The organism is Hymenobacter setariae (assembly GCF_007713685.1).
Taxonomy (GTDB): domain Bacteria; phylum Bacteroidota; class Bacteroidia; order Cytophagales; family Hymenobacteraceae; genus Hymenobacter; species Hymenobacter setariae.
Map to the genome: position 1 here is coordinate 346,028 of NZ_VMRJ01000002.1, position 57,671 is coordinate 403,698.

The 57,671-nt window shown below is 58.7% G+C and carries 42 protein-coding genes and 2 tRNA genes (2 of these 44 running past the window's edge); 33 read left to right on the forward strand and 11 right to left on the reverse strand.

Going from position 1 to position 57,671, the window contains the following annotated elements:
- The 14 genes from FNT36_RS07950 to FNT36_RS08015 all read left to right on the forward strand — a co-directional run.
- Window positions 1–1,449, forward strand: the 3' portion of a protein-coding gene (locus FNT36_RS07950; protein ID WP_144846196.1) for a SusD/RagB family nutrient-binding outer membrane lipoprotein. Its footprint begins 126 nt before the window's first position; the window shows 1,449 of its 1,575 coding nt (coding positions 127–1,575); its start codon lies off the left edge, out of view; it ends in the stop codon at window positions 1,447–1,449.
- Window positions 1,450–1,475: 26 nt separating this feature from the next.
- Entirely contained in the window at window positions 1,476–1,919 is a 444-nt protein-coding gene (locus tag FNT36_RS07955; RefSeq protein ID WP_144846198.1) for a hypothetical protein, read from the forward strand.
- A gap of 130 nt (window positions 1,920–2,049) precedes the next feature.
- The gene (locus tag FNT36_RS07960) at window positions 2,050–2,460 is read left to right on the forward strand and encodes a hypothetical protein (RefSeq protein WP_144846200.1); all 411 of its coding nucleotides are present in this window, start codon (window positions 2,050–2,052) and stop codon (window positions 2,458–2,460) included.
- A gap of 37 nt (window positions 2,461–2,497) precedes the next feature.
- A complete protein-coding gene (gene atpB, locus FNT36_RS07965) occupies window positions 2,498–3,616 on the forward strand; it encodes a F0F1 ATP synthase subunit A (protein ID WP_144846202.1) in 1,119 nt (372 codons plus the stop codon).
- A gap of 82 nt (window positions 3,617–3,698) precedes the next feature.
- Window positions 3,699–3,956 (forward strand): ATP synthase F0 subunit C, encoded by a 258-nt coding sequence (atpE, locus tag FNT36_RS07970; RefSeq protein WP_144846205.1) that lies wholly within the window; start codon window positions 3,699–3,701, stop codon window positions 3,954–3,956.
- A 199-nt stretch (window positions 3,957–4,155) separates the two neighbouring features.
- Window positions 4,156–4,650 (forward strand): F0F1 ATP synthase subunit B, encoded by a 495-nt coding sequence (locus tag FNT36_RS07975; RefSeq protein WP_144846207.1) that lies wholly within the window; start codon window positions 4,156–4,158, stop codon window positions 4,648–4,650.
- 90 nt (window positions 4,651–4,740) lie between these two features.
- Complete coding sequence (gene atpH, locus FNT36_RS07980; RefSeq protein WP_144846209.1) at window positions 4,741–5,304, forward strand: ATP synthase F1 subunit delta; 564 nt, start codon at window positions 4,741–4,743, stop codon at window positions 5,302–5,304.
- A 7-nt stretch (window positions 5,305–5,311) separates the two neighbouring features.
- Window positions 5,312–6,892 (forward strand): F0F1 ATP synthase subunit alpha, encoded by a 1,581-nt coding sequence (gene atpA / locus FNT36_RS07985; protein WP_144846211.1) that lies wholly within the window; start codon window positions 5,312–5,314, stop codon window positions 6,890–6,892.
- Between the two features lie 152 nt (window positions 6,893–7,044).
- Entirely contained in the window at window positions 7,045–7,944 is a 900-nt protein-coding gene (gene atpG / locus FNT36_RS07990) for an ATP synthase F1 subunit gamma (protein WP_144846213.1), read from the forward strand.
- A 717-nt stretch (window positions 7,945–8,661) separates the two neighbouring features.
- Complete coding sequence (gene truA, locus FNT36_RS07995) at window positions 8,662–9,432, forward strand: tRNA pseudouridine(38-40) synthase TruA (RefSeq protein WP_144846215.1); 771 nt, start codon at window positions 8,662–8,664, stop codon at window positions 9,430–9,432.
- 163 nt (window positions 9,433–9,595) lie between these two features.
- A complete protein-coding gene (locus FNT36_RS08000) occupies window positions 9,596–11,419 on the forward strand; it encodes an ABC transporter ATP-binding protein (RefSeq protein ID WP_144846217.1) in 1,824 nt (607 codons plus the stop codon).
- Window positions 11,420–11,459: 40 nt separating this feature from the next.
- Entirely contained in the window at window positions 11,460–11,990 is a 531-nt protein-coding gene (locus FNT36_RS08005; protein ID WP_144846219.1) for a hypothetical protein, read from the forward strand.
- A 248-nt stretch (window positions 11,991–12,238) separates the two neighbouring features.
- Window positions 12,239–13,393, forward strand: coding sequence for a zinc-dependent alcohol dehydrogenase (locus FNT36_RS08010; protein ID WP_144846221.1), 1,155 nt, complete (start codon window positions 12,239–12,241; stop codon window positions 13,391–13,393).
- Window positions 13,394–13,405: 12 nt separating this feature from the next.
- A complete protein-coding gene (locus FNT36_RS08015; protein WP_144846223.1) occupies window positions 13,406–13,927 on the forward strand; it encodes a hypothetical protein in 522 nt (173 codons plus the stop codon).
- 423 nt (window positions 13,928–14,350) lie between these two features.
- Here the strand turns inward: FNT36_RS08015 and FNT36_RS08020 are convergent.
- Window positions 14,351–14,424 (reverse strand) — tRNA-Pro (locus FNT36_RS08020).
- A gap of 118 nt (window positions 14,425–14,542) precedes the next feature.
- Window positions 14,543–14,619: transfer RNA gene (locus FNT36_RS08025), tRNA-Pro, on the reverse strand.
- A 192-nt stretch (window positions 14,620–14,811) separates the two neighbouring features.
- Here FNT36_RS08025 and FNT36_RS08030 point away from each other — a divergent pair.
- The gene (locus FNT36_RS08030; protein WP_144846225.1) at window positions 14,812–15,234 is read left to right on the forward strand and encodes a T9SS type A sorting domain-containing protein; all 423 of its coding nucleotides are present in this window, start codon (window positions 14,812–14,814) and stop codon (window positions 15,232–15,234) included.
- A gap of 81 nt (window positions 15,235–15,315) precedes the next feature.
- Here FNT36_RS08030 and FNT36_RS08035 read toward each other — a convergent pair whose 3' ends face one another.
- Window positions 15,316–17,112 (reverse strand): ABC transporter ATP-binding protein, encoded by a 1,797-nt coding sequence (locus FNT36_RS08035; protein WP_144846227.1) that lies wholly within the window; start codon window positions 17,110–17,112, stop codon window positions 15,316–15,318.
- Between the two features lie 294 nt (window positions 17,113–17,406).
- Here FNT36_RS08035 and nusB point away from each other — a divergent pair, with 294 nt between their 5' ends.
- From nusB to coaE, 7 genes are all read left to right on the forward strand, one after another.
- Window positions 17,407–18,576, forward strand: a complete 1,170-nt coding sequence (nusB, locus tag FNT36_RS08040; protein ID WP_233635772.1) for a transcription antitermination factor NusB — start codon at window positions 17,407–17,409, stop codon at window positions 18,574–18,576.
- Window positions 18,577–18,671: 95 nt separating this feature from the next.
- Complete coding sequence (locus FNT36_RS08045; protein WP_144846231.1) at window positions 18,672–18,983, forward strand: YtxH domain-containing protein; 312 nt, start codon at window positions 18,672–18,674, stop codon at window positions 18,981–18,983.
- Window positions 18,984–19,107: 124 nt separating this feature from the next.
- Window positions 19,108–20,109, forward strand: coding sequence for an isocitrate/isopropylmalate dehydrogenase family protein (locus tag FNT36_RS08050; protein ID WP_144846233.1), 1,002 nt, complete (start codon window positions 19,108–19,110; stop codon window positions 20,107–20,109).
- 150 nt (window positions 20,110–20,259) lie between these two features.
- On the forward strand, window positions 20,260–20,760 hold the full coding sequence (locus tag FNT36_RS08055; RefSeq protein WP_233635773.1) for a DUF1573 domain-containing protein: 501 nt from the start codon (window positions 20,260–20,262) through the stop codon (window positions 20,758–20,760).
- A gap of 83 nt (window positions 20,761–20,843) precedes the next feature.
- The gene (yajC, locus tag FNT36_RS08060; RefSeq protein ID WP_144846235.1) at window positions 20,844–21,173 is read left to right on the forward strand and encodes a preprotein translocase subunit YajC; all 330 of its coding nucleotides are present in this window, start codon (window positions 20,844–20,846) and stop codon (window positions 21,171–21,173) included.
- A 1-nt stretch (window position 21,174) separates the two neighbouring features.
- On the forward strand, window positions 21,175–21,645 hold the full coding sequence (locus FNT36_RS08065) for a hypothetical protein (RefSeq protein WP_144846237.1): 471 nt from the start codon (window positions 21,175–21,177) through the stop codon (window positions 21,643–21,645).
- A 14-nt stretch (window positions 21,646–21,659) separates the two neighbouring features.
- Entirely contained in the window at window positions 21,660–22,256 is a 597-nt protein-coding gene (coaE, locus tag FNT36_RS08070; RefSeq protein ID WP_144846239.1) for a dephospho-CoA kinase, read from the forward strand.
- 60 nt (window positions 22,257–22,316) lie between these two features.
- Here coaE and FNT36_RS08075 read toward each other — a convergent pair whose 3' ends face one another.
- The 8 genes from FNT36_RS08075 to FNT36_RS08110 all read right to left on the reverse strand — a co-directional run bounded on the left by FNT36_RS08075 (window position 22,317) and on the right by FNT36_RS08110 (window position 36,236).
- The gene (locus FNT36_RS08075; protein ID WP_144846241.1) at window positions 22,317–23,489 is read right to left on the reverse strand and encodes a hypothetical protein; all 1,173 of its coding nucleotides are present in this window, start codon (window positions 23,487–23,489) and stop codon (window positions 22,317–22,319) included.
- 109 nt (window positions 23,490–23,598) lie between these two features.
- Entirely contained in the window at window positions 23,599–24,018 is a 420-nt protein-coding gene (locus tag FNT36_RS08080) for a response regulator (protein ID WP_144846243.1), read from the reverse strand.
- Window positions 24,019–24,048: 30 nt separating this feature from the next.
- Window positions 24,049–26,985, reverse strand: a complete 2,937-nt coding sequence (locus FNT36_RS08085; protein ID WP_233635774.1) for a PAS domain-containing protein — start codon at window positions 26,983–26,985, stop codon at window positions 24,049–24,051.
- A 154-nt stretch (window positions 26,986–27,139) separates the two neighbouring features.
- Window positions 27,140–28,339, reverse strand: a complete 1,200-nt coding sequence (locus FNT36_RS08090) for a DUF4861 domain-containing protein (RefSeq protein WP_233635775.1) — start codon at window positions 28,337–28,339, stop codon at window positions 27,140–27,142.
- 25 nt (window positions 28,340–28,364) lie between these two features.
- Window positions 28,365–29,309 carry a glycoside hydrolase family 43 protein gene (locus FNT36_RS08095; RefSeq protein ID WP_144846249.1) on the reverse strand — a complete coding sequence of 315 codons (945 nt, stop codon included), beginning with the start codon at window positions 29,307–29,309 and terminating at the stop codon, window positions 28,365–28,367.
- A gap of 64 nt (window positions 29,310–29,373) precedes the next feature.
- Complete coding sequence (locus tag FNT36_RS08100) at window positions 29,374–30,627, reverse strand: DUF2264 domain-containing protein (RefSeq protein WP_144846251.1); 1,254 nt, start codon at window positions 30,625–30,627, stop codon at window positions 29,374–29,376.
- A gap of 6 nt (window positions 30,628–30,633) precedes the next feature.
- Entirely contained in the window at window positions 30,634–31,755 is a 1,122-nt protein-coding gene (locus tag FNT36_RS08105) for a glycoside hydrolase family 88/105 protein (protein ID WP_144846253.1), read from the reverse strand.
- A 227-nt stretch (window positions 31,756–31,982) separates the two neighbouring features.
- Window positions 31,983–36,236: a hybrid sensor histidine kinase/response regulator transcription factor gene (locus FNT36_RS08110; RefSeq protein ID WP_144846255.1), complete on the reverse strand. Its 4,254-nt coding sequence runs from the start codon at window positions 36,234–36,236 to the stop codon at window positions 31,983–31,985.
- Window positions 36,237–36,521: 285 nt separating this feature from the next.
- Here FNT36_RS08110 and FNT36_RS08115 point away from each other — a divergent pair, with 285 nt between their 5' ends.
- From FNT36_RS08115 to FNT36_RS08165, 11 genes are all read left to right on the forward strand, one after another.
- Window positions 36,522–37,676: a glycoside hydrolase family 43 protein gene (locus FNT36_RS08115; protein WP_144846257.1), complete on the forward strand. Its 1,155-nt coding sequence runs from the start codon at window positions 36,522–36,524 to the stop codon at window positions 37,674–37,676.
- A gap of 312 nt (window positions 37,677–37,988) precedes the next feature.
- Window positions 37,989–41,075, forward strand: a complete 3,087-nt coding sequence (locus FNT36_RS08120; protein WP_144846259.1) for a SusC/RagA family TonB-linked outer membrane protein — start codon at window positions 37,989–37,991, stop codon at window positions 41,073–41,075.
- A 32-nt stretch (window positions 41,076–41,107) separates the two neighbouring features.
- Window positions 41,108–42,685: a RagB/SusD family nutrient uptake outer membrane protein gene (locus FNT36_RS08125; RefSeq protein ID WP_144846261.1), complete on the forward strand. Its 1,578-nt coding sequence runs from the start codon at window positions 41,108–41,110 to the stop codon at window positions 42,683–42,685.
- Between the two features lie 91 nt (window positions 42,686–42,776).
- On the forward strand, window positions 42,777–44,828 hold the full coding sequence (locus FNT36_RS08130) for a DUF2264 domain-containing protein (protein ID WP_144846263.1): 2,052 nt from the start codon (window positions 42,777–42,779) through the stop codon (window positions 44,826–44,828).
- Window positions 44,829–44,836: 8 nt separating this feature from the next.
- Window positions 44,837–45,826: a family 43 glycosylhydrolase gene (locus FNT36_RS08135; RefSeq protein ID WP_144846265.1), complete on the forward strand. Its 990-nt coding sequence runs from the start codon at window positions 44,837–44,839 to the stop codon at window positions 45,824–45,826.
- Between the two features lie 259 nt (window positions 45,827–46,085).
- Complete coding sequence (locus FNT36_RS08140) at window positions 46,086–48,155, forward strand: glycoside hydrolase family 127 protein (protein WP_144846267.1); 2,070 nt, start codon at window positions 46,086–46,088, stop codon at window positions 48,153–48,155.
- Window positions 48,156–48,232: 77 nt separating this feature from the next.
- Window positions 48,233–50,632, forward strand: coding sequence for a glycoside hydrolase family 31 protein (locus tag FNT36_RS08145; protein ID WP_144846269.1), 2,400 nt, complete (start codon window positions 48,233–48,235; stop codon window positions 50,630–50,632).
- A 205-nt stretch (window positions 50,633–50,837) separates the two neighbouring features.
- Window positions 50,838–52,895, forward strand: coding sequence for a glycoside hydrolase family 88 protein (locus FNT36_RS25425; protein ID WP_233635776.1), 2,058 nt, complete (start codon window positions 50,838–50,840; stop codon window positions 52,893–52,895).
- 4 nt (window positions 52,896–52,899) lie between these two features.
- On the forward strand, window positions 52,900–54,861 hold the full coding sequence (locus FNT36_RS08155) for an alpha-L-arabinofuranosidase C-terminal domain-containing protein (protein ID WP_233635777.1): 1,962 nt from the start codon (window positions 52,900–52,902) through the stop codon (window positions 54,859–54,861).
- Window positions 54,862–55,009: 148 nt separating this feature from the next.
- Complete coding sequence (locus FNT36_RS08160) at window positions 55,010–56,572, forward strand: alpha-N-arabinofuranosidase (RefSeq protein WP_144846271.1); 1,563 nt, start codon at window positions 55,010–55,012, stop codon at window positions 56,570–56,572.
- A 215-nt stretch (window positions 56,573–56,787) separates the two neighbouring features.
- Window positions 56,788–57,671, forward strand: partial view of a M60 family metallopeptidase gene (locus tag FNT36_RS08165; RefSeq protein ID WP_233635778.1) — the start only. It continues 1,372 nt past the right edge of the window; 884 of the gene's 2,256 nt are visible here — the first part of the coding sequence; the start codon lies at window positions 56,788–56,790; the stop codon falls past the right edge of the window.

A 57,671-nucleotide genomic window follows, 5' to 3' on the forward strand; every position in this document is an offset into this window, starting at 1 on the left:
CCGGGTATCATTTCTAATGGCATTCAAACGCAGATGTTCACGGCGCTGCGCACGCCCTACATCACGCAGTATGTGGTGAGCCGCACCGCCAATAGCGGCGGTAATGAGCAATACTACTTTACCAATGCTCAGAGTACTAACACGTTCAATTATTCTTACTTCCAGTCGGGCGGTAACATTCCGCCCATGATAGCGGCCGCGCAGGCCGAAGGCTCGGTGTACTACGTGGGTGCGGGTAAGATTATGCAGGCGCTCATCCTGGCCCACGCCACCGATATGCTCGGCGACGTGCCCTACTCCGAAGCCTACCAAGGCGGTAATAACTACACGCCCAAATACGATTCGCAGCAGCAGATTTACGCCACCATCAACCAGCTCTGCGACGAAGGCATCGTAGAAATGCAAAAGCCTGCTTCGGCCAACGTGCGGCCGTTGTACAGCACAGCTCCCAGCGAAAGCGGCGATATTCTATATAAAGGCGACGTTAGCAAGTGGGTCCGTTTGGCTTATTCACTGAAAGCACGCCAAGCCCAGCACCTTACTAAAAAGCAGAACTATGACCCTGCTGCGGTGCTGGCCCTTTGTGATAAAGGCTTCACCTCTAGCGCCGACGATGCCCAACTAAACTATCAGGTGCCGGTGTTGCCCCTCGCTAACACGACCAATATCTTTGGTCCTACGCGGGCGAACTTTGGCGGGGCTACTTTCACGACCAACGTGGTGAAGTACCTGAATGGGACGACGTATCCTGGCGTAGTAGACCCACGCTGGGGCATCTTAGTGCCTACTACCAGTACTGGCGTTGACCCTGGCATTGGCACTGCAGCCGTTAATACGGGCATCAATGTCACGCCTGGCGTCACGCCGGCCGTCACCGACTTCTACGGTAGTTGGTATGCCCGCGACCTAGGGTACTTCGAAGTCATCACCTACCACGAGTTGAAGTTCATTGAGGCCGAAGCTGCCTTCCGAGCGGGCAATTTGCAGCGGGCCTACGACGCCCTGCGAGCAGGAGTGCGGGCGCACATGGCTAAAGTTGGGGTAGGGGGTACTTACTCACCGCCACCAGTGACGTTCCCCACCATCACCGCCGCCCAAATAAATACCTACCTAGCCTCGGCGGCCATGCCCCAATCGCCTTCGGCGGTTACACTGCCTCAGATAATGCAGCAGAAATACCTAGCGATGTTCCTCAATCCTGACGTGTGGTCGGACCTGCGGCGCCTAGATTTTCGGTCGGATATCTACGTCAACTTCGTGTATCCCTCCCGCGCCAATCCGGTGCTAGCAGCTGGTACTACAGCTACCACGCGCTTCCCACGGCGCCTGCTACCCGGTGCCACTGAGGTCACTTACAATCCGTCCGCCATTGCCAAGCTCTTCAGCGATGCTGGTGCAACTGCCAACGATGACTATGTCACTAAACCACTGTGGTTTGACATGCCCTAGGTCCCCACTTTTTAATTGAGCTATTTATGAATGCGTTACCTAAGCGTCTCCTGCTGTTGCTGGCAGGGCTAGGCCTGCTAGCCGGCTGTAAAAAGGACCTAGATACCTACTACACACCACAGAATGCTCCGGGCTTCTTCAATATCGGTATTCTGGGCACCACTTTCAACACCACATTTGCCACCAAATACGGGCCTGGCAAAAGTATACCCATTACGGTAGCTTATAACCAAACCGATAACCCAGCTACCGTCACAGTTTTTCAGGCTACCAAGACGGATTCGATGCAGGTAGGCAGCTACCCGGTTAGTGGGTCGTTTAACCAGACGTTCCAAACGACTACGCAGACTATTCCCTACGTAGTTCCTACCACCTACGCTCTTAACACAGCCGTGCGGCTCGATATCACGATGACTTTCGCAGACGGTGCTCAGCGCCGGCGGCGCATCAATTACACCATCGCTAACTAGGTAGTAGCTGCCCGTTTTGGTGCCTAATTGGCCCCGCTGGCTCCGGTCAGTGGGGCCTTTTGGTGTAGAAAAGGTGAGTTGTGCCGACCTTTGCGCCCCGTTTGCTTGCAACTAGCTGATTTTACTTACTATGACGCGCTCGTTTTGGACGCAGTTTGCTGCGCTTGTACTAGCCAGCTATGCCGTGCTTTTCGGGTTGCGAGCGTGGCTCGGGCCCGCTGTAGTGCACCCATTAGCGCCCTATGTCCTAGGTGGGTTATTGGCGGTCACGTTGCTCACTTATTGGCTTACGGCGCGCTTCGTGTCGCGCTCTGCCGATAACTTTTTAGGAGCCTATTTTGGTGGGGTAGTATTGCGGCTAATGCTGTCGCTGGTTATCGTGCTGGTGTATTTCTACAGGGGTGGTGCGCACGAGGGCCGTGGCACTTGGGCTTTCCTTGGAGTGTTCTTTGTGAGCTACTTTCTGGGTGCTGGCTTTGAAATTTGGGCTATTTTTAGTAACTTGCGCCCGTTTTCCAAGAAGCAAGTCCCGGAAGAATAGCAATTTATCAACGGACTCGCATTTTAATTAGTTTTTAATGAAGCGGTTACTAACCCTACTTTTCTGCCTTTGCACGTTTGCCGGCTTCGCAGCCGAACCCACCGAAGGGGGCGAAAAAGAGGAGGCGTTCAACCCCGGTGAGATGATTTTGCACCACATCGGCGATTCGCACGAGTGGCACTGGTTCTCGACCGACAACAACGAATTCACTTCCTATCTGCCCATCATTGCCTATCGTCCCGGCAAAGGCCTCTCGGTGTTCTCCTCAAAGCACTTGATAAAAGGCGCGGAAGAGACTGAAAACCCCGCCGCCACGGCTAAGACGACCGAGGAATCTGAAGGCCCGGTGTATGAAGGTCTTCGGCTACACCACGAAGAGTTAGTAGCTACCGATGGAAGCCCGGTGTATGATTTCTCCATCACCAAGAATATAGCGGCGCTTCTAGGTAGCAGCTTGCTGATGCTGGTGCTGTTCCGCTACATAGCTAGCAACTACGCTAAAAACCAGGGCCGTGCGCCAAAAGGTATTCAGTCTTTCTTCGAGCCCATCATCGTTTTTATCCGCGATGAGATAGCCAAGAAGTCTATTGGGCCGAAGTATGAGCGGTATATGCCTTACCTGCTCACCCTGTTCTTTTTCGTGTGGTTTAATAACCTGCTAGGTCTCACGCCTGGGGCAGCTAACCTTACGGGCAATGTGAACATCACTTTCACACTGGCTATCATCACGCTGGCTGTGACCCTGTTCAGCAGCAATAAAAACTATTGGGGGCACATTTTTAATACCCCTGGTGTACCCAAGCTGCTGCTGCCTATCATGATTCCCGTGGAGGTAATTGGCATTTTCGTGAAGCCATTTTCCTTGATGGTTCGTCTTTTTGCGAATATCACGGCCGGTCACATCGTAATTTTGAGCTTCATTAGCCTCATTTTCATCTTCCGTTCGCCGGCAGTTGCTCCAGTATCCCTAGCGTTTGGTTTGTTTATCAATGTGCTAGAGCTGCTAGTAGCCATCTTGCAGGCTTACATCTTCACGCTGCTGACTGCCATGTACATTGGCGGAGCAGTGGAGGAGCATCACCACGATGAGGAACACTCACTTGACCTGCGCACTGGCCACGCTGATAGTGTTATTCCTAGCCCCACTGCTCACTAATCCCTAGGTTGCTTTTCATTGGGTAGTCGAGTTGATTGCCCTCCTTTTGTTTTTTCATTTCCCCACACTTTCCCTCTTTTTTATGTTGCTCTCTCTGTTACTGCAGATTGCTAATGCCACTGGTCTGGCTGTATTTGGTGCTGCTATTGGTGCTGGTCTGGTAGCCCTCGGCGCTGGCCTCGGCATTGGCCGCATCGGTGGTCAGGCAATGGAAGCCATTGGCCGTCAGCCGGAAGCTTCGGGCAAAATCCAAACTGCCATGCTAATTGTGGCCGCTCTTATTGAAGGTCTGGCCCTGTTCGCAGTAGTAGTCTGCCTGCTGATTTCGTTCAAGCTCTAAGAATAGAGATGGCACCGGGCAGCCCGCTGCGCGTCGCTTCGGCGTAGGGCGCGGCGGGCTGTTTGCGTGAAGGTAGCCAGCTGATAATGTGCTGGATGTGAAAGCTTGGAAGGTAGCCTGCTAAGGCGTATTAATTTCCAATCCTATTCCATTTACCACGTGCTCTGCATTTACCCCCGATAGTTAATCTCTATTCATCATGGAAATTGTAACCCCCAAGTTAGGCCTCATTTTTTGGCAGCTGGTCATCTTCCTGCTGGTTCTTTTCCTGCTAGCTAAGTTTGCTTGGAAGCCGATTCTGGTAGCTCTGCGCGACCGTGAAGACAGCATCGACAATGCGTTGCGCATGGCCGAGCAGGCTAAGCTAGAAATGCAGAATCTGAAAGCCGGCAACGAAAAACTGCTGGCCGATGCTCGTCACGAGCGTGACCAGATGCTGAAGGAAGGTCAAAATATCGCCAATCAGCTTGTTGAGAAGGCTAAGACGGATGCCACTGAAGAAGCTAACCGCATTGCCCAGCAGGCGCGCGAGTCTATTCAGCAAGAAAAAAACCAAGCTTTAGCCGAGGTGCGCAATACTGCAGCGCAACTCAGCGTCGACATCGCTGAGCGCTTGCTGCGCCGCGAGCTGGCTGACCCCGCTGCTCAGCAAAAGCTAGTTGACGAGTACCTCAAGGACGTAAAATTGAATTAAGCTGTTAGCTGTTGGCTGCTAGCTAGTAGTTTCTTAGCGAGACATAACAATTAGCAGCCAACAGCTAAAAGCTAACAGCTAAATCAAAATATGGCCGACCAACAAGTAGCCGCCCGCTACGCGAAGTCCTTGCTGGACCTAGCTCAGGAGCAGGGCACTTTGGCAACGATTAAGCAGGACATGGACTTGCTGGCCACTACCATGGCTGGTAGCCGCGACCTGCGCTTGTTGCTACGCAATCCAATTGTGAAGCACGACAAGAAACTAAGCATCCTCAATGCTGTGTTTAATGGTAAGGTATCGGATATGCTATTGCGATTCTTCCAAATCGTGACAAGCAAAAACCGTGAGGATACGCTTGAATTTATTGGTAGCGAGTTTTTAAAGCAGTACAATGCACTAATGGGTGTGCAAGTAGCCGAAGTAACGTCGGCCGTACCCCTGACGCCTGCGACCCGCGCCGAGATTGAAAAAATGGTGACCCAGCAAACCGGACTCACTCAGATTTCGCTCACCGAGAAGGTGGATGCTTCGCTGATAGGTGGCTTTGTGCTGCGTGTTGGCGACCGGCAAATTGATGATTCGGTACGTGGGGGCCTGCGCCGCTTGCGCACCTCGCTCACCGACAAGACTTATACTCCCAGCTTAAACTAATATTCTCATGGCAGAAGTACGCCCGGACGAAGTTTCCGCCATCCTGCGGCAGCAGCTGTCCAATTTTAAATCGGCCGCCGAGCTGGAAGAAGTCGGCACTGTGCTGCAGGTTGGTGACGGCGTGGCCCGTATCTACGGCCTGTCGCACGCCCAGTCGGGTGAGCTAATCGAGTTTGAGAACGGCCTGCAAGGCCTAGTGCTTAACCTCGAAGAAGACAACGTAGGTGCTGTATTGCTCGGCGACTACGCCGAAATCCGGGAAGGCGACACGGTTCGCCGTACCAATAAAATTGCCGCTATCCAAGTAGGCGAGGGCATCGTAGGCCGCGTAGTGAATACCCTAGGGCAGCCTATCGACGGCCGTGGTCCTATTCAGGGTGCTACTTACGAAATGCCGCTAGAGCGCAAGGCTCCTGGTGTAATCTTCCGCCAGCCCGTAACTGAGCCACTGCAAACTGGTATCAAGGCTATCGACGCCATGATTCCGATTGGTCGGGGCCAGCGCGAGCTGATTATCGGTGACCGCCAGACTGGTAAGTCTACCGTAGCACTTGACGCTATCCTCAACCAGCGTGAGTTCTACGACCGCGGTGAGCCTGTTTTCTGCATCTACGTAGCCGTAGGACAGAAAGCTTCGACGGTTGCTCAGGTAGTGAACGCCCTTACCAAAGGCGGCGCTATGGACTACACGGTTGTGGTGTCGGCTTCGGCTTCGGACCCCGCTCCAATGCAGTTCTACGCTCCCTTCACGGGTGCTGCAATTGGCGAATATTTCCGCGATACGGGTCGCCCGGCGCTGGTAGTTTATGACGACTTGTCGAAGCAGGCTGTGGCATACCGCGAGGTGTCGCTATTGCTACGTCGTCCTCCCGGACGTGAGGCATACCCCGGCGACGTTTTCTATCTGCACAGCCGCCTATTGGAGCGCGCCGCTAAAATCAACGCTTCGGACGAGATTGCGCGCAACATGAACGACCTGCCCGAAAGCCTGAAGCCACTGGTAAAAGGTGGTGGGTCGCTGACGGCGCTACCGCTCATCGAAACGCAGGCTGGTGACGTATCGGCTTATATCCCGACCAACGTAATCTCGATTACGGATGGCCAGATATTCCTCGAAACCAACCTCTTCAACTCTGGTGTACGCCCTGCCATCAACGTGGGTATCTCGGTAAGCCGCGTAGGTGGCAATGCCCAGATTAAGTCGATGAAAAAGGTATCGGGTACGCTGAAGCTTGACCAAGCGCAGTTCCGCGAGCTAGAAGCTTTCGCTAAGTTCGGCTCAGACCTTGATGCTTCGACCAAACTCACCATTGAGCGTGGTCGTCGCAACCTGGAGATTTTGAAGCAGCCCCAGTTTTCGCCGGTGAAGGTGGAAGACCAGGTAGCTATCATTTATGCTGCTACCAACGGCCTGCTCGACACCGTACCTGTTAACCGTGTACGTGAGTTTGAGAAGGAGTTTACGCAAGTGCTCAATGCCCGCCACCCCGACGCGCTGAAAGCCCTAAAGGCTGGCAAGCTCGATGACGCGGTAACTGGTGCCCTGCGCCAAACTGCCAAAGACGTAGCAGCTAGCTACGCCGCGTAAGTAAGCTAGTAGTTGCTGGCTATTAGCTGTTCGCTTTCGAAAGGAAAGCGCGGCTAATAGCCAGCAATTTTTGCTCCTAACGCCCCTGATTACTTCAGTTACTCTATTCAATAAGCTAACAGCTAACCGCTAGTAGCTAACCGCTCCATCAAATGGCTAGCTTAAAAGAAGTTCGCTCGCGCATCCAGTCGGTTTCGAGCACGCAGCAGATTACCAAAGCCATGAAAATGGTGGCGGCAGCTAAGCTGCGCCGGGCTCAGGACAATATTATTCGGATGCGCCCCTATGCCCAGCGCCTCACCAGCATTCTGGCTAACCTGACGCGCACCACTACCGACGAGATGGTGAGCGAATACGGCGAAGTGCGCGATGTGCGCCGGGTGCTGGTTATCGCTATTACCTCGGACCGCGGCTTGGCTGGTGCCTTTAATGCCAACGTATTTAAAGGAGTAAACGCGCTGATTGCCGCGCGCTATGCCAGCCTACCGGTGGGTAATATTTCGGTGATGGCTATCGGCAAGAAAGCCCACGATTATTATGGCCGGCGCAATATGCTAGTGGGTAACTACACCCACGTATTTACTAAGCTCTCGTTCGATACAGTGCGCGTAGCTGCTGAGGAAGCTATGCGTGGCTTCACCGAAGGCACCTACGATGAGGTGGTGATGGTTTACAATGAGTTCAAGAACGTAGCTACGCAAGTAGTACAAGCTGAACAATTGTTGCCCCTAGTACCTACGGAAGTGCCCGCTGGGACACCTAGTGCCAATGAGCCGGCTAATAGCATCGACTATATTTTTGAGCCGAGCAAAGAGGAGATTATTAAGACACTCATTCCGCAAAGCTTAAAGATTCAGCTTTACAAAGCTGTGTTGGAAAGCAACGCCTCGGAGCACGGTGCTCGCATGACGGCGATGGATAAAGCTACCGATAATGCCGGTGAACTGCTGAAGTCTTTAAAATTGACGTATAACCGCACGCGTCAAGCTGCTATTACGACCGAAATTCTTGAAATCGTAGGCGGGGCTGAGGCCCTGGCAGCTGGGCGATAAGCTTTAGTTTAACAAGTTTTGCAGCGCTATTAAAAAAGGCGCCCTAGCTCATGAGCTAGGGCGCCTTTTTTAATAGCGCTGCTGAGCAAGACGAACTTAACGCTGAGTTAAATCAACTTAGAAATAATAGGTACCGAATACCTTTAGCAAAGCTTGACATACTCCTTACTGGCTTAAGAGCTAGCCCTAGGTATGGTCTTTTAATAGCTTGTACTGTGTGCGGCTAACGGGGCATTTGGCGCTTATAACGCTTTTGCTGTGCTACCTAGTACAGGTGATAGCCTTATATGTAACCTTTTCAGGCATAGCTATCGTAAGGGGGTAACGGTGCCTAATAAAGAATAGCGGTACTAAAATGTATAAGTGAGGTTAGGACTCTTGGTGGAAAGCAATGCTGCCATTACTTTTGTCCAACCTGCTCTTCTTACTATGAAATCAAAGCTTTCCAAACGTCCAGCTGCTACAACTAACACCCTGGCTGCGCGGCGGCGCGAAGTAGAAAATGCATTGTTAGTACAGGCATTATGCGGGCGCAAGCCTAGCCCCGCAGTGCAAGCCCAGCTTCGGCGCTATGAGGCGGGCGAATTGCCTCGAGAATTGGCTTTTGCGGGCCTTTACGCGGGGCATCAATAGTATTATCGTTGCCTAGGCTAATCATAGGGTCGGTACAAACCTGCTACAGCCCTGTATGCTACGTTAAGCGGTACTTTTGCGAGTATGCGCTACTTTATCCATTTTGCTTACGATGGCACGGCATACTGCGGCTGGCAAGTGCAGCCGGGTGTGCCTACTGTGCAAGCGGCCCTCGACAAAGCGCTGAGCCAAGTATTGCGCCAGCTTGTGCACACCATAGGAAGCGGCCGCACGGATACAGGTGTGCATGCTAGCCACCAAGTCGCTCACTTCGAGGCTACTTTGCCAGAGGGAATGACATTTGAGCTGCTGCGCTATCGCGTTAATCGTGCTTTGCCGCCCGATGTGCAGGTATTTGATATACACGAGGTAGGGCCACAAGACCATGCGCGGTTTTCGGCCGAAGCGCGGACTTATGAGTATTTTGTAAGCCTGCGCCCCAATCCCTTTCGGCGCGACCAAGCGCTGTATCTCGACTGCGCTCCCGATGTGGCCGCTATGAATGAAGCAGCTGGCTACCTAATAGGCCAATTTGACTTTACTGCCTTTTCTAAGGTGAAAGGTGGTGAAAACCATTATATCTGCTACCTCTACGAGGCTGGTTGGCACCCCGACCCTCATCATGCCGATGGGCTAGTGTTTCGCATCCGGGCCAATCGCTTTGTGCGGGGGATGGTGCGGCTAGTGGTAGGCACGCTGCTCGATGTAGGTAGAGGCAAGCTGACCCCAGCGGAGTTCCAACAAGTGCTGCACCGGCAGCAGCGCGTGGCAGCTAGTGGCGCAGCTCCTGCTAAAGGCTTGTACTTGAGCAAGGTAGAGTACGCACCTAGCATCTTGCCGAGTAGGCTCACCTAGGAAGAAAAAGGCTAATTGGTATAAAAAGGCTTGTTAGTTCCAACATGCTTGATTTACTGGGTACATAATAGTTTAATCTGCTGGCTTCTTGTTGTTCGTTAGCAAGGTCAATTTGTGGCTGCCGAACGAACCGTGCCGACCTTTGTTAGTAGAGCTACTGACTATGGACCCAACTTCTGCTACCAAAACCGGCCAGGTATTCGACTGGCAGGTGCTGCGCCGCCTGCTCGCCTATGTGCAGCCTTACCGGAGCGTATTTATTGGCCTCATCTTTTTGACCGTGGCGGCGGCGGTGCTAGGCACGGTGCGCCCAGCGCTCATTCAGCGCATGGTCGATGTGGACATCAATAACAACGACTGGGCGGGCCTCAACCGCTCGACGCTGTGGCTGCTGGCTTTGCTAGTGGTGAACACGCTAGTGAGCTACCTCCAGACTTACTACGGTGGCTGGCTAGGCCAGTACATCGTGCGCGACATTCGCACTGACCTCTACCGGCACTTACTCAGCCTCAAGCTCAGCTTCTTCGACCGCACGCCCCTAGGGGTGCTCGTGACGCGCAATATCTCCGACGTAGAAACCCTGGCCGATGTGTTTAGCGAAGGCCTAGCTGCGATGGTGGGGGACTTGCTCCAAATCGTGTTCCTGATGATTTTCATGTTCTGGACTAACTGGCAGTTGGCGCTCATTAGCCTCTCCGTTATCCCGCCATTGCTCTTCAGCACCTACGTGTTTAAGGAGAAGGTAAAGGGCAGCTTTCAGGAAGTGCGTAATGCCGTCGCCAAGCTCAACAGCTTTGTGCAGGAGCACTTGACGGGTATGAACGTGGTGCAGATTTTCAACAATGAGGACCGCGAGTTTCGCAAGTTTGAGGCTATCAACCAGGAGCACACGAAGGCCAATATTAAGTCGGTGCTGTACTACAGCATCTATTTTCCAGTAGCTGAGGTCCTAGGTGCCATTGGGGTGGGCCTACTGGTGTGGTACGCCGCGCAGGGGCAGATTGAGGGTACTATCTCGAAAGGGGCGCTTATTGCCTTCATCATGTACAACTCGCTGTTTTTCCGGCCCATTCGGCAGATTGCTGACCGTTTTAATACGCTTCAGTTGGGATTAGTGAGTACCGAGCGACTACTCAAATTGCTCGATAACAAAGACCTAGTAGCTACTTCGGGCACCGCGCCCGTGCCGCAGCTACAGGGCGATGTGGAGTTCGACCACGTGTGGTTTGCCTACAACGAGCCTGAGTGGGTGCTCAAGGATATTAGCTTCCATGTGAAGCCTGGCCAAACCATCGCCTTTGTGGGAGCCACTGGGGCGGGCAAAACCAGCATTATCAACCTGCTGTCGCGCTTCTACGACATCCAGCAGGGGCACATCCGGGTCGATGGCCAAGACCTGCGCGAATACGACCTCAGCCAGCTGCGCCGGCAGATTGGGGTGGTGCTGCAGGACGTCTTCCTATTTGCTGGCTCTATCCGCGATAACATCACCCTAGGCAACCGTGCCATTGGCGATGCCCAAATAATGGAGGCTGCTGCGCTAGTGGGCGCTCAGCGCTTCATCGAGCGCCTGCCGGGCGGCCTCGACTACCTTGTAATGGAGCGCGGTGCTACGCTTTCGGTGGGCCAGCGCCAGCTTATCAGCTTTGTGCGGGCGCTAGTGTACGAGCCGCGCGTTATCGTGCTTGATGAGGCTACCTCGTCGGTCGATTCGGAAACGGAAGAGCTCATTCAGGAAGCCATCGATAAGCTCATGGAAGGTCGCACGGCGCTGGTTATCGCTCACCGTCTCAGTACCATTCAGAAAGCTGACCGCATTATTGTGCTCGACCGTGGCGAAATCAAAGAAACCGGCACCCATGAGGAGCTACTGCGCCAAAACGGCTACTACGCTCAGCTCTACCGCATGCAGTATGCTAGCAGCGAGCAAGTAGCAGTGGGCAATGAGCGATTGCCGGACAACGATAAAGCCAGTAAGCAAGCTTAAAGCAGCTCCTCCAATCACCGTAACCTGCTCATTACTCTTCGTGCGTTACTTATTTCCTATTGTTCTTGTCGTCACGGCCGTTGCGCTCAGCTTTTATGCCTACCTAGGTGGCCTACGCACGCCTACCGTAGCCCTCGAAACTACCACCGCACCCACGCTATTGGCGGGCCAAGTCTATGCCGGCAAAGTGCAGGGCCAGCGCTTTGGCGAGCTATTTAGGGAAGCCAAAACCACCCAGGAGAACGGCCGCCTAGGTACCGGTGTGGCACTGGCCAATATCTACTACAACAACCCCGAAACCGCTCACGATACCATTCAGGCCTTCATCGGCCTAGCGGTGGCCGATACGGCACGCCCGCTGCCCGCTGGCTGGCGCTACCGCATGGTGCCAGCCGGTCAGCGCATTATGCGCGCTCAGATTAAGGGCGTAAGCTTCCTGCTGGCGCCCGATAAGCTGTATCCCGCTGCTACCGAAGCCATCAAGGCGCAGAAGCTCACGCAACGCGGAAATTTCTACCTAGAGCGCTTCGGTGCCGACGAAATTTCAGAAATGTGGATAGGCGTCAAGTAGGCTGGGCTGCTCGAGCGTGAGGGTGCCAGAGCGTGAGTGCGATACTGGCGAGGGAAAGCGCGGGCGAAGCTGCGCCGTATACTTCCTAAGATAATGCTATTGCTTTACTGATTAGCTAGTTAGCCAACCTTTGTAGGCCCGAGCAAGTACAAAACGAAGGCATTGCGTGCTGCCTTGGGTCTTAGACCTAGGACTCAAAGCACTGCGCAGCGCTACTGTATTGCTCTAACCTATAAAGGAACATTCGCATGCTAGCAATGGAATATCGCGGCCCAAAACGCATCCGGGCCACTCAAAAACCGATGCCCGAAATCTTGCATCCCGAAGATGCGATTGTGCGGGTAACGCGCTCGTGTATCTGCGGCTCCGACCTGCACCTGTATAATGGTAACGTGCCCGATACGCGCGTAGGCCAGACCTTTGGACACGAGTTTACGGGGGTGGTCGAAGAAATTGGCTCCGAGGTAACTAAGCTCAAAGTGGGTGATAATATACTGGTGCCGTTTAACATTGCGTGCGGCAAGTGTATTTTCTGCAAGCAAGGCTTATTTGGCAATTGCCATGAAGGCAGCCCCCAGGCTACGGCAGCGGGCGGCTTCTTTGGCTACTCGCACATCACGGGCGGCTACGATGGCGGGCAGGCCGAGTATGTACGCGTGCCCTACGCCAACGTGAGCCCCACTGTCATCCCGCCCGGCATGGACATTGAAGATGCCGTGCTGCTAACTGATGTGGTGCCCACGGGCTACCAAGCTGCCGAAATGGGAGGTATCCAAACCGGCGACACAGTCGTGGTGTTTGGCGCCGGTCCCGTAGGCATTATGGCCGCACGCTGCGCTTGGCTATTTGGCGCGGGCCGCGTCATCATCATTGATAAAGAGGATTACCGCCTAGAGTTTGCCCGCAACTACTCGAAGTGCGAGGCCTACAACTTCCAGGAAATTGGCGACCCAGTCCTGTTCATTAAAAAGCAAACCGACTGGATAGGCGCTGATGTTTGCATCGATGCCGTAGGGGCTGAGGCCGCTGGCAACGCGCTACAAACCATCACTGGCCGCAAAACGCTGTTGCAAGCTGGCTCGGCCACGGCCGTACACTGGGCCATTAACTCGGTGCGCAAGGGAGGCGTGGTATCCATTGTGGGCGTGTATGGCCCCACCGATAACCTAGTACCCATCGGCAACGTGCTGAACAAAGGCATTACCATCCGAGCCAACCAAACGGCCGTGAAGCGCCACCTGCCGCGCCTCATCGAGCACGTGCAGAATGGTGTGCTTAACCCCAAGGGCCTCATCACCCATCGCCTGGCACTGGAAGACGTGGCCGATGGCTACCGCATGTTCTCAGCCAAGCTCGACAACTGCATCAAAACAGTCTTGATTCCTTCCACTGCCGGAATGTAACGCATTGCTATCATGGAACCTATCACCCAAAATCCGTCGCAGCTTCCTGGCTGGAACATCGACAACGACCCCGAAAACGACCCCACGTACCCGATGCGCACGCGCACCCCGGACGACCATAAGGGGTATAGCTGGGAGCGCCCCACGCAGCAGCCTATCAACATTGAAGTGCTGCACTCCATCGAGCGCCCTAATGTCACGGCTGTATTTGGCACCTCGGTGCCTCCTAGCGGGCTGAGCGGCGTTATTCGGCGCTTTGCCTTCAAGTACAGTGAAAACAGCTACTTACACTGGTTGCCGCTCTTGCTGGCCGACCGCGTAAACGTAGTAGAAGGTGTCATTGATGACCTAGCTCACGGCCACGTACCCAATATTTTTGCTGAAAAGGGCTACAAAACCGAATGGAAACACGACCGTGCCGGTCTGATAATCAAGCTGACTACTGTGGCCGCTATCGCAGGCGGCATAGTAGTGTTACTCTCCAGCAAAGGCAAAGGTGGCAAGAAAGCCAAAATTCGCACCGCTAGCAGGTAATTAGCCCGCGCATAAAAGACCTAGGGCCGTTGAGTAGCTACTCAACGGCCCTAGGTCTTTTATGCGCTAATGTTGAGCGATAGGCTATTTGCCAAAGTAATAAGCGGCCTTATGCTAGATATTCTGCAGGCTGAAGCTGAAATTGAAGCTATGGGTGTTAGTGAAATTGCTACTGTTAAGATAAGTAATATAGCGAAGCTTCGAGCCCAAAGCGAGGGATGGGGAAAGAGGGCTACCCTAGGTGTAGTGCTTACGTAGCCAATGTTGGTGCCACCACTATAATGGGTATAGCCTAATCCACCGAAGAGGAAAATTTTTAATCCCTCTTATTTCAAGCTCGACTGTGTAGTAGGACTACACTGCTTAAGATTAAAATAAAAAGGCCCTTTGCTTCATCAAAAGCAAAAGGCCTTTTACATAAAGTCGGGGTGGCAGGATTCGAACCTACGGCCTCGTCGTCCCGAACGACGCGCGCTACCGGGCTGCGCTACACCCCGAGAAGTAGCGGCATCGATGGGGCGACGCCGCGTCGGGAAGTCCAATTCTTTCACAAGTTGACCTAAAAAAACCCCCGACCCGAAGGTCGGGGGCTCTTTCGTGGGGCAACTTGTCCCTTGGTCGGAGTGGCAGGATTCGAACCTACGACCTCCAGCACCCCATGCTGGCGCGATACCAGGCTACGCTACACCCCGAGGGAATTGGAGGCACAAAGGTAGAAGAAAAATTGAGAACTACGCAAGTCAAGCAAGTTTTTTTTCAAATAAAGCTAGCCTAGGTGCTGCGGCTGGCAAGGTTTTAGTAGGTTAAATCGGTCAAGGCCAGTCCGAAAAAAAGCGAGCTGTTGTACCTTTAACCTACTGAAAAAACCTTTATCCCTGAGTGTCATGAAAGTATTCTTTACCTGCGCCGGGGCGCTGCTGTTGGTGTCGCTCGCGAGCCACGCCCAAACGACGCCGGCCCCAGCCGCTACGACCGCGCCGGCTACTACGGCCGCTGACCCTGCGGCTCCTACCACGCCAGTTCCTATTGCTTTAGCGCCCGTGACGCCCGCGGCCGACCCTAACGCACTTAAAATCAAAGCTGATATTAACCCCATCACGCACAAGCTGACCGTGCGCTGCGATGCGGTAGGGCCCACCCGCGTCGAAATCAACGACAAGGAAGGTCGCCCGGTCCTCACCAAAACGATGATGGCTGGCACCACGCCCGTAACCCTCGACACGGGCAAGCTGCCCGCCGGCCCCTACGTGGTGCGCTGTACCGCTGGCGAAAAAACCGGTATGCGCCGTGTAATGCTAGGCGAATAAAGCACGAGTCTAGATAAAAAAGCCGGCGAGAAGTGAGAATCAATTTTCTCACTTCTCGCCGGCTTTTTAGGTGGTCGCTTACTACTCGTTTACCGCTTCGGTCTGTAGCTGGCGCTCATAAAGCGCTCGGTAGAGCCCATCGGCCTCGGCCATAAGGGCGGCGTGGGTGCCGTGCTGTACAATTTGGCCATCATCGAGCACTAGAATCTGGTCGGCCAGCTTCACCGACGATACGCGGTGCGAGATGATGAGGCTAGTGCGGTTCTTCATCACGCGCTGGAGGCTGTCTAGGATGGCATTCTCGGTCTTGGTATCGACCGCCGACAGCGAGTCGTCTAGAATCAAAATTTTGGGCTCTTTTACTAGGGCACGGGCAATGCTAACGCGCTGCTTTTGGCCGCCCGAGAGCGTGATGCCGCGCTCGCCTACCTTGGTATCGAAGCCTTCGGGAAAGCGGATGATGTTCTCGTACACGTCGGCATCGCGGGCAGCTTGGGCCATGCGCTCCTCGTTAGGCTCATTGAGCCCGAAGTTGATGTTGTTGCGGATGTTGTCGGAGAAAAGAAACACGTCCTGCGGTACGTATCCAATTTGCTCGCGCAGCGACGTGAGCGAGTAATCGCGCACATCTACGCCATCAACCTGAATGTCACCGCTCGTCACGTCGTAGAGGCGGCAGAGCAGGGCGGCCACCGTGCTTTTACCCGAGCCCGTATTGCCAATGATGGCCAGCGTGTGGCCTGGCTTGATGCGGAAGCTGACATCGCGCAGGGCCTTGATGCCAGTGTCGGGGTAGGTGAACGATACGTGGTCGAAGACGATATCGCCCTGAATTTCCTGGCTCACGTCGCGGCGCGACACGATGTCGGTTTTCTCGTCTAAAAACTCATTGATGCGGGCTTGCGAAGCCTCGGCCCGCTGCACCAAGGATGAGGTCCACCCTAGGGCCGTTACGGGCCAGGTTAGCAGGTTGACGTAGATGATAAACTCGGCAATGGTGCCCGTAGTGATAGTGCCGTTGATTACCTCTTGGCCGCCAATCCAGACGGTAACGACTGTGCTAATGCCCACCAAAAACATGATGAGCGGAAAAAATAACGAATTGACAAAGTTGAGGCTGAGCGACTTGTCTTTATACTCGTTGGTAGCCACCGTAAACTGCTCCAGAGAGTCTTGCTGCCGCACAAACGACTTGAGTACCCGAATACCCGAAAAAGCCTCCTGCGTAAACGTGGTCATGCTGGCCAGGGCCCGCTGAATATCATCCGACTTCTTCTCAATCAAGTTGTTGATATAGAAGATAGTGACCGACAAAATAGGTAGCGGCAAAATCGTGAGCAGCGTGAGCCGCACGTTGACCATTAGCATCAGCGGCACCACGAGGATAAACAGCACCACCAGCTGCAAAAAATACATGATGCCCGGCCCTAGGTACATGCGCACGCGTCCTACATCTTCGGAGATGCGCGACATGAGGTCGCCGGTGCTGTGGCGGCGATAAAAGCTGAGCGGCAGCGACTGGTAATGCTGAAATATCTGATTTTTCTGGTCATTCTCGATGAGGCGCGACATCACGATGAGCGTCTGGCGCATAAAGAACAGAAAAATGCCTCGCAGCAGGGCTAAACCAATAATCAACATGCCGTAAAACAGCACGTTGCGCCCGAAGAGCTGGTACACGCCGGCCTGCGCCTGGGTACCCGCGAAGAGGTGATAGAGGTCGATGCCCTCGTTTACTAAATCGAAAGAGTAGCGCACCAGTTGGGCCGGAAAAATAGTCAGCAAGGTGCTGAGTATCACAAATAGTACACCACCTAGGAAGTGCCACTTATAGCGGAAGATGTGGACGTTGACGGCGGCGAGCGAGCGGGTTGGCATAGAAGCAGGGTAGGAGCGGGAAGCGGGGCCAGAACCGGAAAAAAACGGGTACTTTTGCAGTCCCAAACGGCCGGCTGGCCGGCCTGGGGAGCCGGCCACGTAGCTACTTAACAAAGTTACGGCCTACTCTTCCCGGCAACTGCCGTGCGGAATAAGCAAAACCGGCCGAATTAATTGTGCCTCATTAACTGTTAGCGGTCAGTTCCTTTCTAACCGCCTCGCCGCTCGCTGCGGCGCCATCCTAACCGATACATACTCGAAATGCTAAACCGCCGCTTACTCAGAATCAAGGTCATGCAAGCCCTCTACGCCTACCAGCAGGCAGTAGCCGCCGACTTGCAACTGGCCCAAGACCGCATCGCGGCGGCGTTTGAGCCCGACCTCACCGCCGACGTAGCCCCCGACCGCCGCCTGCTCGAAGGCCAGCGCAAGCTGGGCGAGGCGCAACTGCGCGAGTGGCACCGCACCGGCGAACTGCCCGAAACCGGCTCTGACGATAAGGAAGTAGCTGCGGCCCTAAACGCGGCCATCGACTACTACCAGAAGCTGGTGCAAAAAGAAAGCTCGTTTTACGGCGGGCAACTGCTGCACGGCGCCGAAAGCATTCACGACCAATACCTGCACCTGCTGAACTTGCCGCAGGCGCTGCTCGAAATCATTACTGAAGACAACGAGCGGGAGGCACGCCGCTTCACCGGCCCTAGGTTCGAGGCTGAGGCCACCGCGCGGCTGTTTGGCAACGCGGCTTTTGCTAAGCTCAAGGAAAATGAGCAGCTGCTGCAAACTACCATTCGGCGCAAGCTGCAGTGGACCGACTCGGAAGAAATCGAGGCCCTGCGTGAGGCGTGGCAAAAAGAAATGAAGCCCGACGAGGCCGTGCAGGCCTACCTAGGGGGCAAAAACACGGGCCTAGCCGAAACGGACTACGAAACCGACATGGAGCTGGTACGCCACCTCTACAAGGATTTTGTATTCAAAGGTGAAGCGCTGCCGCGCTGGCTCGAAGCCAACGACCTGAACTGGGAGGAAAACCGCCCCATCGTGCGCAACCTGGTGCTGAAGACCCTGAAGATGCTGCCCTACCAGGCCGACGAAAAGCAGGAGCTGATGAACTTGAGCGCCAACTGGCAGGACGACCGCGACTTTGCCGAAACGCTCTACAACCAAACGCTGCAAGACGATGCCAAGTCCGAGAAGCTCATTGCCGAGTCGGTGCAGAACTGGGACGTGGAGCGCGTAGCCCTGCTCGACAAGATTATCCTCAAGATGGCACTCTGCGAGATGCAGCTTTTCCGGGGCATTCCGGTGAAGGTGACCATTAACGAATACATCGAAATCAGTAAGCTCTACAGTACCCCGAAGAGCAAGCAATTCGTAAACGGTATTTTGGATAAGCTGGCGCAAGACTTGGCTGCAAGCGGCGAGATTCGCAAATCGGGCCGCGGGCTGCTGGACAATCAATAGCCACCTAGGGCGTTTGGCTGGCCAGTAGCTCGGTTGAGCTGCGCCACCTTCTCCCTTGTATTCTTTCTCTTCACCCCTATTCTGACCCCACTCACATGGCTAGTAAAACAACCACCGGCCTGCTTTGCTTCACGGGCGGCGCCCTTGCCGGGGCTGCCATTGGCTTGCTCTACGCGCCCGAGACCGGCCGCGAAACTCGTTCGTTTCTCAGCTACCAGCTCGAGAAATACCGCTCGGTGTTGGCTGACCTCACCGAAAGCCTCGTGACCAGCCGCGACAACACGCCGTCCTCGGCCAAGAGCGAAGGGCAGCGCGTGATTCAGGATGCCAAGACCAAGGCTGAGCAACTGCTCGGCGATGTTGACCAGCTCATTAGCCAGATTAATTCGCGCCGCGCTACCAACTAAGTGTTGGGTGAGGTAGGGACTTGGCGATTCAGTGGCGTAGTTTGTACTGGCGTATCTGGCTGGCTAAGCCCTTGCTTCGCCCCTTACTTGTGCCACCCACTTACCCTACCTCACCACCACTTTTATGCATCTCGTAACGCTTATTCCCGGCGACGGCATTGGGCCCGAAATCACCCAGTCCGTAGTCGATATCTTTGCCGCCGCCCAAGTTCCTGTGCAGTGGGAAACCCACAATGCTGGTGAAACGGCCCTGGCTGAGAGCGGCAGCCTGCTGCCCCAGCCGCTGTACGACTCGCTGGAGCGCACCAAAGTAGGCCTCAAAGGCCCCGTTACGACGCCCGTAGGCAAAGGCTTTAAGAGCGTAAACATCACGCTGCGCCAGAAGTACGACCTGTACCAGAACGTGCGCCCGGCCAAGACGACGCCCGGCATCAACACCCGCTTCGAAGGCATTGACCTGGTGCTGTTTCGCGAAAATACCGAAGGCCTGTATGCCGGCCTCGAGGTGTACGACGAGCGCCTAGGTATCGCCGACTCCATCAGCCGCGTGACGGTGGAGGGCTGCCGCAAAATCTGCCAGGCTGCCTTCGCCTTCGCCTCCAAGCACGGCCGCAAGCACGTGACGATGGCCCACAAGGGCAACATCCTCAAGAACGCTGGCAAGCTGATGCTGGAAGCCGCTCGCGAGGCTGCTGCCCAGTACCCCGAGGTAACGTTCTACGACGACCGCATCATTGATAACATGTGCATGCAGCTGGTAGGAAAGCCCGAGCAGTTCGACGTGATTGTGACCACCAACCTGTTTGGTGATATCCTGTCGGACCTCTGCGCTGGCCTAGTAGGCGGCCTAGGGGTGGTGAGCGGTGCCAATATCGGCGACAACATGGCCATCTTCGAAGCCGTGCACGGCTCGGCCCCCGACATTGCGGGCCAAGGCAAAGCCAACCCCACCGCCCTGCTGCGCTCGGCGCTGATGATGCTAGAGCACCTAGGCGAGAAAGAGCACGCTACTCGCATCGAGAAGGCCCTCAATGAGACCTTTCTGCACAAAGAGCAGTGCACTGGCGACCTAGGCGGCAAAGCCTCGACCAAAGAATTTACGCAGTTTATTATTGACAAGCTGTAGGAACGCTCTGCTGGGCGCTCCGCGTTTGAGGGGTATAACCTCTATGAGCAACTTTCTAGTTGTCAAGTAGTAATTGTTAGCCATTAGCCTTTCGTAAGGCTTGAATTGCTATTTCACGATTACTACTTGACAACTCGATTATTTAAACGCATGAAGAAGATTAGCATACTCTTAGCCGTTGGCCTGCTAGCTGCTAGCTGCAACCGTGATAAGTCGGCTGAGGCCGGCACGCAGGGCATGAATGCCGCCGCTGCTGCTGCTGACGACAACTCGAAAGCCAACCCAACCATCGACAACCCCAACGTGGCTAGCGACACCGAAGCCCCGAACCCCGACGCCCCGGTGATGACCTTTGCCGAGTCGCAGTTTGACTTTGGCGACATCAAGCCCGACAGCAAGGTGGCGCACACGTTCACCTTCACCAATACTGGCAAAACGCCACTGCTCATTGCTGATGCCACTGCCTCGTGCGGCTGCACCACCCCCAACTGGACCAAGGAGCCCGTGGCACCCGGCGCTAAAGGCACGCTCGACGTGCAGTTTGACAGCCGCGGCAAGCAGGGCCTCATCAGCAAGCAGGTGAGTGTGCGGGCCAATACGCAGCCCAGTACTACTGTTATTTACATTAAAGGCAACGTACTTACGAAGTAATTTGCCTGCTCTTAGGGAGGAGGTAAAGCAGTTGCTTACAAGCTGTTGTTTTACCTCCTCCTTTTACTTTCTTCTTTAGAGTCATGACTTTTCTTACCCTTCTTCTCCAAACTGCGCCCGGCGGCGGCATCATGCAGCTGGTATTCCCGGTGGCCATTGGCCTAGTGCTGTACTTCTTCATGATTCGGCCGCAACAGCGCAAAACGGCCGACGCTAAATCCTTCCGCGAGTCGCTGGTGAAAGGCACGCGCGTGGTCACGATTGGCGGTCTGCACGGCCTATTGGTAGAAGTAGGGCCTGAGACTGTATTGCTCGAAGTAGAGCGCGGGCAGCGCCTGCGCTTCGACCGCTCGGCCATTGCCCGCCTAGCCGGTAGCACCACCGCTGCCGAAACCGTAGCTACCACCGCCTAGGATGGCAGCCCTGGCGCCCCGCCTCCTTGCGCGCCTGCTGCGCCCGTTGGCTGGGCACCAATCCAGCTTTTACCAGGCCGTGCTGGCGTGCTTCGTCATTGCCAGCACGCTCTGGATGCTGCGGGCGCTCAACAGTAGCCACGTGGCCGCTCTCGATTACCCCGTGGCTTGGCACTACAATGCCCAGCGCTATCACCCGGCCCGGCCGTTGCCCGCTACCGTGCGGGTAGAGGTGCGCGGCAATGGTTGGCGCTTGCTCAGCCGGGCGCTGCACTTTCACTCGCCGCCCGCCGAGGTGCGCCTGCGCTTAGCGGGTACCCCACCACCGCGCTCGCCACTACGCCCGCCCTTGCGCCGGGCCCTAGGTACCGTGCGGTTGGTGTCCCTGCCTACCGACTCAGCCACGTTCTACCTAGTGCCGGGGGCAGATTCTACAAGCAAACCGCTTGGTAGTGGCCGTCGCCCTCTCTAATTCTATTTAATAACATGCTGCGCATTGGCATCACTGGTGGTATTGGCTCGGGTAAGAGCATTGTAGCGCGCCTGTTTGCCGCCCTTGGGGTGCCCGTGTACGATTCCGACAGCCGGGCCAAGGGCATTATGGCCACCGACCTAGGGCTGCGTGAGCAGCTGCTTGCGGCCTTTGGCGCCGAAACATATACCCCCGAGGGCCTACTCAACCGCACACATTTAGCCCAGCGCGTTTTTGGAGAGGCTGCGCAGGTGGCCCTGCTCAACTCGCTGGTGCACCCGCGCGTGGGTGCCGATTTTGAGGCGTGGGTGGCGGCACAGGCAGCGGCTGGCCAGCCCTATATCCTCAAGGAAGCCGCGTTGCTCTACGAATCGGGCGCTTATCGGCAGCTCGACCGCATCATCACCGTGTTTGCGCCGCCGGCCGTGCGCCACACTCGCGTGCTGCGCCGCGATGCCCACCGCTCGGCCGCCGATGTGGAGGCCATTATGCGCCAGCAGCTTAGCGATGAGGAAAAGCTGGAACGGGCCGATTACGTGGTGTACAACGATGATTCGCAGCTAGTACTTCCCCAAGTGCTGGCCTTAGACGAAGCTTTCAGAATGGGTTAAGTAGAAACGACAAGAGCTAGGAACCCGCCTAGCTCTTGTCGTTTCAGTCCACTAGTTACCTCACCGGATAATGGGGTAGCGCTCGAAGGGGCGGTCTACGAACAGCTTGCGGTAGGTGGCGTGGGTCTTGATGATTTTGGACCCAATGCTGCGCGTGACCACGAGCATCCTGGGGTTAAAATCACCAATCCAGTTCATTTCGATGTCGGTGTAGCCCGCCTTTAGGAAAGAATGCTGCGTTGACATGATAAGCGCGTTCTCAACTCCTTTACCTTGGTGCTCAGGTACTACGCCGTAGATGATACCTAGGATTTTCTTGTTGGTACGCTGGGTATAGCGCCACTGCTCCCACACAAAGCGGAGCTTACCGAGCAGGTCGAGCCGCTTGCCCACGTGCTTGAAAATCTGGTTGAGCTCGGGGATGTTAATAAAAAAGGCCACCGGTTCATCTTGGTAGTAGGCAAAGGCCAATACGCGCTCGTCGAGCACGGGCTTCATCTCCTGCACAATGTTGCGGGCCTGGTCTAGGGTCATGGGCTGCACGCCGGCGTGCTTGCCCCAGGCTAGGTTGTAGACGTGGTGAAAGTCTTGAGCTAGCTTTTCGGGTTCGGCTTTTCGAGCGTGGGTAAATAGGTAGCCGGCCGCAGTAAGCTCGGTGAGCTTCTTTTCAAAGCTGGGGTGTAGCTTCTGCGCCACCGGGCGGTAGCAGGTGTACTGCTTGAAGTAGAGCTGAAAGCCATAGCCCTCCAGCAGGCGCTGGTAGTAGGCCGGGTGCCAAAACATACCGTAATTGGGCTCGTGCTCGAAGCCATCGATGAGCACGCCCCAAAACCGGTCGCGGTCGCCGAAGTTGATGGGCCCATCCACGGCTAGCATGCCGCGCGCTTGCAGCCACTGGCAGGCCACATCGAAGAGCTGGTTAGCCGCCGCCTGGTCGTCGATGCACTCGAAGAACCCTATGCCGCCGGCGGGCAGGGTAGGGTCGGTGGCAGTGGCCGTGAGCGCATTGACGAACGCCGCGATGCGCCCAACGACCAAGCCGCTGGCATCGGTGAGCAGCCAGCGGCAGGCCGTGCCGCCCGCCGCAAACAGCTTGTTCTTGGCCGGGTCAAACACGGCCTCTAGCTCGTTGTCGAGCGGGTTGATAAAGGCGGGCGCGGCCCGGTGCAGGCGGCGCGGCAGGTCGCAAAACTGCTGCTGCTGGGCGGCGGAGATAACTTCGAGAAGAGGCATTTCCACAAAGATAGGTTGGCCCCGGCCGGGCGGGCGGGCCCTAGGTACTGCCTAAGCGGGTAAGCTCGGCCGCAGTCAACTAGTGCTAAGGGATTGTCTGCGAGTGGCTTTATTCGTCTTCTTCGGGGGGCAGCTGGCGCTGGAAGTACTGCTGCAAAATGGCATCGACTTTGGCCCGGGTGAGGGGCTTGCTCACCCAATCGGCCACGGGTAGCTTGGCCATGCGGGCTTGGTCGCGCGCGTGCACCGAGGTCGTGAGCACAATGACAACGGGTGGCGGGCTAGGCGGCTGGATGTAGGCTTCCAAAAACTCGATACCATCCATGACGGGCATGTGCACATCGAGCAGCACCAGAGCTGGGCACCGGTCGTTGGGGGGTGGGTTTTCGGCCAGCAGCGCCAGGGCGTCGGCGCCATTTTCGGCCACTAGGCAGTGGTCGGTCACGCCCAGGCTCAGCAGCAGCTGCTCGTGCAGGAAGTTCGTCGTCGGGTCGTCGTCAACCAACAAAACGCTAGATAGCTTTTGCATAGTCTTACGGAGCGGAGAGCTGGAAAGGTCTTAGGTGGGAAAGGTGACTGTGAATGTAGAGCCTACATCGGGTTCGCTCTGCACAGTAATGCTGCCGCCGGCATTTTCAATCATGCGTTTGACCATGTAGAGACCTACGCCCGAGCCGGCTACGTGGTCGTGCAAGCGCCGAAACATTGCAAAAAGCTTGCGCTGCTGCTCGGGCGTGAGGCCAAGGCCATTGTCTTGCACTTCGAGCACCGCGGCCGGGCCCTGGTGGTGGCAGCGCAGCTGCACCACGGGCGTGCGGTCGGGGTGGCGGTACTTGAGGGCATTGCTGAGGAGGTTATACACGATACTGCGCAGGTGCTGCGGCGCAAACGAGACCGTGGCGCAACCATCGAGGTTTACAAGTAACTCAGCATGAGTTTCTTCGAGTAGTGGGGCTAGGTCGAGGCGCACGGCCTCGACCACGGCGGGCAGGTCTACCTCTTCGGCGGGCTGGGTATAGGCGTGCTGTAGCTTGGCTAGGTCGGTGAGCTGCGCAATGGTGAGCTGAAAGCGCTCGATGGCACCCTGCATCATGGTTAGCACGCGGGGCACGAGGCCCGCCTGCCGGGCCTCGGTGGGTAGCTGCTTGCGCAGCAGCAGCAGCAGCCCCTCAATGTTGGCAATGGGCGCCTTGAGGTCGTGCGACGCGGTATAAATAAAATTGTCTAGGTCGGTATTAGTGCGCGTAAGCTGCTCATTGGCCACTAGCAAGCTGTGGGCTAGGTCCTGGGCCTGCTGCGCGCTCGCTACCACCGCCTGCCGGGCGCTTACTTGTTCGGTTACGTCATAGGCAAAAACCGCAATCCCACGTGGCTGGCCTTCCTCTAGGTAAGCTTGGTAGGTGAAATTGAAGTACACCGTCTTGCGCGAGTGGCCATCGGGCTCGATGATGCTGAATGGCAACTCGGTGCCGTGGTACGGCTCGCCGGTGCTATACACGCGGTCGAGCAGGTTTGGGACGCCCTGGGCCACCAGTTCGGGCAGAGCCTCGGCGAGGGGCCGGTGGTGCAGGTGCCGCCCGGCAAAGAGCTGCTGAAACGAGTGGTTGACGTACTCAAACCGATGCTCGGGCCCCCACATCAGGGCCACCAGGGCCGAGGTTTGCTCGAATACCTGGTAGAAGGTTTCACGTTCCTGCGCCCGGCGCTGAATGGTGGCAAGTATTTCGGCTTGCAGCTTTTCGGCACGCCGGTGGGCTTCTATCTGCTCCGTGATGTTGAGCATGAACATGAGCACGCCGTCAATCTGACCGTGCTCATCGTAGCGCGCTTGCTGCACGTAGTGCAAGTAGAAGTCTTCGAGCGGTCCACCTTCGTGGCGCGCCAGGGGCACGCGCACGCCTATCTCCTCGTGGGGCTCCCCGGTTTGGTACACCTGCTGCAAGGTTTGCCAAATGAGGCTGTTTGCCAGCTCGGGCAGCGCCTCGAGCAGGGGCCGGCCGAGCATGGTGCGGCCGGGTAGCAGCCGCTGGTAATCGGTGTTTACGAGCTCATACACCATCGTAGGCCCATCGAGCACGCAGATAGCGGCCGGCACCTGCTGAAAGAAATTGGCCAACCGGCGGCGCTGGCGCTCTGCCTCATCGCGGGCCGCGCGGGCCGCCCGCACGCCTTCCAGCACGCGGGTTTCTAGGTTGCGGTTGAGCTGCCACAACTCCATCTGTGCCTGCTCTAGCTCGGTATTGTTAGCGTGCAGCTCTTCGTTGGCCGTTAGCAGTTCCTCATTCAAGGTGCTAAGCTCCGCATTCAGCTCTTGCACCTGGTGGCGGTCGCGGAGCTGCGCGCTAATATCGAGGGCTACCACGGCAATGCCTGTGACCTGGCCTTCGGACTCTTGCAGCGGGTAATACCCAAAGCTCCAATAGCCTTTGTCGGCGGGTGTAGCCTTTGCCGGACCTAGGCGCTCGTGCGTGGTGCGCGCTTTGCCGGTAGCCAGCACGTCGGTAAGAATGGCTTTGGTAAGCGGCTCGTTGGTTTCGGGCAAGGCCTCAAACAAAGGCAGCTCCAGCACTTGCTCGGCCGAGCGGTCCCAGAGGGCACACATGGCGGGGTTAACCAGCTCGATGAGATGCTCTGGCCCCCGCAGCACGGCCATTGCCACTGGGGCCTGCTCAAACAGGCGCTGCCACTCGGCTCGCTGCTGCTCGCGCTGCTGGCGGGCCAGCACCTGCCGCGTCACATCGTGGGCCGAGATGGAGATGTAGCTTGGTTGCCCGCTGGCTTGGTAGGCTTGGTATCGAAAGTTGAAATAGCCCCACTGGGTAGGCCGCCCATCTACGGGCGGCAGATTTAGGCGCACGTCAGGGCCGAAAAAAGAGCCTCCCGTTTGCCCTAGGTGCCGAAGCAGTAGCTCTAAGTTGGGTTGCGGCACCTCGGGCAGTGCCTCGGCCACCGTGCTGCCAACGAGCTGGCGCCCCGGAAATAGCTTTTCAAACGCCAGGTTCGCATAGCTGAGGCGGTATTCGGGGCTTTGCACTACGCACACAGCCGTCACGGTTTGCCCTAGTATCTGCTGGGCTAGGGTGGGGGGCAGCACCAGCGCGGGGTCAGCAGCTGGCGCTGGCACTGCGGTGAGGCTAGCCACCAGCAGCTCGCCATCGCGCTGGGCGGCCACATACAGCCGCTCGCCCAATGGCGTCGGCTGGTAGTCGTAGTACTCGGCCTGCTCAGAGGCGAAAGCCGCGCTGTAGAAGGCCACGAGCGCAGCGTCTTGCGGGGCTAGTGTCAACAGCGTGCCCACCGGAAACTCGGGCAGCCCAAGCAGGCGCTGCGCGGCCGGATTGAGGCGCACGTAAGCCAAGTCGATTACCTCGGCCGGGCGCTCGGCGGCGTATAGGGGCCGCAGGTGCACAATGCCAGTCTGCGAGGCATCCAATAGCGTTTGTAAGAGCGCATTGGGAACAAGTTGTTCGGTCAATGGCTGGGTGGGAGCACGCATAGTGAAGACGCGGATACTCATCCACATACGTAGAGAACGCGGGGGCAGATGGAGCTGTTCACTATAGCTTTACTAATAGCTCCCCCGCCACCGCAAGCAATGTAATGCTCAATACGTTACCGTTCCCCCACGCCTAGCAGCCGGGCACCTAAGGCTACTTCACCGTTACTTCGAGCGGCGAGGCCAGGCGCTGGGCAAAGGCGGCTAAGTAGGCGTCCCAGTCGGCGGCCGTGGCAAACTGCCCGCTTTTCTGCCACCCAAAGCCAGCATAAAACACGACAGTGCCCTGTGTGGGCTTCGTTACCATATACAGCTGGCTCTGGTCTTTCTCGGCGCTGCGGTGGTCTTGGTAGTCAAGCAGGTACCTAGGGGCCACCACTACACCAGTTCCTAAGCACGAGTCGTCGATTTTTTCCCAGTAGCGGCACCAGCCAGCTTGGCGGTCGGCCTTCACTTCGCCCTTGGCCTCGTGCAGCGTCAGGCCGATGGTGCAGTTCGGCAAGGGCTTGTCGGCAGTCAGCTTCTCCTCGTAGCGCGTCAGGTTCGAGCCTAGGTCGAGGCTGATAATTTTCTTCTCCGTCACCGACCGGCCGTTGGCATCCCAGGGCGCGTAGGTCAGCTCAAATACCGTGCGGATGGGCCCCGTAGCCAGCACCTTATACGAAGTAAAATTCTTGGAAATGTAGAGCTTGCCACCGTCGAGTACGCCGGTGCCGCCCACGCCGCGGCTAGTGCCCACGTGGTAGGGGTCGTAGCCCTCGCCGATGTCGGTGTGGTAGGCAAAGGGCTTTTCGTGCACGTGCCGCCCATACCATTTATCAATGATGGGGTAGGGCACTCGCTTCAGCCAGCAGTCCATACCGCTGCTGAGCGTGCCGTTGGGGTCTTTTTTGTCAAAAAGCTGCTCGGCATTAGGGCCGTAGGTGCGGAACGCCACCCGCTCATTTTCCCAAGCAAAGTCGTCGGTGCGCTCGGGCACGAAGCGCGCAAACGTAGTGGGCCCATCGGCCGGCACCGGCGCCGGCGCGCCAGCCGCCAGCACAAACTGCCGGGTGCCCTTAGCCGGCAGCGCCGCCTGAAATAGCAGCTCGTCGGGCTGCCCATCGGCGTTGCTGTCCAGCAATTGGCTCGTGAGCACGGCCTGGGTTTGGGCGTCCTCCACTACCACGCCGCGTAGGCTGGTGGCAGGCCCTAGGGCCTTCAACTGACTAAGCGGCAGGCTGATGGTTTCGGCGGGGCGGGCCACGCTCAGGCGGTTGCGCACCGTCACGAACAGAGCGGCAGGGGCGGGCTTGTGAGCAGCTAGCCCACCCGCCAGGGGGAGGGCCGCCGCAAGGAACAGCATTTTCTTCATAAGTGTAGAGAACCGAGGGCCGCCGCTACCTAGGTAGTTGGGCCAGCTCTTTTTTGGTGATGCGTAGCACGGTGCCGTGGCGCGTGCCAGCCGGAAATTGCACCCGGTCCGACTCATCGGTCCAGTGCGTAAGGTCGGTCGAGGAGACCATGCCGTACTTGTGCTCGGTGTATTTGTCGAAGTACACCAGCCACTTGTCGCCCAGCCGAATAGCCGTAGGTCCCTCGGCCCAGTACTTGCCCGTGATGGGCGCCGAGGGCGGGCCGTAGGGCCCCGTTGCCTGGTCGGCAAAAGCGACGCGCAGGTTTTTCTGCACCGGCTCTTTGGTTTCGTCTTTCAAAAACATCACGAACCGCTTGCCGTCGGGCTGTATTGTGGCGTCGATGACATTGAAGCCCTGGTCGTAGAGCACCTTGGCGGGCGTGTAAGTCTTAAAGTCCTTGGTTGTGACGTAGTAAATACGGTGATTATTACCGCCTTCCAGGGTCGTTTCGCCCGCCGCAAAGCGGCCCGGAATCGTGGTGGCCCAGTAGATGAGGTATTGGTCGTGGGGCGCGTCGTAGGTGATTTCGGGCGCCCAGCAGTTTTTGGCCGTCGGCTCGTGCGCCATCACGGGCACTTCCTGCTGCGGGCTCCAGTGCACAAGGTCTTTAGAAGAAGCGTAGCCAATGCTGCGGTCGTGCCAACTGGTGGTCCAGACCATATGAAACAGCCCATCCTTTCCGCGAATGATACAGGGGTCGCGCATGAGCTTATCGGCGCTCACGGTAGGCGCCAGCAGCGACTTGCCTTGGTTGAGAGCCGTCCACTGCAAGCCATCGGGGCTGGTGGCCAGGTGCAGGCCATCCTCGCCATTGCCTTTGAAGTAGGCAAACAGCAGCACTTCGTCTTTTTTGAGCGGCTTCTGTGCGTAGCTAGCGAAGGCAGAGACAACAAAGGCACTGGCGCAGAATAAGCGGAAGAAATTCATTACGAATAGATTAAGGTGCGTTTGTCAGCGCGAGGAGGCACGACGAAGCAATGACAGGTAGGGTTTACAGCGCATGGTCCAGCTTTACATCTTGGCCCGACCAGATGCGGCGAGCGGTCCAGTCTTGCGCTGGGCTGCTCCAAAAGGCATGGCTCGGGACCAGCCCTAGGGGCAAAAACGTCGTGGTGCAGAGGTACAGGCTACCCGTCGAGATGTACCCTTCGCCAATGCCCGGCTGGTGGCCGCACAGCCCAATCTGAAGCCAGCCCTGGGCATCGAAAGTGCCCTTGGGCTCCATGGTGCGCCGGATAACGGCCGTGAGGGCGCTGCGCACCTGGCCGGGACCTAGGCCCTCGGGCAGCAGCCCCTGCAAGCTGCACTGCGCCAAATGCTGAAAGGCCCCGCACCGGTACGCCAGTGAGCGCCCAAACGCTGCAAATGAGCCATCGGGCCCAATGAGGCGCTCTTGCACCGCGGCGTAGCGGCGGGCGCGGGTGCGCAGGGTTTCGAGCAGCTCGGGGCGCTCTTTGCCCGCAGCGACCAGCGTGCCCACCACATCGAGCAGCATGGGCTGAATGACGTAGCTGTTGTAGTAGTCCCAGTGGAAGTCAGGCCCGTCGCCGTAGGTGCCGTCGCCCTTGTACCAGGTTTGGTGCTCCTTGATGGCGTAGTCCATCCGCATCAGGTCGCCGCTGCCCGTAAACTTGAGCAGCGCCGCCTCAATAATGCCACTGAACAGCAGCCAGTTGCTATACACCGGCTTGATGATGCGGGTGCTTTGCAGCGCCTGCACTAGCTGCGCCTGGGTGGCGGCTGGCAGCTTGCCCCACAGCTGAGTCGGCGCTCGTAGCAGCGCATGGGCTAGAAATGCAGCATCTACTACTGGCTGCCCACCTTGGTTAAAGTTTAGAAAATCGGGCGATTGGGGATTTACACCGTGGGCGATGGCTTGGCGAGCCAACTCAGCGTAGCGCGTTTGCCGAGCTAGCTCGGCGGGAGGCGCATCGGGCAGCTCTAGCCACGGCGCCAGCCCAGCCAGGGTGCGGCCTAGGGCCTCTAGGTGCGTTACTTGGCGGCGGCCGTCTTGTTGGCCAGAGGCCGCTTCGACCGGCATAGTAGCTTTGAGTCTGCCCTGCGCCGCGGCGGCCAGCACTGGCTCCGCAATGCGCACCAACGTGGCCAGCCAATAGTCGCGGTCAGTACCCCGTGGGGCAGCTGATGCGGTCCCTAGGTCGTACCCAGCCACAGGAAGAGCACCTAGGGCAGCCAAGCCCGACAAGCCAGTAGCCGCCTGGCTTACAAATGAACGCCGTTTCATAAGCCCTTACTTGAGTTTCAGTACTTCGGAGCCGGCCAGCAAAAAGGCGCCGGTGCCGTACACCTCCCAGCTATCGGCCGAAAAATCGCGCCGAGGGTCGGCCCCGATGGGCTGCACCCAGCCCACGCGGCCCTCCGGCGACACCACGGTGGTAAGAGCCGCCCAAGCCTTCTGCACAGGACCTAGGTAAGTGGCCCGGTCCAGAATGCCTTGGTTGATGCCCCAGGCCATGGCGTAGCAGTCGAAGCCCGAGCCCGACGTTTCGCCGCCGGGGTAGGCGGCCGGGTCGAGCAGGCTAGAGCGCCATAGCCCATCGGCCTGCTGCAATTGCACTAGCCGGGCGCTCATTTCCTTAAATAAGTTGATGTAAAACGGCCGGCTGGGGTGGCCGGCGGGTAGCTCTTGCAGAAGCTGCACCAGGCCGCCCATCACCCAGCCATTGCCCCGGCTCCAAAAAATGCGCTGGCCATTGCTTTCCTTTTTACCCTGGCCGGTAGCATCGAGCAGGTACGAGGCATCGCGCGAAAAGAGATGCTCCTGGTGGTTAAAAAGCCGCTTATACGTTTGCTGATACAGCGTGTCGTTGAAGGCCAGGTACTGGGGCTTGTTGTCGATAACGGCCACCTTCGCCAGCACCGGCGGGCCCATAAACAGCGCATCGCACCACCACCACGTAATACCGTGGCCTTGCACTTCGGGGCCCGGCGTGGTGCGCACTTTCTCCACCACAGCCAAGGTGGGCTCTATCATGCGCCGGTCCTTTTTGAGTCGGTACAGGTTGAGGTAGGTTTGGCAAATGGCAATGTCGTCGGCGTGGTCGTAGCGCGGGCCGGGCTGCCAGTGTGTGCGCTCGCCAAGGGCCATAAGCGAGTCCAGAATCAGCTTCGACTTGGTGGCTTGGTAAGCAGCAAACACGCCCGAATAGAAAGCGCCGTTGGTCCAGTCAGTGGGCGCGTGCTTGGGGTGCGCGAGCTGCCATTTGGTGGCCTTCAGCAGTTGTTCCTTGATGTAGTTGGGCTTGAACAGCGCCGCATTGGGGGCGCTAGTTTGGGCGTGCGTAGGAAGCCCTAGGCCGGCCGCTAGCAGCAGGCCGCCGAGTAGCCAGGTGGTCCGAAGAGAACGGAGCATAGCAAAAGCTGGGTGGGAGAAAGCGAGTTTTGTGGCTAGCAGGCGAGGCCTGAAGTAGCTACAAAACCTCACTGCAATACTAGCCCCCAGCGTGCGAGCCGGCCGGGCTATTCTCGGAGAATAGAGGGGCTGTTTTCGGTGAGTGCTACACCTAGGGTTTCAGGATTGCAGGTAAGATGCTGAAATTATGATAATTGCGCCTCGGTCTGCTTCCTAGGTAGTCATTGCTATTCCACATCAGCCGCCGCGGCTGCTCGGCCTATACGGTGCTGCTTGGCATATTCCGATGGGGTAAGACTATAGATTTTCTGGAAAGCCTTGCGGAAGTACTTGGCATCTTCGATACCTACTTCAAAGGCTATTTCCGACACGCGCATGGAGGTTTGGGCCAGTAGCTGGGCCGCGCGCTTGAGGCGCACGTCGCGGATAAACTCCACCGCCGTTTGGCCCGTGATGCTCTTGATGCGACGGTAGAACACCGACTGGCTCATGGCCATGGCGCGGGCCAGCACCTGCACACTAAACTCGGCGTCGCCTAGGTGCTGCTCTACCGTATGCATGGCTTGCTCCAAGAACTCGCGGTCGGCGTCGGCTACCACTATCTCGGTGGGTTGCAGTAAGATATGGCGCTGATAGAATTCGTGCAGCTTGCGGCGGTTGCGCAGCAGCGCATCGGCCTTGGCGTGCAGTAGGGTGGGGTTGAAGGGCTTGCTTACGTAGTCGTCGGCGCCCATCCCTAGGCCCTCTAGCTCGTGGGTTTCGGCAGTGCGGGCCGTGAGCAGCAGCACCGGAATGTGGCTGGTTTTGGGGTGTTGCTTGAGGCGCTGACACAGCTCTAGGCCATCGGAGCGCGGCATCATCACATCCGAAATAATGAGGTCGGGTAGTTGGGCCAAGGCTTTTTCCCAGCCTACCAAGCCATCCTCAGCGGTTAGCACGGTGTAGTCGGCCTCAAAAAGCTGCGTGAGGTACTGGCGCACTTCGTCGTTGTCTTCTACCACTAGCAAGCGCGGCGGGCCAGTCGGTGCAGTCGTTAGGGGCAAGGCCGCAAACTCATCCTCAAGAGGTGGCTCGCTTTCGCTGGCACTCATGCCGGGGCTAGGTTCTTCTGCCTGAATGTCTTCGGGCTGCAGGTGCTGCTGGCCAAAGGGCAGGCGCAGCTCGAAGGTGGTGCCGACGCCTTGCAGGCTGGCCACCGTGAGCTGCCCGCCGTGGCGCTGGGCAAACTGCCGGGCCAGCGACAGCCCGATGCCCGTGCCGCCCATGCGCAGCGTGTCGGTATGCGAAGCCTGATAGTAAGGGTCAAAAATGCGGTCTAGCTCGTGCGGGCTAATGCCTACGCCCGTATCCGAAACCGTGATTTTAAGGTAATTAGTAGTTAGCTGCTCGTTGGAGTATACTGCTGGGCTGCTGGCGCAGCCCACGGCCGTGGCCGTCAGCTCGACGCGGCCTCTGTCGCGGGTGTACTTAAAGGCGTTGGCGAGCAGGTTGGTCAGCACGATTTCCAGCTTGCCGCGGTCGAAGTACAGGCGCACTGGCTCGGCCGGCACGTCGAGCAGGTACGTGATGCCCCGCTCCTGAGCCTTGTGCTGAAAACTACCGTATTGCTCACCTAGGAAGCTGACGGCGTCGCCGTAGGTGGCACGCAGGGGCACGTTGCCAGTTTCGACCTTGCGGAAATCGAGCAGCTGGTTTACTAGCTCCAGCAGCTTGCGAGCCTGCCGGTGCATCAGCTCTACTTTGCTGGCTAGGTTGGCCACGGGGCCAGGGCTGCGCATTATTTCGTCCATCGGCCCCAGAATGAGGGTGAGTGGCGTGCGCAGCTCGTGGCTGATATTAGTGAAAAAGCCCAGCTTGAGATTCGTCAGCTCTTTCTCCTTCTCGGTCTGAAACTGCTCCAGAACAAGCTTGCTTTTCAGCTCTTGCTGCGACATTTCGAAGCGCCGATAGAGCATGATGCTGCCGCCTAGGGCCAGGGCGTAGAGGAGATAGGCCCAGCCTGTTTTGTACCACGGCGCCAGCACCTCAAACTGCATAGTAGCGGGCTGGGCGCTCCAGCCGCCTTCGCCGTTACTGGCTTTCACGCGCAGGGTGTAGTGGCCGGGCGGCAGGTTGGCAAAGCTGGCGGTGCGCTGGCCGGGCGCCGGGTGCACCCAGTTTTGATTGTAGCCGTCGAGCTGATACGCGTAGCGGTTTTTCTGCGGGTTGGCGTAGTTGAGGCCCACGAACTCTACCGAAAAGTCGTTTTCGCTAGGCTTTATCGTCACGGTTTGGGGCACCGATAGTGGCTGGGCCAGCAGCACGCGGCCGCCAAAGGGCTGCCCCACAGCCACCGGCTGGTTGGCAATGCGCAGGCCCGTGAGCTGCACCACCGGCGCGTAGGGGTTAGGCTGAATGGCCGACGGCTGGAAGTAGCTGATACCATTGATGCCACCGAAGTACAGGGTGCCATCGGCACCGCGCGCAGCGGCCCCTATCTTAAAGGCATTGCTTTGCAGGCCATCGGCCACGTCGTAGCGCACGTACTGGCGGGTGCGCGGCGTGAAGCGATAGAGGCCCGTGCCGCCCACCCACAGGTTGCCCGCATCGTCGGTGAGCAGGCTCTCCACGTCGCTTTCGGGCAGCCAGCGCTGGTAGCTGCGTACCGTGTCGTGGCCTTGGGCATCGGTGGCCAGCTGGTGCAGCCCACCCCCGATGGTGCCTATCCAGAGCGTGCCCTGGCGGTCGAGCACCAGCGGCCACACGTAGTTGACGCGCAAGCCGCCCGCCGCGCCGGGCACGTAGCTGAATTGCCGGAGCAGGCGCACCGAGTCAGGCGTGACTTGCAGCTTAAGCAGGCCCGCATCGGTAGTGCTGGCCCAGAGCACGTTGCGGCGCGGGTCTAGCAGCAAGAAGGTGAAATTGCTGCTCGGCAGCCCTGCGCCGGCTTGGTAGCGGCGCAGCAACTGCCCGTCAGCACTGAAGCGCAGCAGGCCCTGGTTGAAGGTAGCCACCCACAGTGTGCCGTAGGCGTCCTCTACAATGCGCTCGATGCTGGCATTGCGCAAGCGCTGCCCGCCCGGTAGCTCGTCGATGGTCGTAAGCTCCTCGCGACCCTGGTGGCGGGTGAGGCGCACCAGCCCGCGGCCCCGGGTGCCAAACCACAGCGTGCCAGTGCGCGCCTGGCAAATGGCCGATACATCGATGCCGCGCGTCACGCCGGCTTCGTTCTGGTTTAGGTAGTTGCGATAGGTTTGGCGAGCTAGGTCATAGGCGGCCACGCCATTGCGCGAGCCTAGCCAGAGCGTGTTGGCGGCTTCCTCCTTATAAACAGCGTTGATGTAGTTGTTAGGCAGCGTGGCTTGGCCCATCAGCTGGCGCCGCAGCCGCCCAAAAGGCTTTTGGCGCAGGTCTACCCGATTGAGACCACCTGCCGAAGCGCACAGCCACATCACCTGGGTGCGGTCTTCAAAAAGCTGGTGCACCCGCTCCGAGTTGATGCTCTGCGACTCGCCATCGGTGGGTAGCAGCAAGGTAGGCGCCCCGGCGCGCAGGGGTGGCGCGGTGCCCGTGGCAGTGCCGGCCTCCCATACATAAAGCCCGTAGATGGTGCCCACCCACAGCCGGCCAAACGAGTCGAGCAGCAGCGACTGCAAGGTGGGGTAGCTGAGCGGCTGCGGGTGCGCCGTGAGTTGGCGCACAGCCCGGCGGTTAGCCGCGCTCACCCACAGCACCTGCTGGTCGAGGCCTATCCAGAGGTCGCCGCGGCGGTCGAGGTGCAGCGCCCGCACCAGCCCGGTCACGTCAGTGGGTTCGGCCACTAGGGTAGCGGCATCCGTCTGCACTAGGCACAGCCCCCGGTTGTAGGTGCCCATCCATAGGTTGCCTTCCGCATCAGCGGCTAGGCTACTCACCGAGTAAGGCGCGGTGGGCTGGCCGGCCGCGGGCTGCACCTGGCGCAAACTTGCCAGCTGGCCCTGGGTGGTGAATGTCAATTTTAACAAGCCATCGCGCAGGGTACCAATCCACAAATGGCCCTGCGGGTCAGACGCTAGCGCGGTAATGCTGCTAGTAGCCAACTGCTGTAAAAGGGGCTGGCCCGCCGGCGCAATGGCCAGGCTGGCCAGCGGCATAAGCTGGTCGGTGGCAGTGTCGTAGAAGTTGAGCCCAGCCCGCTCGGTACCCACCCACAGGCGGCCACCACTATCGGTATGAAGCACCGCGATGCGATTGCCCGCAATGCCTTTGCGGGTGATGGGCAGGGTGTACTGCTTGAGAGTGTAGCCATCGTAGCGGTCGAGGCCACGATTAGTGCCCACCCAGATAAAGCCCGCTTTGTCTTGTGCCACGGCCATGGCATCGCTGTGCGACAGCCCCTGGTCAACGGTGAGGTGCTCGAAGCGAAACTCGCGCGGGGCCGTGTCCTGCGCCCAGGCAGGGCAGACCAGCAGCGCCAGCAGGGTTGCTAGGCAGCAAAGCAGCCGGGAAGGAATAACTAGCATCGGCAAGGGTGGGAGAAGAAGGACAGATAGCCGCGCCGCTACCCAGCTGAATAGGTGCACACTAGACTAATCTGGGGCGATGCGCCAACGGTGGCTCTGCAAGGTAGCAAGCCGGCTTGGGTTGGCGAAATGCGGCCCGCGCCCACCTAGGGCCGCTGGCCGGTCATTTTCCCCCAGCTGTTCGGCGAAAACCTCCCCCTAGGTGGGGTAGGGGCGCCGCTACTTTTGTTGCCCTAGGCTGTCCTCCACGCAGTCATCGCTTGTCGCTCGCTTTCCCACCCCATCATGAAAAAGAATAGCTTGCTTGTTGTGCTGCTGGCGCTAGCCAGCACGGCCCAAGCCCAGCGCACGGCCTTTCTGCCCGGCCAGCCCTGGCCCGACAACAAAGGCACCCACCTCAACGCCCACGGTGCTGGTGCGCTCTATGACCAGGGCCGCTACTACCTGTTTGGCGAGCACAAAATAGCCGGCCCGAAGGGCAACAGTGCCCAAGTGGGCGTGCATTGCTACTCCTCCAAAGACCTGTACAACTGGCAGGATGAGGGTATTGCCTTCGCGGTGGCGCCCGAGGGCTCAGGCTCAGAAGTGGAGAAAGGCTGCGTGCTAGAGCGCCCCAAGGTGGTGTTCAATAAGAAGACCCGGCAGTACGTAATGTGGTTTCACCTCGAGCTGAAGGGCCAAGGCTACGCCGCAGCCCGCACCGCCGTGGCCGTGAGCAACAAGCCCACCGGGCCCTACAAGTATGTGCGCTCGTACCGGCCCGGCGCCGGCCAGTGGCCCCTAGGGTACAAGGAAGAGTGGAAGCAGCCCGCCCCCGGTGAGGCCAGCCTGAAATGGTGGACGCCCGAGTGGCGCACGGCCGTAACGCAAGGCTTGTTTGTGCGGCGTGACTTCACGCCCGGCCAAATGGCTCGCGACATGACCATTTTCGTCGACGACGATGGCAAGGCCTATAATATTCACTCGTCGGAGGAAAACCTGACCTTGCACGTGGCCGAGCTCACCGACGACTATCAGGGCTTTACGGGCAAGTGGAACACAATTGCGCCGGCTGGGCACAACGAGGCGCCCGCCATCTGCAAGCGCGGCGGCAAGTACTACCTCCTCACGTCGGGCTGCACAGGCTGGGCCCCCAATGCGGCACGCTCGTTCGTGGCCTCGTCTATCTGGGGCCCGTGGCAGCAGCTCGATAACCCCGCCACCGGCCCCGACGCCGACTCGACCTACCACTCCCAGAGCACTTACCTGCTGCCGGTGGCAGGTAAGAAAGACGCCTTCATCTTTATGGCCGACCGCTGGACCCCCAAGAACCCCATCGACGGCGGCTACATCTGGCTGCCGCTCCGCTTCGAAGGCGACCAGCCCCGCCTGCGCTGGGCCGACCGCTGGGCTCTCAGCGCCTTTGACCAGCCCCAGCCCAAAGCTGTGGTTGCTCCCTAGGGCAAGGCTACTCTATGAGCACATACTCCTCCGATTCAGAATAGTATTGCCATAAGTGGCGCTGGTAAGTGCGGCGCAGGAAAGCTCGTGCGTGAATTAGTCCCGCTTCTTTACTGAAAATACCCCTCTTTCTGGCCGGCGATTACCAATACTTTTGGACAGTCGAACTACTGCTTAGGCTAGCCTTTTAGGCGCGCTAGGCATGTTGGCCCTTTGAGCGCGGCGGCTCCTACCTAGGCGAGCCGTTCGCACTGGTGCACTGCAATTTCTATCTCCCACCCTGGCCGCCTTCGCGACCATTTATTTCACTCTATGCAGGCAAAGTCTATTCTCCTGTGCGGAGCCTTGCTACCTCTGACGGTGGCTGCCGCTCCGCTTTCAAGGGCAGCCGGCTCCGATTGGGGGCTGCGCTCCGCGACCCAGCCGCTGGCTGATATCACCATCACGGGCACGGTGCTCGACGAAAAAGGCGATGGTATGCCCGGGGCCACCGTGGTGCTAAAGGGCACCACCGTCGGGGCAAACACCGATGCCAATGGCAAGTTTTCGCTTCGCATTCCCGACGGCACGGTCTCGCCTACGCTCGTTATCTCGTCGGTGGGCTACGTCAAGCAAGAGCTGGCTGTGGGCGACCGCACCACGTTTTCCATCAAGCTGGCTCCCAATACTCAGGACCTTAATGAGGTGGTAGTGGTGGGCTACGGCGCGCAGAAGCGCTCCGACATCACGGGCTCGGTAGTGTCGGTGCCCCAGGACCGCTTAGAAAAAATTCCGGTGTCGAACGTGGCCCAGGCGCTGCAAGGCGCGGTAGCGGGCGTCAACATCACTAATACGTCAAGCGTGCCGGGCAGCCAGCCCAATATTCAAATCCGGGGCGTGCGCTCGATTACGGCCAGCACCAACCCCTACCTGATTGTGGACGGGGTACCATTTCCGGGCAACCTCAACGACATCAATCCCAACGACATCGGCTCGATTGAGATTCTGAAGGATGCCAGCTCGACGGCCATCTATGGCACGCGCGGCTCCAACGGGGTAATCTTGGTGACGACCAAGCGCGGCAAAACCGGCAAGCCGCAGATTCGCTACAACGGCTATGCCGGGCCCGAGTACATGGTGCAAAAGCTGCACCCGCTCGACGGGCCAGCGTTCTCGGCCAAATGGCAGGAGTTTACTCGGCAGCGCGGCATCAACCTCACGCCCGTACCTAACACCGGCGAGCTGGACAACTACAACAACGGCCGCACGGTGGACTGGATGGACTTGATTAAGCAGCAAGGCTTTATTCAAGACCACAACGCCTCTATTTCGGGTGGCACCGACAATGTGAAGTACTTTGTGTCGGGCGATTACTTCAAGCAAAAGGGCATTATCAAGGGCTACCAGTTTCAGCGCATCAGCCTGCGTTCGAACATCGACGCGACCCTTACGCCCTGGCTGCGGGTGGGCACGTCGGCGTTCTATTCCACTTCCAACGACGACGGTGGGCGCGCCGACCTTAGCCTAGCCCAGGTACTGAGCCCCTACGGCTCGGTGTACAACGCCGACGGCACCTACACCATTTACCCGCAGCCCCCCGAGCAGCTGGTGAAAAATGCCCTGTTGGGCCTGACCACCCAGCGCCTCGACCGCATCAACCAGCTCACTGGCACCGGCTACGCCGAGGTGGAGCCAACCTTCTTGAGCGGCCTCAAGTACCGCCTGAACGCGACCTACTCGAACCGGCCCGGCCGGTACGCTAGCTACACTGGCCGCGCGTTTGGTGACTTGCGCGGCACGGCCCAGCTCATCAACGATGAGCGCCAGAACTACACGATAGAAAACCTGCTGTTCTACAACAAGGATATCGACAAGCATCACTTCGATATCACGGCCCTGTACAGCGCTCAGCAAAACAGCTACTTCACGACCACGGAGAATGCGTTTGGGTTTATCAACGACCAGATTGCTTTTAATAGCCTAGGGGCGGGCAGCATCACGCCCACGCTCAGCTCGTATAGCGAGCGCCGGGCGCTGGTGTCGCAAATGGCACGGGTCAACTACAACTACGATAGCCGCTACCTGTTCACGGCCACGGCCCGGCGCGACGGCTCGTCGGTGTTCGGCGTCAATGCCAGCAAGTACGCTACGTTCCCCTCCGTAGCCGTGGGCTGGAACGTCGGCAACGAGGCATTCTTGAAAAATAATGCAGCGGTGAGCGTGCTCAAGCTACGCTTTTCGTATGGCACCACCGGCAACGAGGGCATCAACCCCTACGGCACTATCACGGGCAGCGCCCTGCTGCAATATGCCTACGGCGGCGTGACGGCCGTGGGCCTGCGGGCCAACAATATCGGCAACAGCAACCTGAAGTGGGAGCAAACCACGAGCGCCAACTACGCCGTTGATTTTGGCTTCCTCAAAAACCGCATCACGGGTACGGTAGAGTACTACGATGCTAAAACCAGCGACTTGCTGCTGAATCGCCAGATTCCGATTGTGAGCGGCTACGGTACGATTCTGGACAATATTGGCTCGGTGAGCAATAAGGGTCTCGAGGTAAGCCTGACCACCGCCAACGTGCAGCTGCCGAATTTCACTTGGGAGACTACCCTCAACTTTTCGGGCAATCGCAACCGGCTGCTGGAGCTAGGCTACACCTCAACCGATGACATTGGCAACCGCCTCTTCTTGAACCGGCCGCTGGGCGCTGTATACGACTACGTGAAAACCGGCGTGTGGCAGGTAGGCGAAGACGCCAGCAGCCTCGACCCCGGCGCCAAGCCCGGCGACCTGAAGTTTGCCGACCTCAACGGCGACGGCAAAATCACGACCCTCGACCGCCAGTACCTAGGCTCGTCGCTGCCCAGTTGGCAGGGCGGCATCACCAACACCTTTACGTATAAGGGGTTGAGCTTGCGCGTGTTCATCCAAACGGCGCAGGGCGTGCTCAAGAGCAACAACAACCTGAATTTCGTGGACCTAGGTGGCCGCTTCAATACCCCGGAGGAAGTAGGCTACTGGACCGCCGCCAACCAAAGCCAGGACCGCCCTAGCCTGAGCTACATCAACCCGCGCGGCTACGGCTACCCCAGCAATGCCAGCTACACCCGCCTCAAGGACGTAACGCTCAACTACACCTTCCCGGCCGCCCTCCTCGACAGGCTCAAGCTCGGCACGCTGTCGGTGTACGTGAGTGCGCGTAACCTCTACACCTGGACCAAGTGGGTAGGCTGGGACCCCGAGCAGAACTATACTCTCGGCAACGGCTCGGGCAACATCGACAACCCGATTAGCCTGCTCAGCTCCTCCACAAGCTTCAGCCCGACTACTAGCGTCAACAGCTCGACGGCCGGCTCCAACCCCAACTTCCCGCAGGTGCGCACCTTCGTGTTTGGCCTCAACCTAGGCTTGCGCTAATCCTTCTCCCACCCGATTTATCTCTTTGCTATATGAAACGCTACGCGTTAGGATTGATAACGCTGCTGGGCACTGCCCAGCTCGTTAGCTCTTGCAAGAAAGATTACTTGGCCGAAACGCCCCCGTCGCTCTACACGCCCCAAACCGTGCTGGTAGACTCGCTGGGCTTTGAGGCCGCGATGGCTGGCTTGCAGAGTGTGGTGCGCGAGCAGTACACCCGCTCCGACGAGCAGGGCCTGCTCGGCATGATGCAGGAAGGCACCGATGTGGCCATTCCGGGCCAAGTGCAGGGCGCCGAAATACCTTATTACAACTATAGCCTGCTCAATGCGCAAGACCAGGCGGCTAGCGTGATGTGGAGCTGGGCCTACCGCACCATCAACAACTGCAACCAGATTATTGCGGGGGCGGCGACGGCCCCGGCCACATTGCGGCAGGGCTACAAAAACCGCATTAGCGCCGAGGCTCGCTTCTACCGCGCCTACGCCTACGATTTTTTGGCTACGCTCTGGGGCGATGTGCCGCTGGTAGATTCCCCCGTAACTACGCCGCGCAACGACTTTACGCGGGCCCCAATAGCAACAGTCAACGATTTTATCGTTAATGACTTGAATACGGCTATCCCAAGCTTATTCTTAGCCACTAAAGCCGCTTCTGGGCGCATTACGCAGGGCGCGGCTCAGCAATTGCTTGGGCAGGTGTACTTGCGCATGAACAAGCCTGACTTGGCCCAGGTGCCGCTGCAAGCCCTCATCAACAGTGGGCAATACAAGCTGATTTCGGCGCGCTACGGGGTGCGGTCGACCCAGCCGGGCGACTATTTCGCCGATATGTTTGTGGTCGGCAACCAGCGCCGCAACCAGGGCAACACCGAAGTTATTTGGGGGGTAGAGCAGCAACTGCTCGTGCCCGGTGCTACTACCAGCGCCCAGCAGCGCCGCATGTGGGTACCAGCCTACTACAATATCAAAGGCATGACGCTAGCCGACTCGCTCGGGGGGCGGGGCCTAGGTCGCCTGCGCCTCAGCAACTGGGTAGACTACCGTCTTTATTCGGCGCAGGACATGCGCAACTCGAAATACAACCTCAAGCGTCGTTTTTATTACAACGATGCCTCCATGCCGGCCACGTTTGGCAAGCGCGTGACAGGCCTGGCTGGGTCAGATACCATCTATAATATCACGCCCTACACCACGAAGTGGAACCAGTTTGACCCCACTGATACCTTTGGCTTTGGCACCATCAAGGATATTACCATGATGCGCTTAGGCGAAACCTACCTGCTGCTGGCTGAGGCCCAAGTGCAGCAAGGCAACACAGCCGGGGCCGCCGCCAGCATCAACGTGCTGCGCACCCGGGCGCAGGCGCCGCAGGTAACGGCTGGTGAAATGACGCTCAACTTCATCCTTGACGAGCGCGCTCGCGAGTTGATAGGTGAGGAGCAGCGTCGCATTACGCTGGTACGCACCGGCACGCTTCTAGAGCGCACCCTGCGCCTCAACGGCGCCTCGGTGACTGGCCTGACTAAGGAGAAAGCGCTGCTGCCCATTCCGCAATCAACAATTGACCTAAACGTAGGGGCTACCCTAACGCAAAACCCCGGATACTAGCTGGTGGGCTAGTATCCGGTCGAGCCGGGGCTGCCTTGTGGAGAGGGCGGGCTCCGGCTCATTTTGTGTATGCCTTGTTACCGAACCGCTTATGAAAGTATTGTTGCTAGGGAGTGCCCTAGCTGTTCTGCCCGCGAGCCTCGCCCTAGGGCAAGCCGCCCCGCCGCCCGCCTACTTCGACACGCACGTGTCGCCGCCCGCCACCAAGCTGCCGCCTTTCGAGGTCAAAAACCCCGATAAGCAACTGAGCCCCTACACCGGCCTCACGCGCCGGCACTGGCAAGATGCCGCCCGCTACCTGCTGAGCGGGGCCTTCAGCTACGTGCGGACCCTAGACGACCCCATGCAGTTTGTGAAGCAGCCGGGCAAGAGCTACCCGCGCTCGGCCAGCCAGGTACCCACCGAAAAGCTGGAAGGCCTGTGCCGCACGCTGTTTATGGCCGCGCCGCTGCTCAAAGAAGACCCCAGCCTGACGCTAAACGGCGTGAAGGTGGGCGACTACTACCGCCACCAGCTGGCGCTGCTCGTAGACCCGGCCAGCCCCAGCTACATCGCGCCACGCGCTAAGGATGGCGGCCCCAGCCAAAACCTGGTCGAGTTTGGTGGGCTGAGCGTGGCCTTGTTTGCCGCCCCCGAAATCTTGTGGGACCCGCTTCCCGCGGCCACCAAAAAGGCCCTGGCCGCCACCATGCTTAGCTATGGCGACGGGCCTACGGTGCCCCAAAACTGGCGCTACTTCAACATCTTCATCCTTAGCTTTTATAAGAGTCGGGGCTACCAGGTGAATGAGAGGCTGCTGGAAGAATACCTGCAAAAGCAGCTGACCCACTACAAAGGCGAGGGCTGGTACAACGACGACCCGAGCTTCGACTACTACAGCATGTGGGCCTTCCAGATGTATGGCCGGCTCTGGAGCGAGTACTACGGGCGCCAGCACTACCCGCAGGTGGCCGCGCAGCTCACCGAGAATTTTGCGCCGCTCAAGAACACCTACCCTTACCAATTTGGGCGCGATGGCTCGATGATAATGTGGGGCCGCAGCATCACGTACCGCTTTGCGGCAGTGGTGCCGTTTCCGCTCATGGGTTTGCAGCCCGAGGCGGGCACCAACTTCGGCTGGATGCGGCGCATTGCTTCGGGGGCCATGCTCCAGTTCTTGCAACACCCCGATTTCTTGCAGGATAATATTCCGACCCTAGGGTACTATGGAGCCTTTGAGCCGGCCGTGCAGCCCTATAGCTGCCGGGGCAGCGTATTCTGGATGGCAAAGGCTTTTCTGGGGCTGCTGGTGCCGGCCGATAGTCCGTTCTGGACCGCTACCGAAAACGAAGGACCGTGGGCCAGCGAGTTCAAGCCCGGAACAGTAGTCAACAAATTTGAGGCGGGGCCTAATATCCTCGTGACCGACTACCCCGACCTAGGCGCGGCCGAAATTCGCACCGCCCCTCACCAGCCGGCCAGCGACCCCTACCGCGGCGACGAAAACTACAACCGCCTGAGCTACAACAGCGCCTTTCCGTGGCAGGCCGACGGGTCCCGCGGCGAAGTAGCTATGAACTACGTCTTCAAAAACAAGCAAGACAAGTGGGAGTCGCTGCGCCTCTACACCTTCCGGCGGTACGCCGACGGCGTGTACTACCGCGACGCCGAGCTCGAAACCAACAAGAACATCAAGCTGCACCTAGCCGAAATGCCCCTGCCCAACGGCATCTTGCGGGTAGACCAAAACACTAGCACCGAGGCCACTGCCCTGCGCCTAGGTCACTACGCGCTGCCCAACCTCACAGGCACCATCCGGCGCACTACGCGCAAGGTAAAAGGCCATGAGGTACAGATTATTGACAATGGCACTTACCAGTTGGCCCTGGTGCCCCTAGGTGGCTGGGACCATGTCGAAGCCGTGGAAGCCACTGGCCTGCACCCCACCGCCCCCACCAGCACCGTGCTTAATGCCTTAGGCAATACCGCGCCCGCCGCCCGACCTAAGCTCTACGCTACGCTGCTGCTCTGGAAAAAATCGGGCACTACCTTCGCCGATGCCGAGCTGCTGCCCGTGCGGCAGGTGCGGCCCGCCGCAAACGGCACTGGCGCGACCATAACGATGGCTGATGGCAGCCGCAAAGAATTGAAATACACTGAATAACCAAGTACATGCGCGTAACCTCTGTTTTAATGACGGCCCTGCTGGTTGGCGGGGCAGCCCTCGCTAGCCAGGCCCAGACGACCCTAGGTGACGATACCCTGCACGCCCCGGCACCCGCCCTGCCTGGCCCCAATGCCGACCCGCACATTGCAGCTTTTGGCGACACGTACTACCTGTATCCCACCACCGACGGCATCGAGGGCTGGGGCGCTAAGTCGTTCAGTGCCTGGTCATCGAAGGACCTGAAAACCTGGAAGAACGAGGGCGTCATTCTGGACTTGCCGCGCGACCTTACCTGGGCCAACCGCAATGCCTGGGCCCCGGCAATGGCTACCAAAAACGGCAAGTACTACTTCTACTACACGGCGGCCCAGTGTGTGGGCGTGGCCGTGGCCGATAGCCCCACTGGCCCCTTCAAAGACCCTATAGGCAAGCCGTTGGTGGCTAAGGATGTGTACCGCGGCCAGGCCATCGACCCCATGGTATTCGTCGATGACGATGGCAGCGCCTACCTCTACTGGGGCCAGGGCCAGTGCCACGTGGTGAAGCTGAACGCCGACATGACCAGCTACGACCCCGCCACGGTAGTCGAGTTTAAGCCCGAGGGCTACAATGAGGGTCCGTTTGTGCTCAAGCGCCAGGGCAAGTACTACCTCATGTGGAGCGAGTATGACACCCGCGACCCGCGCTACTCGGTGGCCTACGCCATCTCTAGCTCGCCAATGGGGCCTTGGGTGAAAGCCGGCGGCCCGCCCGTGCTGCACGGCCGCGGCCCGGTGAAGGGCGCCGGCCACCACTCGGTGGTGCAGGTGCCGGGCACCGACCAATGGTTTATTGCCTACCACCGCTTTATTATTCCCGGCGGCGATGGCTTTAATCGCGAAACCTGCGTGTCGCCCATGCGCTTCGACGCGGCTGGCAACATCTTGCCGGTCAATGTATTTGAGAAGGTTAAGGCCACTAAGATTCGCAAGACGGCGGCCAAGCGGCGGTCCTAGGTGCTCTTAGCTAGACGTTGCAGTCCGTAAAGGCCGCGCATCCCAACGCGAACTGCAACGTCTATGCGCCACGCTACTGCCTATCAATACAGCCATCCCAATGAGTATTACCAACAAGCTGGCAAAAGAGGCTATAAAAAGAACAATTATTTCTTTTTTACTCGCAATGCACAAACGATTGTGTAAATTGCTGCCCTTGTCGGGTTAGTAGCTTCCTCAACGGGGCCGCTCTTTCTTCTATATCCCACCCACTTCTTCTATGCATTACGCTTCTCTAAGTCAGCAGGTAAAGCATTTTCTCACTGCGTCTTGCCTCCTAGGTGCCGCGGGCGTGGCCCAAGCCCAGGCCGTGGCCGACTATCCTATCCGGCCGGTGTCGTTTACGCAAGTCAAGCTGACCGACAACTTCTGGTTGCCGCGCCTCAAGACCAATACCGACGTCACTATTCCGGCGTCGTTTCAGCGCTGCGAGGCTACCAATAGGGTCAAGAACTTCGAGATGGCGGCGGCGAAGTCGGGCAAGTTTGCGACGACCTATCCCTTCGACGACACCGATATTTATAAGACCATTGAGGGCGCGTCGTACTCGCTGAGCCTCTACCCCGACGAGCACCTGAAAGAGTACGTCGATGCGCTTATCAAGAAGGTGGCCGCGGCGCAGGAGCCTGATGGCTACCTCTACACGGCCCGCACCATCGACCCCGCCCACCCGCACAGCTGGGCTGGTAAGGAGCGTTGGGAAAAAGAGCGCGAGCTAAGCCACGAGCTCTACAACTCGGGCCACCTCTACGAGGCCGCTGTAGCACACTACCAAGCCACTGGCCAGAAAAACCTGCTCAACATCGCCCTCAAAAATGCCGACCTCGTGTGCTCGGTATTTGGCCCCGGCCGCCGCGCCGTAGCGCCTGGCCACGAAATTGTGGAGATGGGGCTAGTGAAGCTCTACCGCGTGACGGGCCAAGCTAAATACTTGAATACGGCCAAGTTCTTCCTCGACCAGCGTGGGCAGTACAAGGGCTATGACTTCAAGAGCACCGACGAGTGGAAGAACGGCCAGTACTGGCAAGATGACAAGCCCGTAGTGGCCCAGACCGAGGCCGAAGGCCACGCCGTCCGCGCCGAATACCTGTACTCGGCCATGGCCGACGTAGCCGCCCTAACGGGCGACAAGCCACTGCTGGCGGCCGTGGATACCATCTGGAAGAACATGGTAACCAAAAAGATGTACGTGCAGGGCGGCACTGGCGCAGTGGGTGGCGGCGAGCGCTTCGGTGCCAACTACGAGCTGCCCAATGCCACGGCCTACAACGAAACCTGCGCCTCGGTAGCCGACGTGTACTGGCAGCAGCGCATGTTCCAGCTGCACGGCGACGCCAAGTACGCCGACATCATGGAGAAGGTGCTGTATAACGGCCTAATTTCGGGCGTTGGGCTCGATGGCAAGTCGTTCTTCTATACCAATGCGATGCAGATAAAGGGCGGCCTAGGCACGAAGGACACCGAGCCGGCGCGCTCGGGCTGGTTCGACTGCTCGTGCTGCCCCACCAACCTGGCCCGGCTTTTCCCGAGCCTGCCCGGCTACGTGTACGGCCAGCACGACAAAGACTTGTACGTGAACCTCTTCGTGAGCAGTACCGCCAACCTCACGGTGAACAAGAAGCCAGTGCAGCTGGTGCAGCAAAACAACTACCCCTGGGATGGCGGTCTCAAATTCGTAGTTAACCCGGCCGCCAGCACCGACTTCAACCTGCTAGTGCGCGTGCCCGGCTGGGCACGGGGCGAGGCTATGCCTTCTGACCTCTACACCTTCGCCACGCCCACTAAGAGCGAGGTAGTTATCAAGGTAAACGGTAAGCCCACCGCCTACACCTTGCGCAACGGCTATGCCGTGCTGCCGCGCAAGTGGCGCAAGGGCGACGTGGTCGAAATGACCCTGCCCATGGATGTGCGCCGCGTGGTGGCCAACCCCAACGTAAAGGACGACCTAGGGAAAGTGGCTTTGCAGCGCGGCCCGATTATGTATTGCGCCGAGTGGACCGATAACAAGGGCAAAGCCAGCAACCTAGTGGTGCCGCCCACGGCCACTTTCACCGCCGCCTACCGCCCCGAGCTGCTCAATGGCGTGACAACCCTTACGGCCACTGTGCCCGCCGTGCAAGTCGATGCCGCAGCCAGCACCATTCAAACTGTGCCGCAGACCCTCACGGCCATTCCGTACTACGCCTGGGCCAACCGCGGCAAGGGCGAAATGACGGTGTGGTTTCCAGCTCAGATAGTAGATGTGGACCTCGTGACGCGCCCCGCCGAGCTACCCGGCACCGGCAAATAACAGCCACTGCCCGCCGCATTTGCCCAAGCCAAGTGCGGCGGGCAGTATCATTCAGTATCACTCCATTCCCACCCGTTTTGACGTCTATCTTTCCTCGTTTCCTGCCCTTGGCCGCCCTAGGTCTGCTGCTCGCGCCCGCCGCCGCTCACGCCCAACAGTACCAGCCCACCGCTACCGGCCTGCGGGTCAGTACCGATTCGCTCATGGTGGAGGTGCAGTTCTACTCGCCCGAGATAGTGCGCGTGCTCAAGCAGCCCAAGAATGTGGAGGCAGCGAAAAAGAGCCTGGTAGTGACGCAAGCGCCCGCGCCGGGCAAGCTGAAGTACAGCCAGAAAAACGGCCAGGTGACCATCAGCAGCCCCACTACTCAGGTGGTGGTGAATGAGAAAACCGGGCAGGTGAGCTTTCGCACTGCGAAGGGCCAGCCGCTGCTAAGCGAGCAGACCCTAGGGTCGCGTTTTACGCCCAAGAAGGACCTAGGTGCTGCCACCTACCGCGTGCGGCAGGTGTTTCAACTGGCGCCGGGCGAGGCCGTGTACGGCCTGGGCCAGCACCAGGATGGCCACCTCAACTACCGGGGCCAAAAGGTGCTGATGAAGCAAAAGAGCCTCGACATTGCCTTGCCCGTGCTGCACTCGGGCAAGGGCTACGGCGTGCTCTGGGATAACTACTCCACCACTAATTTCAGCGACGCGGCCGCCGGCACGGTCTTCGATTCGGAGATTGGCGACTGTGTCGATTACTACCTGCTCAACGGCCAGGGCACTGCCGATGGCGTGGTGGCCCGCTACCGCCAGCTGACGGGGCAGGCGCCCATGTTTCCGCGCTGGACCCTAGGCTTTTGGCAAAGCAAGGAGCGCTACAAAAGCCAGGATGAAACCGTGGGCGTGGTCGAAAAATACCGCGCCCTGGGCGTGCCACTCGATGGCATTGTGCAGGACTGGCAGTACTGGGGCGAGGACAACGACCTCTGGAACGATATGGCCTTCAACAACCCCAAGTTCCCCAACCCGCAGGCCATGGTAGACCGCGTGCACGCCCTGCACGCCCACCAAATGATTTCCGTTTGGCCTTCGTTTGGCAAGAAAAGCAAGCCCTACCAGGAGCTGGCCAGCAAGGACATGCTCTTCGACTTTATCACGTGGCCGCGCACGCCGCACGTGAAGGTGTACGATGCCTTCGACCCCGCCGCCCGCGACATCTACTGGAAGTACCTGAACCAGGGCATCTTCAAGTTCGGTATGGATGCCTGGTGGATGGACGCCACCGAGCCCGACCAGCTGCAGCCCTTCGACACCGACGACGACAACGAGACCGCCCTAGGTAGCTTCCGCCGCGTGCGCAACGCCTACCCGCTTGTGGCCACCAGCGGCGTGTACGAGCATCAGCGCCAGGCTACTGCCGATAAGCGCGTGTTCATCCTCACGCGCTCGGCCTTTGCCGGGCAGCAGCGCTACGGCACCATGGTTTGGTCGAGCGACGTGGACTCGCGCTGGGACGTGCTGGCCAAGCAAATCCCGGCCGCCCTCAACCTTAGCCTGACTGGCTTTCCGTACTGGAACAGCGACATCGGCGGCTTCTTTCCCAGCGGGCAGTACCCCAAGGGCGTGAAAGACCCGGCCTTCCAGGAGTTGTACACGCGCTGGCAGCAGTTTGCGGCTCTCACGCCCATGATGCGCAGCCACGGCGAGTACACGCCCCGCGAAATCTACCAGTTTGGCGAGCGCGGCACCTGGGCCTTCGACTCGCAAGCCAAGTTTATCGACCTGCGCTACCGCCTCCAGCCCTACCTCTACTCGCTCATGTGGCAGGTGACTAGCCGCGCCGGTACGCCCATGCGCGCCCTGGCAATGGATTTTGCCAACGACCCGAAGGTGAGCGATATGGGCACCGAGTACATGTTCGGCCCGGCCTTTCTGGTGCGCCCCGTTACGGAAGCGCAGTACGTGAACCGGCCCGACAGAAACGTGCCCGTGCCGCCCGACTTCTCCAAAACGAAAGGCGTGGAGGTGTATCTGCCGGCCGGTGCCAGTTGGTTCGATTTCTGGACCGGCAAGCGCCAGCCAGGCGGCCAAACTGTGCAGCGCGAAACGCCCATCGACGTCATGCCGCTCTACGTGCGCGCCGGCTCGGTGCTGCCCCTAGGGCCGCACCAGCAATACACCGGCGAGAAGGCGGATGCCCCGCTCGAAATCCGCGTGTACCCCGGTGCCAACGGCGAGTTCACGCTCTACGAGGATGAAAACGACAACTATAACTACGAAAAAGGCGCCTTTGCCACGATAAAAATGCGCTGGGACGACAAGGCGCGGCAGCTCACCTTCGACAACCGCACCGGCAACTTTCCGGGCATGCAGGCCGCGCGCACCTTCCGCGTGGTGCTGGCCGACGAGCAGCACGGCACCGGCATAGGCGCCGATGATGCGCCCGCCAAAGAAGTAAAATACGCCGGCCAGAAAACGACGGTAAAGCTTTAAGTAAAAGGTGTTACTGAAAGCTGTCTGTCATGCAGAGCGCAGCGAAGCATCTCGCATAGCGCAGTAATCAATAACGTTCGCAAACGTCAGCACGCGAGATGCTTCGCTGCGCTCTGCATGACGACTGTAAGGTGTTGCGCACTTTTTCAATAAGCTTCTATATATCCGCACAAAAAAGTAGAGCTGTCCACTCCCTATCCACTTAATGAAACGTCCCCTTCGCCTACTATTCCTGCTCCTTAGCGCCCTAGGTGCCGTGGCCGCGCCGGCGGTCGCCAAACCCCTAAAAGCCGAGCCGTACAGCGCCTACCTCTTTGCCTACTTCACCGGCAACGACATCAAGGAAGAGGCTATCCGCTTTGCGCTCAGCACCGATGGCTACCACTACCGTGCTCTAAATGGCAACCAGCCGGTCGTTAGCTCGGCCACCATCAGCGAGACGGGCGGCGTGCGCGACCCGCACATCGTGCGCGGGGCCGATGGCAAAACCTTCTACATGGTGGCCACCGACATGGTATCAGCCAAGGGCTGGAGTTCGAACCGCGGCATGGTGCTGCTCAAGTCGAAGGACCTAGTAAACTGGACGCACAGCGCCATCAATTTTCAGAAGCGCTACGCTGGCCAGGAAAACCTCAAGCGCGTGTGGGCGCCGCAAACCATCTACGACCCCCAAGCCAAGAAGTACCTGGTGTACTTCTCGTTGCAACACGGCTCAGAGCCTGATAAAATCTACTACGCCTACGCCAACAAGGACTTTACCGACCTAGAGGGCGAGCCCAAGCAGCTGTTTTTCTCGCCCACCAACGGCTCGTGCATCGACGGCGACATCGTGGCCAAAGACGGCATGTACTACCTGTTTTTCAAGACGGAAGGTAACGGCAACGGCATCAAAATCGCCGTGTCGGATAAGCTGACCAGTGGCTACGTGCTGCGCGACCCCTACGTGCAGCAAACCAAAGACCCCGTGGAGGGCGCCGGCACTTTCAAGCTCAATAACTCGAACGACTACATCCTGATGTACGACCTCTACACCAAGGGCAAGTACCAGTTTACCCGCACCAGCGACCTACAGCATTTCGCGGTAGTAGACAAGGATATCAGCATGGACTTTCACCCGCGGCACGGCACCGTAATGCCGATCACAGCTGCTGAGGCGGCGCGCCTCACCAAGCGCTGGGGCAGTGGCGGCAACCTCGGGCTTGCTCCAACTAAGAAGGCTGATGTGCTGGCGCTCCTCACCAAAGTAAACGACCACTGGCAGGCCACGCACACGCCCCAGGTGCGCTCGTTTTGGGATGAGGCCGCCTACCAGACTGGCAACATGGCGGCCTTTGCCGTGACCAAAAACAAGAAGTACCGCCATTATGCCGAGGACTGGGCCGTGCACAACAAGTGGCAGGGCGCCACCTCGACCGATCGCGACGATTGGAAATACAATTACGGCGAAACGCCTGACCACGTGTTGTTTGGCGACTGGCAGATTTGCTTCCAGACGTACGCCGACCTCTACAAGCTCAAGCGCGAGCCCATCCGCATCGCCCGGGCCCGCGAGGTGATGGAATATGAAATGAGCACTCAGCGCAACGACTACTGGTGGTGGGCCGACGGCCTCTACATGGTGATGCCTGTGATGACCAAGCTCTACAACATCACCAAAAACCCGCAGTACCTCGACAAGCTGCACCAATATTTCGGCTACGCCAACAGCATCATGTACGACGCCGAAACCGGCCTCTACTACCGCGACGCCAAGTACGTGTACCCGCAGCACAAGTCGGCCAACGGCCAGAAGGACTTTTGGGCGCGCGGCGACGGCTGGGTATTCGCTGGCCTGGCCAAAGTGCTGGCCGACCTGCCCGCCACCGACCCGCACCGCGCCGAGTACCTCACCAAATACCTAGGGCTGGCCACCGCCCTTAAAAAGGCCCAGCAGCCCGAGGGCTACTGGACGCGCAGCTTGCTCGACCCCGCCCACGCTCCCGGCCCCGAAACCAGCGGCACCGCTTTTAACACCTACGCCTACTTGTGGGGCATCAACAACGGCGTGCTCGACCGCAACGAGTACCTGCCCACTGCCCAGCGCGGCTGGCAGTACCTCACGGCTACCGCCGTGCAGCCCGATGGCACCGTGGGCTACGTGCAGCCCATTGGCGAGAAGGCCATTCCGGGCCAGGTAGTTGACAAGAACTCGACCTCCAACTTCGGGGTCGGGGCGTTCCTGCTGGCTGCCAGTGAAATGTATCACTTCACCGCTAAAAAATAACGCGTTGACCTCTCTTCTTCCCTCCCTGCGGTCGCTGCTGTGCGCGGCCGTACTGGCTGCGCCGCTGCTGGCGGCAGGCCAGGCCAAACCCACCGCCAAGGCCATCAGCCCCGATTTGTTCGGCATTTTTTTCGAAGATATCAACTACGCCGCTGATGGGGGGCTGTATGGCGAGCTGGTGCAAAACCGCTCCTTCGAGTACTCGCCCAGCGACCACGGCGGCTGGCACCCGCTCACCAGCTGGGACTACCTGCACGATGGCTACGCCATGGGCAGCGTATCGGTAGAAAGCGCCGCCCCGCTGCACGCCAACAACCCGCACTACGTGCAGCTGCGCGTCGAAAATCCCTTCCAGAAGGGCCTAGGGCTGAAAAACAACGGCTTCGATGGCATGGCGCTGAAAGCCGGCGAGAAGTACGATTTTTCGCTGTGGGCGCGGGTGAAGTCGGGCGCGGCCGTGCCGCTGCTGGTGCAGCTGCGCGATAAGAAAGATAAAGTGCTGGCCGAAATCACGCTGTCGGCCCAGGCTGCTGGCTGGCAGCAGTACCGCGCCACCTTCACAGCCCCGGCCGCCGAGCCCGAGGCCAGCCTGGTAGTGCTAGCGACCGGCAAGGGCGTGGTAGACCTCGACATGGTGTCGCTGTTCCCGCAAAAGACTTTTCACAACCGCCCCAATGGTCTGCGCCCGGATTTGGCCCAGGTTATTGCCGACCTCAAGCCCAAGTTCGTGCGCTTTCCGGGGGGCTGCCTGGCCCATGGCGACGGGCTGGATAACATGTACGACTGGAAAAAAACCGTAGGGCCGGTGGAGCAGCGCGTGGCCCAGCGCAACATCTGGAACTACCACCAAACGGCCGGCCTAGGGTACTTCGAGTACTTCCAGTTTTGCGAGGACATCGGGGCTAAGGCCCTGCCCGTGGTGCCGGCCGGCGTGAGCTGCCAGAACTCGGGCGGCTCGTGGCGCATCGGTGGGGTGGGGCAGCAGTGCATTCCGCTAGCAGATATGGCCGCCTACACCCAAGACGTGCTCGACCTGATAGAGTACGCCAACGGCCCGGCTACCTCGACCTGGGGCGCCAAGCGGGCCGCGGCCGGCCACCCCGCGCCCTTCAACCTGGAGTATGTGGGCATCGGCAACGAGGACAAAATCACGGAGGGTTTTGAGGAGCGGTTCAAGATGATTTATGCCGCCGTGCACGCCAAATACCCCAAGATGCAGGTAATTGGCACCGTGGGCCCCTCGCCCAAGGGCGAAGACTATGACAAGGGCTGGACACTGGCTGGCCAGCTCAACGTGCCGCTCGTGGACGAGCACTACTACGAAAAGCCCAAGTGGTTTTTGACCAACAACCGCCGCTACGACACCTACGACCGCAAAAAGCCTAAAGTGTACCTAGGCGAGTACGCTTCGTGGGGCAACACCCTATTTAACGCTGTAGCCGAAGCCGCCTACATGACCTCTTTGGAGCGCAATGGCGATGTGGTGCGCCTGGCCAGCTACGCACCGCTGCTGGCCAAGGAAGGCCACACGCAGTGGAATCCCGACCTCATTTACTTCAATAACAGCACGGTAGTGCCCACCGTGAATTACTACGTGCAGCAGCTCTTCGGCCAAAACCAGGGCACCGACTATGTGGCTGGCGTAGTTGCGCCGCCCGCCGGCGCCGTGGCCGATACCACCGTGGCCGCCTCCTGTGTGCGCGACGCCAAAACCGGCGACGTTATCCTGAAGCTGGTAAACGCGAGCGCCACCGCCCAGCCATTTCAGGTCGATTTATCGGGCCTCAAGGGCCTAAATATGGCGGCCACGCGCACCGTGTTTACTGGCGATAAGGATGCCAAAAACACGTTCGCCAGCCCTAACACAGTAATGCCAAAAACTGCCGCCTACAAAGCAAAGTCGCGCTTCTCCTACGAGGCACAACCCTACTCGCTGACGGTAATCAGGCTGCGCGGCAAGCGCTAATTAAAAATTCTATCTGTCATGCAGGGCGCAGCGAAGCATCTCGCGTGGCGCACTAACCTAGGCGCTAACAACGAAGCGAGCGAGATGCTTCGCTGCGCTCTGCATGACCCTTCTTTTGGCTTTTTAATCTCCACAATCACCCCCACCTATGCCCACTTCTTCTTTTCGTCGCCTCACTCTCGCTGCGCTTGGGCTGGCCGCGCCCTTGGCCGCTGTCCAGGCCCAAACCGTGCAAATGACCGTGCAGCCCGGCGACCCCAAGCTCATTGTGAGCAAGCACATTCAAGGACAGTTTGCCGAGCACCTAGGGCGCTGTATTTACGACGGCTTCTGGGTTGAGCCCGGCATGAACGTGCCCAAGCAGGGCCGCATCCGCATGGATATTGTAGACGCGCTCAAGAAAATCCACGTGCCCAACCTGCGCTGGCCCGGCGGCTGCTTTGCCGATACTTACCACTGGCACGATGGGGTAGGGCCTACCGCCCAGCGCCCCAAGATGCTGAACTTGTGGTGGGGCAATACCCTAGAAGACAATAGCTTCGGCACGCACGAATTTTTGGAGCTGTGCGGCCTGCTCGGCACCGAGCCCTACCTGGCGGCCAACGTGGGCAGCGGCACGGTGCAGGAAATGAGCAACTGGATGGAGTACCTCAACTCGAACGAGGACACCCCCATGGTGCAGGAACGCAAGAAAAACGGCCACGCCGAGCCTTACCAGGTATCGTGGTGGGGCATTGGCAACGAGAGCTGGGGCTGCGGCGGCAACATGACGGCCCAGTACTACACCGACGTGTACAAGCGCTACGCCACCTTCGCCCACGACTACCCCGGCACTCGCCTCAAGAAAATCGTGAGCGGCGCCAACGGCGACGACGCCAACTGGACCGAGACCTGCATGAAAAACATCCCGCTCAACCAGATGTGGGGCCTCACCTTGCACCAGTACACGCTGCCCACCGGCAGCTGGACCGGCAGCAAGGGTAAGGCTACCGGCTTTGGTGAGCAGGAGTATTTCAACACCATGCGCAACGGCCTGCGCATGGACGCCATCGTGGCCAAGCACGCCGCCATCATGGATAAGTACGACAAGAACAAGCGCGTAGCACTGCTCGTGGATGAGTGGGGCATCTGGACCGACGTGGAGCCCGGCACCAACCCCGGCCACCTCTACCAGCAAAACACGCTGCGCGACGCCCTGCTGGCCGGCACCACCCTCAATATCTTCAACAACCACTGTGACCGCGTGAAGGGCGCTAACCTGGCCCAGGCTGTGAACGTGCTGCAAGCCCTGGTGCTGACCGATAAGGAGAAGATGCTGCTCACGCCCACCTACCACGTGTTCGACCTTTACCAGGTGCACCAGGATGCGCAGTACCTGCCTCTGCAATTCACGAGCCCCGACTACACCCTAGGTGGCGAGAAAATCCCGGCCCTGAACGCCTCGGCTTCGAAAGACAAAAACGGCGCGGTGCACATTTCGCTGGTCAACCTCGACCCCAAAAACGCGCTGACTCTCGAAACCGCTCTGCCCGGCGTGAGCTTCAAAACCGTGACCGGCCGCATGCTGACCTCGGCCAGCGTGAGCGACTACAACACCTTCGACAAGCCCAACAACATCAAGCTGGCCGACTTTAAAGGCGCCAAGAAGAAAGGCGACAAGCTGGCCGTGACCCTGCCGCCCAAGTCGGTAGTGGTGGTAGAGTTGAAGTAAGCAATGGCTGGTCTGCTCGCCCTAGGGTGAGCAGACCAGCCATTGCTACGTTAAGCGGGCGCATGGTAGTAGCAGCGCCGCTGCAACGCTAGGCAGTGGAAGTGGCTCAGTAGATGGCAATGGTGGTCGGTGTTGCGCCGCAGAGCGTGCACGGCCAAGTATGAACCAGTAAAAAGCAATCGCTTATGCCGAGTCCTAGGAAGTTATTTTGGGTTATGTGGCTGGTGCTCGTGGTGGGCCAAGCCAGCTCGCTGGCTGCGCAAGGCCTCGACAAAGCTGTGCTGCTGCAAGGCGTGGGCAAGGTACCGCTACCAGCTGTGCTCGGTACCACCATTACCATTAATGAGCAGCCCGAGATTATTCTGACGGCCGGAGCCGCTCCGGACGACCCAGACCAGTCGTTTCAACTCATTGCGTTGGCTAGTAGCCGCCTAGGTAAGGGAAAAATACTGGCGTTCAGTACAAACGAGTATTTTCGCAAGCCACTGGTGCAGCAGGCCGAAGTGCAGAAGCTGCTGCTGAACTGCCTTGGCTGGGGCAGCAGCGCCCGCCGCAAGCGCGTGCAGGTGTGGGGCGGCGACGATGCCCTGTCCGCCTTTCTCACGCAGCAGGCGCGGGCCAAGCTGGTTGGTACAGCCACTGCTCTTGACCCCTCGGCCGAAATTTTACTGCTAAGCCAAGAGGTGGCCGACACGGCGCAGGTAAGCCGCATCGAAAGGTTTGTACGCCAAGGCGGCACGCTGCTCTATGGCTACCCGCTGCCTAGTACGCCACCGACGCCGGCCCAAAAGCTGTCCAAAACGCGATGGAACAAGCTGCTAACCCAAGCAGGCCTGCTTCAAAGCACTTACCTCACTTTAAAATACCCAAAGCCAGCTTTTCTGAGCGCGGAGCCTGCGCCTAGGTACCTAGGTATCCGCAATATGCTCGAAAGCGTAAGCGCCCAGATTTATCAAATGCCGCCGGCGCCTATGCAGGGCGGCTACATTTTTAACTACACCCTGGAGCAGGCTCTAGGGCTAAATCCGGCTGACGCGCCCATCCAGAAGCAGATACGGGAGGCCGCGCATTATTGGCCCGATTCGGTCATTATTCCGAC

What these genes read in the sequence shown, in the direction of transcription:
- nusB (WP_233635772.1), top strand. Translation starts at nt 17,407, where the DNA reads ATGCAAGCCCTCTACGCCTACCAGCAGGCAGTAGCCGCCGACTTGCAA.
- FNT36_RS08065 (WP_144846237.1), top strand. Translation starts at nt 21,175, where the DNA reads ATGGCAGCCCTGGCGCCCCGCCTCCTTGCGCGCCTGCTGCGCCCGTTG.
- FNT36_RS08105 (WP_144846253.1), bottom strand. Translation starts at nt 31,755, where the DNA reads ATGCTCCGTTCTCTTCGGACCACCTGGCTACTCGGCGGCCTGCTGCTA.
- FNT36_RS08140 (WP_144846267.1), top strand. Translation starts at nt 46,086, where the DNA reads ATGCATTACGCTTCTCTAAGTCAGCAGGTAAAGCATTTTCTCACTGCG.
- FNT36_RS08130 (WP_144846263.1), top strand. Translation starts at nt 42,777, where the DNA reads ATGAAAGTATTGTTGCTAGGGAGTGCCCTAGCTGTTCTGCCCGCGAGC.
- atpH (WP_144846209.1), top strand. Translation starts at nt 4,741, where the DNA reads ATGGCCGACCAACAAGTAGCCGCCCGCTACGCGAAGTCCTTGCTGGAC.
- atpB (WP_144846202.1), top strand. Translation starts at nt 2,498, where the DNA reads ATGAAGCGGTTACTAACCCTACTTTTCTGCCTTTGCACGTTTGCCGGC.
- atpG (WP_144846213.1), top strand. Translation starts at nt 7,045, where the DNA reads ATGGCTAGCTTAAAAGAAGTTCGCTCGCGCATCCAGTCGGTTTCGAGC.
- FNT36_RS08110 (WP_144846255.1), bottom strand. Translation starts at nt 36,236, where the DNA reads ATGCTAGTTATTCCTTCCCGGCTGCTTTGCTGCCTAGCAACCCTGCTG.
- FNT36_RS08015 (WP_144846223.1), top strand. Translation starts at nt 13,406, where the DNA reads ATGGAACCTATCACCCAAAATCCGTCGCAGCTTCCTGGCTGGAACATC.
- truA (WP_144846215.1), top strand. Translation starts at nt 8,662, where the DNA reads ATGCGCTACTTTATCCATTTTGCTTACGATGGCACGGCATACTGCGGC.
- FNT36_RS08135 (WP_144846265.1), top strand. Translation starts at nt 44,837, where the DNA reads ATGCGCGTAACCTCTGTTTTAATGACGGCCCTGCTGGTTGGCGGGGCA.
- FNT36_RS08050 (WP_144846233.1), top strand. Translation starts at nt 19,108, where the DNA reads ATGCATCTCGTAACGCTTATTCCCGGCGACGGCATTGGGCCCGAAATC.
- atpE (WP_144846205.1), top strand. Translation starts at nt 3,699, where the DNA reads ATGTTGCTCTCTCTGTTACTGCAGATTGCTAATGCCACTGGTCTGGCT.
- FNT36_RS08125 (WP_144846261.1), top strand. Translation starts at nt 41,108, where the DNA reads ATGAAACGCTACGCGTTAGGATTGATAACGCTGCTGGGCACTGCCCAG.
- FNT36_RS07975 (WP_144846207.1), top strand. Translation starts at nt 4,156, where the DNA reads ATGGAAATTGTAACCCCCAAGTTAGGCCTCATTTTTTGGCAGCTGGTC.
- FNT36_RS08045 (WP_144846231.1), top strand. Translation starts at nt 18,672, where the DNA reads ATGGCTAGTAAAACAACCACCGGCCTGCTTTGCTTCACGGGCGGCGCC.
- FNT36_RS08120 (WP_144846259.1), top strand. Translation starts at nt 37,989, where the DNA reads ATGCAGGCAAAGTCTATTCTCCTGTGCGGAGCCTTGCTACCTCTGACG.
- FNT36_RS08095 (WP_144846249.1), bottom strand. Translation starts at nt 29,309, where the DNA reads ATGAATTTCTTCCGCTTATTCTGCGCCAGTGCCTTTGTTGTCTCTGCC.
- FNT36_RS08010 (WP_144846221.1), top strand. Translation starts at nt 12,239, where the DNA reads ATGCTAGCAATGGAATATCGCGGCCCAAAACGCATCCGGGCCACTCAA.
- FNT36_RS08085 (WP_233635774.1), bottom strand. Translation starts at nt 26,985, where the DNA reads ATGCGTGCTCCCACCCAGCCATTGACCGAACAACTTGTTCCCAATGCG.
- FNT36_RS08075 (WP_144846241.1), bottom strand. Translation starts at nt 23,489, where the DNA reads ATGCCTCTTCTCGAAGTTATCTCCGCCGCCCAGCAGCAGCAGTTTTGC.
- atpA (WP_144846211.1), top strand. Translation starts at nt 5,312, where the DNA reads ATGGCAGAAGTACGCCCGGACGAAGTTTCCGCCATCCTGCGGCAGCAG.
- FNT36_RS08035 (WP_144846227.1), bottom strand. Translation starts at nt 17,112, where the DNA reads ATGCCAACCCGCTCGCTCGCCGCCGTCAACGTCCACATCTTCCGCTAT.
- FNT36_RS08000 (WP_144846217.1), top strand. Translation starts at nt 9,596, where the DNA reads ATGGACCCAACTTCTGCTACCAAAACCGGCCAGGTATTCGACTGGCAG.
- FNT36_RS08160 (WP_144846271.1), top strand. Translation starts at nt 55,010, where the DNA reads ATGCCCACTTCTTCTTTTCGTCGCCTCACTCTCGCTGCGCTTGGGCTG.
- FNT36_RS25425 (WP_233635776.1), top strand. Translation starts at nt 50,838, where the DNA reads ATGAAACGTCCCCTTCGCCTACTATTCCTGCTCCTTAGCGCCCTAGGT.
- FNT36_RS08055 (WP_233635773.1), top strand. Translation starts at nt 20,260, where the DNA reads ATGAAGAAGATTAGCATACTCTTAGCCGTTGGCCTGCTAGCTGCTAGC.
- yajC (WP_144846235.1), top strand. Translation starts at nt 20,844, where the DNA reads ATGACTTTTCTTACCCTTCTTCTCCAAACTGCGCCCGGCGGCGGCATC.
- coaE (WP_144846239.1), top strand. Translation starts at nt 21,660, where the DNA reads ATGCTGCGCATTGGCATCACTGGTGGTATTGGCTCGGGTAAGAGCATT.
- FNT36_RS08090 (WP_233635775.1), bottom strand. Translation starts at nt 28,339, where the DNA reads ATGAAGAAAATGCTGTTCCTTGCGGCGGCCCTCCCCCTGGCGGGTGGG.
- FNT36_RS08080 (WP_144846243.1), bottom strand. Translation starts at nt 24,018, where the DNA reads ATGCAAAAGCTATCTAGCGTTTTGTTGGTTGACGACGACCCGACGACG.
- FNT36_RS08115 (WP_144846257.1), top strand. Translation starts at nt 36,522, where the DNA reads ATGAAAAAGAATAGCTTGCTTGTTGTGCTGCTGGCGCTAGCCAGCACG.
- FNT36_RS08030 (WP_144846225.1), top strand. Translation starts at nt 14,812, where the DNA reads ATGAAAGTATTCTTTACCTGCGCCGGGGCGCTGCTGTTGGTGTCGCTC.
- FNT36_RS07955 (WP_144846198.1), top strand. Translation starts at nt 1,476, where the DNA reads ATGAATGCGTTACCTAAGCGTCTCCTGCTGTTGCTGGCAGGGCTAGGC.
- FNT36_RS07960 (WP_144846200.1), top strand. Translation starts at nt 2,050, where the DNA reads ATGACGCGCTCGTTTTGGACGCAGTTTGCTGCGCTTGTACTAGCCAGC.
- FNT36_RS08100 (WP_144846251.1), bottom strand. Translation starts at nt 30,627, where the DNA reads ATGAAACGGCGTTCATTTGTAAGCCAGGCGGCTACTGGCTTGTCGGGC.